Below are 54,902 nucleotides of genomic sequence, written 5' to 3' on the forward strand. Positions count from 1 at the left end.
ACGTCGTCGGTGTCTTCGGCAGCCAGCGGCTCATCGCCTTTGGCCAACGCGTGGGCGCGGGCGGCGAGTTGGTCGACATCGCTGCGCTGGCGCTGGCGCTGGGTGGCGAATTCGTTGATCAGCTCGGGCAGCAGCAACAGCGTGTCGCCGAGCAATTGGCGCAGCACTGCGCCGGGCTCGACGCTTTGTTCGAGCACGCGGTTGAGCAGGTTTTCCACGGCCCAGGCCAGTTCGCCAAGGACCAACGCGCGGACCATGCGCCCGCTGCCCTTCAAGGTATGGAAGGCCCGACGCAGCTCAATCAGGGCGGCGCGGTCCTGGGGATTGGCGGTCCAGCGCGGCAGGTATTCGTGGAGGACCGCGAGGACTTCGTCGGTCTCTTCGAGGAATACTTCGCGCAGTTCATCGTCGACCGGTTCCTCATCGGTCGGCGGCGGCATCAGGCTGTCAGGGGTGTTGCGCGCCGGCGGGTTGAGCGCCGACAGCGGGCTGGCCAGCACCTCGGCGAGCGACTGCACGACGTCAGGGTCGTCAAGGGTTTGCAGATCCTGCATGAGCTGCGCTTCGCTGGGGCTGAGCACCTCATCGAGCAACGGCACTTGCGCTTCGCCGGGCTGCTCGTTAGCGAAGAAGCCGAGGCTGGCGAGGCTGTTTTGCGCGACATCGAGCAGATGCTCGGCGGGCGCCTGCGGGTCGTCGCTCAGGCGTTCGAGGTAATACTCCAGGCTGCTGATCACATCGGCCAGATGATCGAGTTGTTCCCAGCCCGGTTCGTGGGCATCGAGCATCAAATGCTCGCGAATGAAACCGTTGCAGGCCTCGACCAGACTCGCCGCGCGGGCCAGCGGAATCATCGCCAGCGCGCCGCGCACCTGCGTCAGCAGTTCGGGCAGCGGTTGCAGATGCTGGCGGTCCCAATCGGCGTCGATGTAATCGACGATCATGTCCTTGGCCTGTTGCAGGCAGATGCGCGCTTCCTTGATCACGATCTGATGGATCTGCGTCAGGTCGGTGGTCGGCAGGCGCGCGTCTTCGGCGCTTTGCGTCTCCACCGTGCCGACCATGCCGGCCAGCGTCGCTTCGACGTAGAGCAAGGCCCCGGCGACGTCCATGAGGATCGCGTCGTTCGGTTCGCGCTGGCCTTGGGCGAGGCTGAGCACCACTGCCAGTTGGTCGATGATGACTTTGCGCGGCTGGCCGAAACCAAGCACCGCGAGGGTGTCGGCAATCTGCCGCAGCGGCGCGAGCAGGCTGTCCAGATCCGAGGCGTGCTGGCGGTCACTGCGCACGAACAGATCGAGGCGCTCCTTGACCCGCACCAGCTCTTCGCACAGCGCCGCCAGCACCGAGCGCATGGCATCGCGGTCGGGGCCGGCGAGGCGTGCGCGTTCTTCATCGACCATCGCGCTGTCGGGCAACGCGTCGTCCAGGGAGTAGTGATCTTTCATGGTCAGCATCTGCCCGGTGGGATGTTCGGCTTTGGCAATATAGAACAACAGGCTTTTCAGCAGCTCGGCCGGCGCCGGCTGATTGAGCCCGACGATGCCCTGCTCGAGCAGGCGCTTGAGCTCTTGGTCGGTGTCCTTGAACAGGCTGCGCAGCGCCGGACTGTTGGCGATGACGCCCTCGCGCATGCCCTCGACCAATGCCGAGGCGATTTGCCACAAAGGGCTCAACGGCGCATCGCCGCTCAGCGCTTCGAGACGGCTGAAGACTTTGGCCAGATAGCCAAGGTGCGTCTGGTCGTCCTGTTCGCGCAGCAGACCGACCAGAGCCATTTGCAGCATCTGCCGCAGTTTGCGCAGCACGTTCGGCAGATCGGGCGGTTCCAGCGCGGCGAGTGCCCCGTCGCCAAGCAGCGCCAGCTCGGGCAGTGGCGGGCTGAACAGACTGGTTTCCGCCAACAGGCTTTCACCACGGGCGCTGCGCAAATCGTTGATCAGCGGCAACACCACCAGCGGCAGGTCGCGGCGGGCGCTCTGCACGCGGTCAAGGTAAAGCGGCAGTTGCCCCAGGGCTTGCAGCAGCAGGTGCAAGGCCTCGTCGCGGTGTGGCACGCGTTGATGTTGCAGGGCTTCGACCAGATGCTCCATTTCTTCGGCGAGCAACGCTGCGCCGTAGAACTCGACCATTTGCAGACTGCCGTGGACCTGATGAATGTACGCCAGACATTCGTCCAGCCCGGGGAAGGCCTGCGGATCGTCGAGCACGGCCTCAATCGCCTGATGCGCCAGCTTCAGCGTTTCGGCAATTTCGCCCTTGACCCATTCCAGGGCCACGTAGTCGTGCCGATCACCCATAACCACTCCACTCACGCTTTATCTGTCGCCGCCGGCAAGGTGAAACCGGACACCGAACGGCGCAACTGACTGGCCATTTTCGCCAGGTTGCCGATGCTCTCGGCGGTGGCCGTGGACCCCGACGAAGTCTGCGAGGTGATCTGCTGGATCACGTTCATCGTCAGCGAGATCTGTCCGGCCGAAGAGGTCTGCTGCTGCGCCGCGTTGGAAATGCTCTGGATCAGCGCCGCGAGGGTCTTGGATACGCCTTCGATTTCTTCCAGGGCCACACCGGCATCCTGCGCCAGTCGCGCGCCGCGCACCACTTCGGTGGTGGTCTGTTCCATGGAAATCACCGCTTCATTGGTGTCGGCCTGAATCGCCCGCACCAGGGTTTCGATCTGCCGGGTCGCGGCGGATGAACGTTCGGCCAGCCGTTGCACTTCGTCGGCAACCACGGCAAAACCGCGCCCGGCGTCGCCGGCCATCGATGCCTGGATCGCCGCGTTGAGGGCGAGGATGTTGGTCTGGTCGGCGATGTCGTCGATCAGGCTGACGATGTCGCCGATTTCCTGGGACGACTCGCCGAGGCGCTTGATGCGCTTGGCGGTGTCCTGAATCTGTTCGCGGATGTTGTCCATGCCGTGGATGGTGTTGTGCACCACCTCGTTGCCCTTGTTGGCGATTTCCACGGAACGCTCGGCCACCGCCGACGATTCGGCAGCGTTGGCCGAGACCTGATCGATGGACTCGGCCATGTCGCTGATCGCTGTCGAGGCTTCGGAAATCTGCTGGGCCTGTTGCTCAGACGCTTGGGCCAGATGCATGGCGGTGGCCTGGGTTTCCTGCACAGCGGCGGCAACCTGGCCGGCGGTGAGGTTGATGGTGGCTACCAGATCACGCAATTGGTCGACGGAATAGTTGATCGAGTCGGCGATGGTGCCGGTGAAGTCTTCGGTCACTGAAGCGGTCACGGTGAGGTCGCCATCGGCGAGGTCTTCGATTTCGTCGAGCAGGCGCATGATCGCGTTCTGGTTGCGCTCGTTCTTCTCGGCGGTTTCACGCAACTGGCGATTGGTTTCGCGGACCATGACCAGACCGATGAGGATGATCGAGGCCAGCGCCAGCAGGCCCAGCACATAGCCGCCAATGGTGTCGGTGTTGCGCCCGCCGGCCAGATGCTCGAAACCTGTAGCAAGGTGTGAGGCTTCGTCGAGCAGGGTTTGCGACAGGGTGAAGATGTTGCTCGCCGATTCGCGCACCTTGAACAGCTCTGGCGAGGTTTCGAGGATTTCATCCACGGAGCCGGAAACGAACTGGAACAGCTCGGAAATTTCGCTCAAACGGGCGCGGGCGTCGCGGTCCTCGACCTGGCTGATTTTCAGCGCCGGGTTGCCTTGCAACATGCCGTTAAGCACCAGGCCGAAACGCGCGGCATCGCGGCCAAAGGCGTCGGCGGCCTGCTGTGAATTTTCGTCACCGGCGAGCACGGTGTTGACGGCACCGAGGATGCGTTCGGCAAGCAACGATTGCCGTTGCGCCATCGCTACCTGCGCCGCCGGAGCGCCGCGCTGGAGGAGGATTTCCACGACTTTTTCGTATTCGATCTGCAACTGCGGTACGGTTTCGGCCAGCGTTGCGGCGACTTGATGCAGCGACAGCACGGTCTGTTCGCTGCTGAGGATCGCATCGGTGTTTTTCAACAGGCGCTCCCAGTCCATCTGCACCGCGCGCATTTCCGGGCGCACGGCGACGGGTGCCGGCGGCAGGCCGGTGTTCGGGTCACCCTTCTTCAGGTAGCCCCAGCGCTGGGCAAAATCGTTGCGCGCATCACTGAGCAGTTTGAAGGCGGCCGCCTTGCCCGCCGCCGCTTCGGTGGCGTTCTTGGCGATGCGTTGCGAGAGCACGCGCAGTTCGCCGGCATGGCCGATGTACTGCTTGTCGTAGTTCGACTGGGTGTTGAGGTACGCGAAGTTGGCGAACAGCAGCATGATGAACACGATCAGTGCGATAAACAGCACGATGATCTGTGCGCGACTGCGCGATGCTTCTGCCGACTTGCCTGTTTTTGCTTTTGTCATCGGTCCTCGCCTATGAAACCTGCCATGGCCCTTGTGGGAGCGAACCTTGCTGGCGAGGGGATTTATCCCCGTTCGGCTGCGAAGCAGTCGCAAAAATATCGCATGCGCTGACGGTGTCAGGCATTGCAGTTTTTGCGGCCGCTGCGCGACCCAACGGGGATAAATCCCCTCGCCACATGGCCCGCGTCCACATGGGTTCTGTTGTTCGTGCTATAGAGCCACACCCATGAACACCGGAGACCTGGCCAGTGCGAACAGGCTGAACACCCGCCAGTTCTGTTCACGGCGGAAATAGCCTTTGACGAATTCGGCCTTGGAGCCCTGGCGCTTGCTGATCGACAGCGGCTCGAAACTGCCCTGCTCGAAATGCTGCAAGCCGATGACTTCGTCGACCATCATCCCGGCGAACACGTCTTCATGTTCCACCACCAATACCCGCCGTTGTTTGCGCAGCGGCGACAGTTCATGGCCGAAGAACCCGCACAGGTCCATGATCGGCAGCAGCCGCCCGCGCAGATTGGCCACACCCTTGACCCACGGCTTGACCCCGGGCAACTGGGTGAAGCGCGGTTCATGCAGGACTTCGCTGACTTCGCCCATCGGCGCCACATACCAATGCTCGCCGAGGCGAAAGCCGATGCCGCTCCAGCGATCCGGGCGCGCCGCTTGCGACGGCAGGTCCGCTGCCAGCAGGCGGCAGCGCTGGTCGATCTGCCAGAGCAGTTCGAACGCGGTCAGCGATTCGTTCATGATCGCGCGATCAGCCGTTGAGGACGTTGTTCAGGGTCTTGATCAGGGTGTCTTCGTCGACCGGTTTGGTCAGGTAATCCTTGGCGCCCTGGCGGGTGCCCCAGACCTTGTCGGTTTCCTGATCCTTGGTGGTGATGATGATCACCGGGATGTGCGCCGTGTCGGCATCCTTGGTCAACTGCCGGGTCGCCTGAAAACCGTTGAGGCCCGGCATGACGATGTCCATCAGCACCGCGTCGGGTTTTTCCTGACGGGCCAGGGCCACGCCGTCGGCGCCGTTCTCGGCCTTGAGCACTTCATGGCCGTGCTTTTCGAGCATGCCGGTGAGTTTGTACATTTCAGTCGGCGAATCATCGACGATCAGGATACGTGCCATGGTCTTCCCCATTTTTCTGGTCGACTGCCGGCCCGCTGGCCGAGCGTCACTGTGCGTGTCTTACTGCGGCAAAACGGCGGCGAAGCCCGGAACATGGGCCTGGATCGCGTTGAGCAGTTCTTCTTTGCTGAACGGCTTGGTCAGAAATTGATCAGAGCCGACAATCCGCCCCTTGGCCTTGTCGAACAGACCGTCCCTGGACGACAGCATGATCACCGGCGTCGCCTTGAAGGCGCTGTTGTTCTTGATCAGGGCGCAGGTCTGATAACCGTCCAGACGCGGCATCATGATGTCGACAAAGATGATCCCGGGATGGTGGTCGGCAATCTTCGCCAGCGCGTCGAAACCGTCGATGGCGGTGATCACTTCGCAACCGACATTCTTCAACAATGTTTCGGCGGTGCGGCGAATCGTTTTCGAGTCGTCGATCACCATGACCTTCAAGGCGCTGGACTGCTGTTCCATAAGAGGGTTCTACCGTCGCCTTTGCGAATCAAATTGTCCGTTTTGCTGTGAATAATGGCCTGAAACCCTTGAAACCCATGGGGCGGCGCGATCTGCCAGCCTTTTTAGCACAGTCTCCAGATGCAATCTATCGACGGGTTTTTCCTTGACCCGAAACCCGCCCGGCGCCACTCTGGCGGCACTTTTTCAATACCGATCCGGTAGCCAAATTTCGAGGAAAACCCAATGAGCGTTCGCGTCGGGATTGTCATGGACCCTATCGCCAGCATCTCCTATAAAAAGGATAGCTCGCTGGCCATGCTGCTGGCCGCGCAGAAGCGTGGCTGGGAACTGTTCTACATGGAACAGAAAGACCTGTATCAGGCCGAAGGCCATGCGCGGGCGCGGATGAGCCCGCTGAAAGTCTTCGCCAACCCGGACAAATGGTTCGAGCTGGACGCCGAACAGGACAAGCTGCTAAGCGACCTGGACGTGATCCTGATGCGCAAGGATCCGCCGTTCGACATGGAGTTCGTCTACTCCACTTACTTGCTGGAACAGGCCGAAGCCGCCGGCGTGCTGGTGGTGAACAAGCCGCAGAGCCTGCGCGACTGCAATGAAAAGCTGTTCGCTACGCTGTTTCCGCAGTGCACGCCGCCGACCATCGTCAGCCGCCGCCCGGACGTATTGCGTGAGTTCGCCGACCATCACGGTGACGTGATCCTCAAGCCGCTGGACGGCATGGGCGGTTCGTCGATCTTCCGCCACACCGCCGGCCACCCGAACCTCTCGGTAATCCTCGAAACCCTGACCCTGCACGGCAAGCAGCAGATCATGATTCAGGGTTACCTGCCGGCGATCGTCGATGGCGACAAGCGCATCCTGATGATCGATGGCGAGCCGGTGGATTACTGCCTGGCGCGGATTCCGGCGCTGGGCGAAACCCGTGGCAACCTCGCCGCCGGTGGCCGTGGCGAAGCGCGTCCGCTGACCGAGAAGGATCGCTGGATCGCCGCCCAGGTCGGCCCGACCTTGCGCGAGAAAGGCCTGCTGTTTGTCGGCCTCGACGTGATCGGCGAGCACCTGACCGAAATCAACGTCACCAGCCCGACCTGCATCCGCGAAATCGACAATGCGTTCGGCACCGATATCGGCGGCATGCTGATGGATGCGATCGAAAAGCAGCTGCAAGCTTCGAGCCGCAAGCCACAAGCTTGAAGCCGGCCCGCGTCAGCTTGAAGCTTGAAGCTTGAAGCTTGAAGCTTGCGGCTCGTCGCTTGCTTCTATGTCACTTGCAGCTAAAAACCAACATTGCGTTATCATGCCGGGCCCATGAAAACGCGATGTTGGTTTTTCTGTCATGACCCTCCCGTCCGATCTGCCCGCTGAACTCGCCCATCGTGGCGTGCGCCCGGCCGATCGCCTCGGTTTTACCCTGTTTCTCGCGGCGCTGATTCACCTGGCGCTGCTGCTCGGCGTCGGCTTCACCATGGTCGAGCCGCAGCAGATCAGCAAAACCCTGGAAATCACCCTGGCCACCTTCAAGGCCGAGAAGAAGCCGGAAAAGGCAGATTTTCTCGCTCAGGAAAACCAGGAAGGCAGCGGCACGCTCGAGAAGAAGGCCCTGCCCAAGACCACTGAAGTCGCGCCTTTCCAGGACAATCAGGTCAAAAAGGTCACCCCGCCGCCCGCCGCCAAGCCAGTGGTGCAGGAAGCCGCACCGAAGGCAGCGGTGACCACCGTCGCGCCGAAACCGAAAAAGGCGCCGACCAAGAAAGAAGAAAGCAAAACCGAGGTCAAACCGACCGTCGACGCGCCGGTGTTCGACAGCTCGCAGTTGTCCAGCGACATCGCCAGCCTCGAGGCGGAGCTGGCCAAGGAACAACAGCTGTACGCCAAACGCCCGCGCATCCACCGTTTGAGCGCGGCCTCGACCATGCGCGACAAGGGCGCCTGGTACAAGGACGACTGGCGCAAGAAGGTCGAGCGCATCGGCAACCTCAACTATCCCGAAGAAGCACGGCGCAAGCAGATCTACGGCAATTTGCGCCTGATGGTCTCGATCAACCGCGACGGTTCGCTGTATGAGGTGCTGGTGCTGGAATCCTCCGGCCAGCCGCTGCTCGATCAGGCGGCGCAGCGCATCGTCCGCCTGGCCGCGCCGTTTGCACCGTTTACCGGCGATCTGTCGGACATCGACCGCCTGGAAATCATCCGCACCTGGAAATTTGCCCGGGGCGACAAGCTCTCAAGCAATTAAGAGCAAAATCAAAAGATCGCAGCCTTCGGCAGCTCCTACAGTGGGCCTGCGTACACCCTGTAGGAGCTGCCGAAGGCTGCGATCTTTTAAAGCCTCAGCTTGTCAGTTTGCCCCTTCGACGCCACACTAGCGCTCATGAAAAACGTCAGCCCCAGCTACCTCAAGCATCACTTCCTGATCGCCATGCCACACATGGCCGACCCGAACTTTGCCCACACCTTGACCTACATCGTCGAGCACACGGCCAATGGCGCGATGGGGCTGGTGGTCAACAGGCCGCAAGACTTGAACCTGGCCGACATCCTCGAACAGCTGCGCCCGGACATCGAGCCGCCGGCACGCTGCCAGGATGTGCCGATCTTCATCGGCGGGCCGGTGCAGACCGATCGCGGTTTCGTCCTGCACCCGGCGGGCCAGACCTTCCAGGCCACGGCGCAGCTGGACGGCGACCTGGCCCTGTCGACTTCGCAGGACGTGCTGTTCGCCATCGCTGACGGCGTCGGCCCCTCGCAGAGCCTGATCACCCTCGGTTACGCCGGCTGGGAAGCCGGGCAACTGGAAGCCGAACTGGCCGACAACGCCTGGCTGACCTGCCCGTTCAACGCCGACATCCTCTTCAACACCCGCAGCGAATTGCGCCTGGAAGCGGCAGCGCGGCATCTGGGCATCGATCTCAATCTGCTCACCAGCCAGGCAGGTCACGCCTGATGGCCCTGCGCCTGATTCTCGGCTTCGACTACGGCACCAAACAGATCGGCGTCGCGGTCGGCCAGGTCATCACCGGCCAGGCCCGCGAGCTGTGCACTTTGAAAGCGCAGAACGGCGTGCCGAACTGGGATCAGGTCGAAGCGCTGATAAAAGAATGGAAACCCGACGCCGTGGTGGTCGGCCTGCCGCTGAACATGGACGGCACGCCGAGCGACATGTGCGTGCGCGCCGAGAAATTCGCCCGCCGCCTCAACGGCCGCTACAACCTGCCCTTCTATACCCACGACGAACGCCTGACCACTTTCGAAGCCAAGGGCGAGCGACTGGTGCGTGGCGGGCAGAAAGGCAGTTACCGCGACAACCCGGTGGACGCCATCGCCGCTGCCCTGCTGCTGCAGGGCTGGCTCGATGAAAACACTGCATTGTTTGAATCCTGACAAGCGCTTCGGCGCTTTTCTTTTGGTTATAAACCGAGCTTCGTCCGGCAGGACGCAGCGCGGAATCACGAAGGAGCAACCATGAGCCTGCCCAATCCCGCCGATCTGATCAGCCAGATGGCGACCCGCCTCAAGGCGCACCTTGCCCAGCGTGACATCAGCGAACCGCGTTACATCGGCATCCGCACCGGCGGCATCTGGGTCGCGCAGGCGCTGCTCAAGGAACTGAACAGCGATGCGCCACTGGGCACGCTGGATGTGTCCTTCTATCGCGATGACTTCAGCCAGAATGGCCTTCACCCGCAAGTGCGCCCGTCCGCCCTGCCCTTCGAGATCGAAGGCCAGCATCTGGTGCTGATCGACGACGTGCTGATGAGCGGTCGGACTATCCGCGCCGCGATGAATGAATTGTTCGATTACGGCCGCCCGGCCAGCGTCACCCTGGTCTGCCTGCTGGACCTGGACGCCGGCGAGCTGCCGATCCGCCCCAACGTGGTCGGCGCCACCCTGACCCTGGCCGGCAACCAGCGGGTCAAGTTGTCCGGCCCCGAGCCGCTGACGCTCGAACTGCAAGACGTCACCCTTTAATCCGCCCTATTGAGAGTCCCCCTCGCGATGACGCCTCTAGATACCAAGCGCCCGCTGCAGCTCAATGATCAGGGCCAGCTGCGCCACTTCCTCTCGCTCGACGGCCTGCGCCGCGAGTTGCTGACGGAAATCCTCGACACTGCCGACTCGTTCCTTGAAGTCGGCGCCCGGGCGGTGAAGAAAGTCCCGTTGCTGCGCGGCAAGACCGTGTGCAACGTGTTCTTCGAAAACTCCACGCGCACCCGCACCACGTTTGAACTGGCGGCCCAACGGTTGTCGGCAGACGTGATCACCCTGAACGTGTCGACATCGTCGGCGAGCAAGGGCGAAACGCTGCTCGATACCTTGCGCAACCTTGAAGCGATGGCTGCCGACATGTTCGTCGTGCGCCACGGCGACTCGGGCGCGGCGCACTTCATCGCCGAGCATGTCTGCCCGCAGGTGGCGATCATCAACGGCGGCGACGGCCGGCATGCGCACCCGACCCAAGGCATGCTCGACATGCTCACCATCCGTCGGCACAAGGGCGGTTTCGAAAACCTCTCGGTGGCGATCGTCGGCGACATCCTGCATTCGCGGGTGGCGCGCTCGAACATGCTCGCGCTGAAAACCCTCGGCTGCCCGGATATCCGCGTGATCGCGCCGAAAACCCTGCTGCCGATCGGCATCGAGCAATACGGCGTCAAGGTCTACACCGACATGGCTGAAGGCCTCAAGGACGTCGACGTGGTGATCATGCTGCGCCTGCAGCGCGAGCGCATGACCGGCGGCCTGCTGCCCAGCGAAGGCGAGTTCTACCGCCTGTTCGGCCTGACCACCGCACGTCTGGCCGGGGCCAAACCCGATTGCATCGTCATGCACCCGGGGCCGATCAACCGTGGCGTGGAGATCGAGTCGGCGGTGGCCGACGGCCCGCACTCGGTGATCCTCAATCAAGTGACCTACGGCATCGCGATTCGTATGGCCGTGCTGTCCATGGCCATGAGCGGGCAGACTGCGCAACGTCAATTCGAGCAGGAGAACGCCCAGTGAAGCTCAGCATTCTCGGCGCACGCGTTATCGATCCCAGCAGCGGCCTGGATCAAATCACCGACATCCACGTTGAAGCTTGCAAGATCGTCGCCCTCGGCGCCGCACCGGCCGGTTTCAGCGCAGTGGAAACCATCGATGCCCAAGGTCTGGTCGCCGCGCCTGGCCTGGTCGACCTCAACGTTGCCCTGCGCGAGCCGGGCTACAGCCGCAAAGGCTCGATCGTCAGCGAAACCCGCGCCGCCGCTGCCGGTGGTGTGACCAGCCTGTGCTGCCCGCCGAAGACCAGACCGGTGCTCGACACCTCAGCCGTCGCCGAACTGATCCTCGACCGCGCCCGCGAGGCGGGCAACACCAAGGTGTTCCCGATTGGCGCGCTGAGCAAAGGTCTTGATGGCGAGCAATTGGCCGAACTGGTCGCGCTGCGCGACGCCGGTTGCGTGGCGTTCGGCAACGGTCTGGAAAGCTTCCGCAACAGCCGCACCCTGTGCCGGGCGCTGGAATACGCAGCGACTTTCGACCTGACGGTGATCTTCAACTCGCAGGATCACGATCTGGCCGAGGGCGGTCTGGCCCACGAAGGCGCGGTCGCCAGTTTCCTTGGCCTGCCGGGCATCCCGGAAACCGCCGAAACCGTGGCGCTGGCTCGCGATCTGCTGCTGGTCGAGCAGACCGGCGTGCGTGCGCATTTCAGCCAGCTGACCAGTGCGCGCGGTGTGGCGCTGATTGCCCAGGCCCAGGCCCGTGGCTTGAAGGTAACGGCGGATGTTGCGCTGTATCAGCTGATCCTGACTGACGAAGCGCTGATCGACTTCAACAGCCTCTACCACGTGCAACCGCCGCTGCGCACCCGCGCCGATCGCGATGGCCTGCGTGAGGCAGTGAAGTCCGGGGTGGTCTCGGCCATTTCCAGCCATCACCAGCCCCACGAGCGCGACGCCAAACTGGCCCCGTTCGGCGCCACCGAGCCGGGCATCAGCAGTGTTGAGTTGCTGCTGCCGCTGGCGATGACGCTGGTTGAGGATGGTTTGCTCGACTTGCCGACGCTATTGGCTCGGTTGAGCGCAGGCCCGGCCGAAGCGCTGCGCCTGCCGGCGGGCAAACTGGCGGTAGGCGGCGCGGCGGATATCGTGCTGTTCGATCCGAAGTCTTCGACGGTGGCCGGTGAACACTGGCTGTCGAAGGGCGAGAACTGCCCGTTCATCGGCCACAGTCTGCCGGGCGTGGTGCGCTATACGCTGGTAGATGGGCGGATTACGCACCAGGCTTGATAGCCAGTTGACCCCTTCGCGAGCAGGCTCGCTCCCACAGGTATTGCGGTGATTCCTGTGGGAGCGAGCCTGCTCGCGAAAGCTTACTGGAAGGCGCCGCGATTCTGCGCGTTGCGCACCGACACCTGATCGTTCAGCGTCCAGAAGTCATACAGCACGCCAATAAAGAACAACCCGCCGGTCAGCAGATACAGCAAGCCGCTGATCCATTTGCCCTGATACATCCGGTGCACGCCGAACACACCGAGGAAGGTCAGCAGAATCCACGCGACGTTGTACTCGATCGGCCCGGCGGCAAAGCGCAGGTCCGCTTCGCGATCCATCGCCGGGATCAGAAACAGGTCGATCAGCCAGCCAATCCCCAGCAAACCGAAGGTGAAGAACCAGATCGTCCCGGTCACCGGTTTGCCGTAATAAAAGCGGTGCGCGCCAGTGAATCCGAAAATCCACAGCAGGTAGCCGATGACTTTGCTGTGAGTGTCTTTTTCTTTCACGCGGGGTAGCTGATAGCTGTTCATTAAGACCTCATTGCACTCGATAGATAAATATTCTTCATTTCTTTGTGACTTTTTTACAGGTGGCCGACGTATGGCAAATGTTACCGTTGCTAGCGCGAAACCCTTGTAGAACCTGACTTCTGTCGGACAATTGCGTACTTTTTGAGCGTTTTTGGTTCCGTAGCCAGCCGAATGAATCGATGAACGGCCTCGGAACGGCAAAAAAAGCTGTTATAAAGTTGCGCGCTATCACTTATGAGCCACGCCTAATGCGACCATTTTTCAAGACATGGCTGACCATTTGCCTATTAATGCCACTGGCCGCCCACGCCACCAATCGTGAGCAACGTCTTCCCAACGTCAACGGCTTCACCCCTAAATCCCATGCTTCGGCTCCATCGAGCAAAAGCAGCAAGAGCAAGACCACCACGCTGAGCAGCAAGAGCCGCAGCAAGCTGGTGCCACCGATGGCGAGCAAGGAAAGCAGCAATGTGCTGAGCCGTGCGGTAAACGTCCTCGGTACACCTTATCGTTGGGGCGGCAGCAGCCCAAGTAAAGGCTTCGATTGCAGCGGTCTGGTGAAATACGCGTTCAACGACGCTACTTTCGACCTGCCACGCACCTCCAATGCCATGGCCAGCGGTCACGGCGAGAAAGTCGAGCGCAAGGATCTGAAGCCGGGCGATCTGATTTTCTTCAACATCAAGAGCCGTCGGGTCAACCACGTTGCCATCTACCTGGGCAACGACCGCTTCATCCACGCCCCGCGCCGTGGCAAAGCGGTGAGCATCGACACGCTGAACAAGCCGTACTGGGAAAAGCATTACGTCGTGGCCAAGCGCGTATTGCCGAAAGAACAACAGCAGCTGCGCGTAGTCCAGCGCTGAGCTGTTTGATCTCCTGAATCAGCTTCAGCAGTACCGGCCTTTTCGCGAGCAGGCTCGCTCCCACAGAAGAATGCATTCCAGCTGAAGGAATGCGGTTTGATGTGGGAGCGAGCCTGCTCGCGAAGGGGCCGGCAGCCGCACCAGCGACCCTCAGAAATTATCAGGCGTACGCGCCTTCTCCCGCGCATGCTCGCGGCTGATCAGGCCCTTGGTCACCAGATCCTTCAGGCACATATCGAGTGTCTGCATCCCCAACGACCCACCGGTCTGAATCGCCGAATACATCTGCGCCACCTTGTCCTCGCGGATCAGGTTACGGATCGCCGATGTCCCGAGCATGATTTCATGCGCCGCCACCCGCCCGCCGCCGATCTTCTTGATCAACGTCTGCGACACCACCGCCAGCAACGACTCTGACAGCATCGAACGCACCATCGATTTCTCGTCGCCGGGAAACACGTCGACCACGCGGTCGATGGTCTTCGCCGCTGAGGTCGTGTGCAGCGTGCCGAACACCAGATGCCCGGTCTCGGCGGCGGTCAGCGCCAGGCGAATGGTTTCCAGATCACGCATCTCGCCGACCAGAATCACGTCCGGGTCTTCACGCAGCGCCGAGCGCAGTGCGGTGGCGAAGCTGCGCGTATCGCGATGGACTTCGCGCTGATTGATCAGGCATTTGCGCGATTCATGGACGAACTCGATGGGGTCCTCAATGGTGAGGATGTGGTGATGGCGATGGGTGTTGAGGTAATCGATCATCGCCGCCAGCGTGGTCGATTTGCCGGAGCCGGTCGGCCCGGTGACCAGCACCAGCCCGCGCGGCGCATCGGTGATCTTGCGGAAAACATCGCCCATGGCGAGGTCTTCCATGCTCAGCACTTTCGACGGAATGGTGCGGAACACGGCGCCGGCGCCACGGTTCTGGTTGAATGCGTTGACCCGAAAGCGCGCCACGCCGGGTACATCGAAGGAAAAATCCGTTTCCAGATTTTTCTCGAATTCGATGCGCTGGGTGTCGTTCATGATGTCGTAGATCAGCTCGTGCACTTGCTTGTGATCCAGCGCCGGCAGATTGATCCGTCGCACGTCGCCATCGACACGGATCATCGGCGGCAGGCCGGCCGACAGGTGCAGGTCGGAAGCGCCCTGTTTGGCGCTGAAGGCCAGCAGTTCAGTGATATCCATAGCGTCCCTCAATTCCAGTAGAATGCCGCGAACCTACAGACCGCCGGCGCCTCTTGATGTCCACGATAGCAGACAACATCCTTCAGGTTAGTTCGCGCATCCAGGCAGCGGCCAAAGCTGCGCACCGCGACGAAAACAGCATCCATTTGCTCGCCGTGAGCAAGACCAAACCCGCCCAGGCCCTGCGTGAAGCCTATGCCGCCGGCCTGCGCGACTTCGGCGAGAACTACTTGCAGGAAGCTTTGGGCAAACAGCTGGAGCTGGCCGACCTGCCCTTGATCTGGCACTTCATCGGCCCCATTCAATCGAACAAGACTCGCGCGATTGCCGAGCATTTCGACTGGGTGCACTCCGTGGATCGTCTGAAAATTGCCCAACGCCTGTCCGAACAACGCCCGGCCGAACTGCCGCCACTGAACATCTGCATTCAGGTCAATGTCAGTGGCGAGGCGAGCAAATCCGGTTGCACGCCGGCCGATCTGCCAGCGCTGGCCGAGGCCATCAGCGCGTTGCCACGCTTGAAACTGCGCGGACTGATGGCGATTCCCGAGCCGACCGAAGAGCGTGCTGAACAGGACGCTGCCTTCGCCGCCGTGCAGACATTGCAGGCGAGCCTCGCTCTGCCGCTCGACACACTGTCCATGGGCATGAGCCACGATCTCGAGTCGGCCATCGCCCAAGGCGCTACCTGGGTGCGGATCGGTACCGCGCTGTTTGGCGCCAGAGATTACTCCCAGTCTTGAACGTTTCCAGATAAGGACCACACATGAGCAACACACGTATTGCGTTTATCGGTGCGGGCAACATGGCGGCCAGTCTGATTGGCGGCTTGCGCGCCAAAGGTCTGGAAGCGGCACAGATCCGCGCCAGCGATCCGGGCGAAGACACCCGTGCCAAGGTCAGCGCCGAACACGGCATCGAAACCTTCGCTGACAACGCCCAGGCCATCGACGGCGTCGATGTCATCGTGCTGGCGGTCAAGCCACAGGCGATGAAAGCCGTGTGCGAGGCGATTCGCCCAAGCCTGAAACCGAATCAACTGGTGGTGTCGATCGCCGCCGGCATTACCTGCGCAAGCATGACCGCGTGGCTCGGCGAACAGCCGATCGTGCGCTGCATGCCGAACACCCCGGCGCTGCTGCGTCAGGGTGTCAGCGGTTTGTACGCGACCAGCGAAGTAACCGCCGAGCAGCGTCAGCAAGCCGAAGAGCTGCTGTCCGCCGTCGGCATCGCCCTGTGGCTGGAGGAAGAACAGCAACTGGACGCGGTCACCGCAGTGTCCGGCTCCGGCCCGGCGTACTTCTTCCTGCTGATCGAAGCCATGACCGCCGCCGGCGTCAAACTTGGCCTGCCAAAAGAGATCGCTGAGCAACTGACCGTGCAGACTGCTCTGGGCGCCGCGCACATGGCGGTGTCCAGCGATGTCGACGCCGCCGAATTGCGTCGCCGCGTGACCTCGCCAAACGGCACCACGGAAGCTGCGATCAAATCATTCCAGGCTGGCGGCTTCGAAGCGCTGGTTGAAACCGCACTCGACGCCGCCGCGCACCGCTCGGCCGAAATGGCCGAACAACTGGGCAAATAAAGGAGCCTTACATGATCGGATTGAACACCGCAGCGGTTTACGTGCTGCAAACCCTCGGCAGCCTGTACCTGCTGATCGTGCTGCTGCGCTTCGTCCTGCAACTGGTGCGGGCGAACTTCTACAACCCGCTGTGCCAGTTCGTGGTCAAGGCCACTCAGCCGCTGCTCAAGCCTTTGCGCCGGGTCATCCCAAGCCTGTTCGGCCTCGACATGTCGTCGCTGGTGCTGGCGATTCTGGTGCAACTGCTGCTGATGGCGCTGACCCTGCTGCTGACCTACGGCACCACCGGCAACCCGCTGCAACTGTTGATCTGGTCGCTGATCGGCGTCACTGCACTGTTCCTGAAGATCTTCTTCTTCGCTCTGATCATCAGCGTGATTCTGTCGTGGGTTGCACCGGGCAGCCACAATCCGGGTGCTGAACTGGTCAACCAGATCTGCGAACCGGCGCTGGCACCGTTCCGCCGCTTCCTGCCGAACCTCGGCGGCCTGGATCTGTCGCCGATCTTCGCCTTCCTTGCGCTGAAATTGATCGACATGCTGGTGATCAACAATCTGGCGGCGATGACGATGATGCCGGAGATTCTGCGTTTGCTGATGTGAGGTCGGGGGATGGGCGCTCGTCTTGATGTCGGCGTCGCCTGCGCCCCTCACCCCAGCCCTCTCCCGAGGGAGAGGGAGCCGATCGGGTTGTTTTCAAGGCCTGAGTTCGACTCGATATCTCAGGTCAGCATCACTCTGAAGATCGCCGCGGTCAGTCCCCTCTCCCTCCGGGAGAGGGTTAGGGTGAGGGCCGCTTGCCGCTACCCCCCACGGTCTTTAGACTTACGCCTCATTTCAACGAGAGCAGGGTCGATGCCAACTGCCTTTCCCGCCGATTCTGTTGGTCTGGTAACGCCGCAAACCGCGCATTTCAGCGAACCGCTGACGCTGGCCTGTGGCCGTTCGCTGGCCGCTTATGACCTGATTTATGAAACCTACGGCACGCTGAACGCCCAGGCGAGCAACGCCGTGCTGATCTGCCACGCGCTGTCCGGTCATCATCACGCCGCTGGTTATCACAGCGTCGATGACCGCAAGCCCGGTTGGTGGGACAGCTGCATCGGCCCCGGCAAGCCGATCGACACCAACAAGTTCTTTGTGGTCAGCCTGAACAACCTCGGCGGCTGCAACGGCTCCACCGGCCCGAGCAGTATCAACCCGGAGACCGGCAAGCCGTTCGGCGCCGACTTCCCGGTGCTCACCGTCGAAGACTGGGTGCACAGCCAGGCGCGCCTGGCTGACCTGCTCGGCATCGGCCAGTGGGCGGCGGTGATCGGCGGCAGCCTCGGCGGCATGCAGGCGTTGCAATGGACCATCACCTACCCGGATCGCGTGCGGCACTGCCTGGCCATCGCCTCGGCACCAAAACTGTCGGCGCAGAACATCGCCTTCAACGAAGTCGCGCGCCAGGCGATCCTCACCGATCCGGAATTCCACGGCGGTTCGTTCCAGGAAGCCGGCGTGATCCCCAAGCGCGGGCTGATGCTCGCGCGCATGGTCGGCCACATCACCTATCTGTCCGACGACTCCATGGGTGAGAAATTCGGCCGTGGCCTGAAGAGCGAAAAGCTCAACTACGACTTCCACAGTGTCGAGTTCCAGGTCGAAAGCTACCTGCGTTATCAGGGCGAAGAGTTCTCCGGGCGCTTCGATGCCAACACTTATCTGTTGATGACCAAAGCGCTGGACTACTTCGATCCGGCGGCGAACTTCGACGATGATCTGGCGAAAACCTTCGAAAACGCCACGGCCAAGTTCTGCGTGATGTCATTCACCACCGACTGGCGCTTCTCCCCTGCACGCTCGCGCGAGCTCGTGGATGCGTTGATGGCCGCGCGCAAGGACGTCAGTTATCTGGAAATCGACGCGCCCCAGGGCCACGACGCCTTCCTGATTCCGATCCCGCGTTATTTGCAGGCGTTCGGCAATTACATGAACCGCATTTCGTTGTGAGAAAGCCATGAGAGCTGATCTGGAAATCATCCAGGAATGGATCCCCGCCGGAAGCCGCGTCCTCGACCTGGGTTGCGGTGACGGCGAGCTGCTGACCTGGCTGCGCGACAACAAGAACGTCACCGGTTATGGCCTGGAAAACGACGCCGACAACATCGCCGAGTGCGTGGCCAAGGGCATCAACGTCATCGAGCAGGATCTGGACAAAGGCCTGGGCAATTTTGCCAGCAACAGTTTCGACATCGTCGTCATGACCCAGGCCCTGCAAGCGGTGCATTACCCGGACAAGATCCTCGACGAAATGCTCCGGGTCGGCCGGCAGTGCATCATCACCTTCCCCAATTTCGGCCACTGGCGCTGCCGCTGGTATCTGGCGAGCAAGGGCCGCATGCCGGTCTCGGAATTCCTGCCCTACACCTGGTACAACACGCCGAACATTCACTTCTGCACCTTCGAGGATTTCGAAGAACTGTGCCGCGAACGTGACGCCAAGGTCATTGATCGGCTTGCCGTGGATCAACAGCACCGCCACGGGTGGGCCAGTAAGCTATGGCCTAATCTGTTAGGTGAAATCGGTATCTACCGCGTCAGCAGTCCGCAGTTGGCGGACGCCCGAGTCGCGGTCTGAGCCAGGGCATTTGAAGGAGCACGAACATGAGCCGTCTAGCGTTGCTGTTATTCACCGCCTGCCTGAGCGCCAGCACCATGGCGGCGGACGTCATCAAAGGTGAGCGCAAGGAAACCTTCGGCGACATCACGGTGCACTACAACACCTTCAACTCGACGTTCCTGCAACCGGACATCGCCAAGGCTGCCGAGCTGATCCGCAGCAAGAACCAAGGCGTGATCAACGTCTCGGTGGTCAAGGACGGCAAACCGGTGATCGCCAGCGTCACCGGCACGATCAAGGACCTGACCAGCAACAGCGTGCCGCTGAACTTCCGCCAGGTCACCGAACAGGGCGCGATCTACTACATCGCCCAGTACCCGGTGCCGCAGCAGGAAACCCGCACCTTTGAAATCAAGGTGCAGAACGGCGACAAGATCAACACTATCAATTTCAACCAAGAACTCTTTCCCGGCGAATGATGAACATCAAGCAGCTCGTACTGGCCAGCCATAACGCCGGCAAACTCAAAGAACTCCAGGCCATGCTCGGCGACTCGGTGCAACTGCGCTCGATTGGCGAGTGGAGCAAGGTCGAGCCGGAAGAAACCGGCCTGTCGTTTGTCGAGAACGCGATCCTCAAGGCCCGCAATGCCGCGCGCATTTCCGGGCTGCCGGCACTGGCCGATGATTCCGGGCTGGCGGTGGATTTCCTTGGCGGTGCGCCGGGTATCTACTCGGCGCGTTACGCCGACGGCCAGGGCGATGCGGCGAACAACGCCAAACTGCTCGATGCGCTGAAGGACGTACCGCAAGCCGAGCGCGGCGCGCAGTTCGTCTGCGTATTGGCACTGGTGCGCCACGCCGATGATCCGCTGCCGATTCTCTGCGAAGGCCTGTGGCACGGGCGCATCCTCACCGCTGCCAGCGGCGAACACGGTTTCGGTTACGACCCGCTGTTCTGGGTGCCGGAACGTGACGTGTCCAGCGCCGAACTGAGCCCGGCCGACAAGAACCAGATCAGCCACCGCGCCCGTGCAATGGATCTGCTGCGCCAGCGTCTGGGCTTGAAATGACCACTGATTCTTCCGCGTCGTCGCTGATTATCGGCGGCGCCGCGTCCTCGCCTCGGGCGCCGCTGCCAACTCTGCCGCCCCTGGCGCTGTACATCCACATTCCGTGGTGTGTGCGCAAATGCCCGTATTGCGATTTCAACTCGCACACCGCCAGCCCGGTGCTGCCGGAGCAGGAATACGTCGACGCGCTGCTGGCCGATCTCGATCAGGATCTGCATGCGGTGTATGGCCGTGAGCTGACTTCGATTTTCTTCGGTGGCGGGACGCCCAGCCTGTTCAGCGCCGAAGCCCTCGGGCGTTTGTTGAAGGGCGTCGAACAACGCATCCCGTTCGCTGCCGACATCGAAATCACCCTTGAGGCCAATCCGGGCACCTTCGAGCAGGAGAAGTTTGTCGCCTATCGCAAGCTGGGGATCAATCGGCTGTCGATCGGTATCCAGAGCTTTCAGCAGGAGAAGCTTGAGGCCCTTGGCCGCATCCACAACGGTGACGAAGCCGTGCGTGCGGCGGGCATGGCGCGACAGGCAGGGTTCGATAACTTCAACCTGGACTTGATGCACGGTTTGCCCGATCAGTCGCTGGACGATGCCCTGAGCGATCTGCGCCAGGCCATCGCGCTGAAGCCGACGCACATTTCCTGGTATCAACTGACGCTGGAGCCGAATACGGTGTTCTGGAATCAGCCGCCAGTGCTGCCGGAAGACGATACGCTGTGGGACATTCAGGAAGCCGGCCAGGCGCTGCTGGCCGAGCACGGTTACGCGCAGTACGAAGTGTCGGCGTATGCCCAGGCCGGTCGACCGGCGCGGCATAACCTTAATTACTGGAGCTTCGGCGACTTCATCGGCATCGGCGCCGGCGCCCATGGCAAGTTGAGCCACCCGGACGGGCGCATCGTGCGCACATGGAAAACCCGCCTGCCGAAGGATTATCTGAACCCGGCGAAAAGCTTTCAGGCCGGCGAGAAATCGCTGAGCAATGACGAGATGCCGTTCGAGTTCCTGATGAACGCCCTGCGCCTGACTGCCGGGGTCGAATCGCGCCTGTATCCGGAACGCACCGGCCTGTCGCTGGACACCCTCGCCGAAGGCCGGCGCGAGGCCGAACAAAGCGGCCTGTTGCAGGTCGAACCGTCACGCCTGGCGGCGACCGAACGCGGCCAACTGTTCCTCAACGATTTGCTGCAACAATTTCTGAACTGACTTCAGCTCAAAGGGAAAACGCATGGATTTGATACTCGACCTGCTGGCCACCGTCTCCCGCTGGAGCCGCAGCAATCTCTCGGAAATCGCCCTGGCGCTGGTCGGTTGCCTGCTGGTGCTGTTCGGCGCTGACTTCAAAGGCTGGGTCGAGCAACGCCTGGGCAGCATCGCCGGCGCCCTGCGCGTGCCCCTGATGGCCCTGCTCTGCCTGATCGGCAGCGGCGCCGCGCTGATCTACGCCACGCCATGGGTGATCAAAGGCCTGAGCCAGTTCAACAACTACAGCCTGGCGCCGGTGCTGCTGGTGGTACTGGTGCTGATCGGCGTGGTTGCTGATCGCCGCTGATCTTTCGGCACACCCAAAACGAATGTAGGAGTGAGCCTGCTCGCGATAGTGGTCTGACATTCAACCTCTTCGGTGACTGTCAGTCCGCAATCGCGAGCAGGCTCACTCCCACAGTTGATCGCAATGAAAGGGAAGTTCATGAGTAAAAAACTACTGGATGAGACGAGCAAATTTCTTAGCTTCGTGTTGCGTCACGAGCCTCAGGCGATCGGACTGAATCTGAATTCGGAAGGCTGGGCAAATATCGAAGCACTGATCAGCGGCGCGGCGCGTGATGGCAGGCATTTAAGTCGTGAGCTGATTGAAAACGTCGTGACCAGCAGTGACAAGAAGCGTTTTACGATTTCCGCTGATGGCCACTGTATACGCGCTGTTCAAGGCCACTCGACGAAAAGCGTTGATCTGCAATTCGAGCAGAAACAGCCACCGCAAACGCTCTACCACGGAACAGCGACGCGTTTTCTCGACTCGATCCACAGACAAGGCTTGATTCCAGGACAACGCCATCAGGTGCATCTGTCCGACGAGATCGCCACCGCGTCGGCCGTGGGTCAACGCTACGGAACGCCAGTCGTTCTGAAGGTTGCCGCCAAGCAGATGGAAGAACAGGGCTTCAAGTTCTATCAGGCCGAAAATGGCGTCTGGTTGACAGAGCAGGTGCCCGCTCGATTTCTTGCCCCCCTGTAATCTCCTCATACACAAAACAATTGTGGGAGCGAGCCTGCTCGCGAAGGCGTCTTGACATCCAACATCATCGTTGAACGTCAGACCGCTTTCGCGAGCAGGCTCGCTCCCACAGTTTTTTTGCGTGATGCTTATGCGATCTTTTCGAACTTCAGATCCCACACGCCATGGCCAAGGCGTTCGCCACGGCGTTCGAACTTGGTGATCGGGCGTTCGGCCGGGCGTGGGACGCATTTGCCGTCTTCGGCAAGGTTGCGGTACCCCGGGGCGACGTTCATCACTTCCAGCATGTACTCGGCGTAAGGCTCCCAGTCGGTGGCCATGTGCAGAATGCCGCCAACCTTCAACTTGCTGCGCACCAGTTCAGCGAACGAGGCCTGGACGATGCGGCGCTTGTGGTGGCGGCTCTTGTGCCACGGATCCGGGAAAAACAGCATCAGGCGATCGAGGCTGTTGTCGGCGATGCAGCGATTGAGCACTTCGATCGCGTCACAATCGTAGACCCGCAGGTTGGTCAGCCCTTGGGTCAGCACGCCATTGAGCAGCGCGCCGACACCCGGACGGTGTACTTCAACACCGATGAAATCCTGCTCTGGAGCGGCCGCGGCCATTTCCAGCAGCGAGTGGCCCATGCCGAAACCGATTTCCAGCGAGCGCGGCGCCGAGCGGCCGAACACCTGGTCGTAATCGACCGGCGCATCGGCCAGCGGCAGCACATACAGCGGCGCGCCCTGATCCAGGCCGCGTTGCTGGCCTTCGGTCATGCGCCCGGCGCGCATCACGAAACTCTTGATGCGGCGGTGTTGGCGCTCGTCGCCTTCGTCCGGCTGGACAGGCGTGTCGTTCGATTCAGTCATCAATGGCTCTTACTTGATCAGACCATCCAGCGGCGAAGAGGCGCTGGCATAGAGTTTTTTCGGCATGCGGCCGGCGAGGTACGCCAGGCGACCGGCGACGATGGCGTGCTGCATGGCTTGCGCCATCATGACCGGTTGCTGGGCGTGGGCGATGGCCGAGTTCATCAGTACAGCGTCGCAACCCAGTTCCATGGCGATGGTCGCGTCGGAAGCAGTACCGACACCGGCATCCACCAGCACCGGGATCCTGGCTTCTTCGAGGATGATCTGCAGATTGTACGGATTGCAGATACCCAGACCGGAGCCGATCAGACCGGCCAGCGGCATCACCGCGATGCAGCCGATTTCCGCCAGTTGCCGGGCGATGATCGGGTCATCGCTGGTGTAGACCATCACTTCGAAGCCTTCCTTGACCAGGGTTTCGGCGGCCTTGAGGGTTTCGATCACGTTGGGGAACAGGGTTTTCTGGTCGGCCAGCACTTCCAGCTTCACCAGATTGTGGCCGTCGAGCAGTTCACGCGCCAGGCGGCAGGTGCGCACGGCTTCGATGGCGTCGTAGCAACCGGCAGTGTTCGGCAGGAAGGTGTAGCGATCCGGCGACAACACTTCAAGCAGGTTCGGCTCGCCTTCGATCTGGCCCAGGTTGGTGCGGCGTACGGCGAAGGTGACGATCTCGGCACCCGAGGCTTCGATGGCCTGGCGGGTTTCTTCCATGTCACGGTACTTGCCGGTACCGACCAGCAAACGCGACTGGTAAGTACGACCGGCCAGCACAAAAGGCTTGTCGCTACGAACGATGCTCATGGGGAATCCTCTTTAAGGGTGAGGGTCTTGCAGAATTCTGTGCCCTTGCGGGCCGGGCGATCAGCCGCCGCCGATGGCGTGGACCACTTCGACGTTGTCGCCGTCGTTCAACGTAGTGTCGGCATGCTGGCTGCGCGGGACGATGTCCAGATTGAGCTCGACCGCCACCCGACGTCCGGCCAGATCCAGACGGGTGATCAGGCCCGCAACGGTTTCACCGTCGGGCAGTTCAAAGGACTCACCGTTCAACTGAATGCGCATGCACAACGCCGCCATCATTTTTAGGGGCTGGCATTCTAGCCCGATCATGACCTAAAGGTCAGTACCAAGCGTCAAGCGGTTAGCTGCAAGCGCCAAGCGGCGAGGCCGAGGCAAACCCAACCGATGAGAAACGCGAGGCCACCAAAAGGGGTAATGATGCCGAGCTTGCTGATGCCGGAGGTGGTCAGCAGATACAGGCTGCCGGAGAACAACACAATGCCGACGGTGAAGGACACGCCGGCCCAAGTGACCAGCCGCCCTGGAATCTGCGTGGCCAGCAGCGCAACGCCGAACAGTGCGAGTGTGTGCACCAATTGGTAGGTGACGCCCGTGTGGAAAATCGTCAGGTATTCCGGCGTCAGACGGTTTTTCAGGCCGTGGGCGGCAAACGCACCCAGCGCAACACCGGTGAATCCGAAAAAAGCGGCCAGCATCAAAAAGCCACGCAGCATGAGGAACTCCAGTCAGACGCCATCGGCAGGGTCTGTATAATGGCCCGCTCCACGGGTTCGGCCAAGCCATCTCTATGCTGCGTTCAATTTTCCGTCGTCTCACGAAGGCCCTGCTCTGGTTCGCCGGCGGCAGTGTCTTGCTGGTGCTGGTGTTTCGCTTCGTGCCACCGCCGGGCACGGCGTTGATGGTCGAGCGCAAGGTCGAATCCTGGGTCGACGGCGAGCCGATTGACCTGCAGCGCACCTGGAAACCGTGGAACGAGATCTCCGATGACCTGAAAGTGGCGGTAATTGCTGGCGAAGACCAGAAATTCCCCGAGCACTGGGGCTTCGATCTGCGCGCGATTCAGGCTGCTCTGGCCCACAACGAACTGGGCGGTTCGATTCGCGGTGCCAGCACCTTGAGCCAACAGGTGTCGAAAAACCTCTTTCTGTGGTCGGGCCGCAGTTATCTGCGCAAAGGCCTGGAGGCGTGGTTTACCGCGCTGATCGAGGTGTTCTGGCCCAAGCAGCGGATTCTTGAGGTGTACCTGAACAGCGTCGAGTGGGATGACGGCGTGTTTGGCGCTGAAGCGGCGGCCCGCCATCACTTTGGTGTGAGCGCGAAGTCATTGTCGCGCCAGCAGGCGAGTTATCTGGCTGCCGTACTGCCCAATCCACGGGTGTGGAGCGCCAGCCATCCGACCGGTTATGTATCGCGCCGGGCTGGGTGGATTCGGCAGCAGATGAGTCAGTTGGGCGGGGACAGTTACTTGCTCGGGCTGAACGATTCGCGGCGGGCGCCTTGGGCTGAATAACACCGAAATTCCAATGTGGGAGCGAGCCTGCTCGCGAAAGCGGTGTGTCAGCTTGCATTGATGGTACTGATAAACCGCTTTCGCGAGCGGGCTCGCTCCCACAGGGATTTGTGTTGAAACAGAAATGAAAACGCCCCGATCATCGCTGATCGGGGCGTTTTTTATTGCGGATTCGCCAGTTAAGCGGCGATCGACAACTTGAGCTTGTTCATCGCGCTCTTTTCGAGCTGACGGATTCGCTCGGCCGACACGTTGTACTTCTGCGCCAGATCGTGCAGCGTGGCTTTCTCTTCCGCCAGCCAGCGCTGGTAGAGGATGTCACGGCTGCGCTCGTCCAGCACTTCCAGTGCTTCGTGCAGGTTGGTGTTGGAGTTGTCGCTCCAGTCGGCATCTTCCAGTTGACGCGCCGGGTCGTACCGGTGGTCTTCCAGGTAGTTGGCCGGAGACTGGAAAGCACTGTCGTCGTCGGCTTCGGCAGCCGGGTCGAAGGCCATGTCATGGCCGGTCAGGCGGCTTTCCATCTCGCGCACTTCACGTGGTTCGACGCCGAGGCTTTCCGCCACACGGTGGACTTCCTCGTTGTTCAGCCACGCCAGACGCTTCTTCTGGCTGCGCAGGTTGAAGAACAGCTTGCGCTGGGCCTTGGTGGTCGCGACTTTCACAATGCGCCAGTTGCGCAGGATGAACTCGTGAATTTCCGCCTTGATCCAGTGCACGGCGAACGACACCAGACGCACGCCCATCTCCGGGTTGAAGCGCTTGACGGCCTTCATCAGGCCGACGTTGCCTTCCTGGATCAGGTCAGCCTGAGCCAGACCGTAGCCGGAATAGCTACGGGCAATGTGTACGACAAAACGCAGGTGGGCGAGCACCATCTGCCGAGCCGCCCCCAAATCCTGCTCATAGTAGAGACTCTCGGCCAGTTCACGCTCCTGCTCCGGCGTCAGCAATGGAATGCTGTTGACGGTGTGCACGTAGGCTTCCAGGTTCGCACCCGGAACCAATGCATACGCAGGTTGCAAAGAATTGGTCATACGAAAAAACCTCCCACTCACATACTCGTGCCTCTCGGCACTGCGAAAAATTGACCGGGAACTCAGGTACAAGTTCCCATAAAAACCGCAAGGTCAATCACGCGCAAAAAAGATTCTACTTCGGCGCCAGCTCCCTGAGATGACGTGCGACTGCAATCCATGCACCGATATAACCCAACAGCACCGCGCCAAGCAAGAGCGACAGACCGTCGGCCACTGGCACACCGGCCAGGGCGAAATCACTGCCGTACAAGCCGGCCAGTCCGACCACCGCATCGTTCAGCCAGTTGAGGCCGAACGCCAATACGCCCCAGGACAACAGCCCTGCACCGAAGCCATACAACGCGCCCATATAAAGGAAAGGGCGGCGCACATAACTGTCAGTGCCGCCGACGAGTTTAATCACTTCTATCTCGGTGCGGCGGTTTTCAATATGAAGACGAATGGTATTGCCTATCACCAAAAGTAATGCAGACACCAAAAGCACCGTCAGACCGAAGACAAAGCGGTCGCCAAGCTTGAGGATGGCGGCCAGACGCTCGACCCAGACTAGATCAAGTTGCGCCTGTTGTACCTTCGGCAGCTCGGAAAGTTTTTGTCTTAATGCTTCGAGTGTCGGCTTGTCGACTTCGTTCGGTGTCACCAGCACCACACCCGGCAAAGGGTTGTCAGGCAGCTCACGCAGGGCTTCGCCCAGGCCGGATTGCTGCTGGAACTCTTCCAGCGCCTGATCGCGGCCGACATATTCGGCATCAGCTACCCCCGGCATGCCTTTGATCTGCTCACGCAGCGCTTCGCCTTGCTCCGGGCTGGCGTCGAGTTGCAGGTACAGTGAAATCTGCGCCGCGCGCTGCCAGGAACCGCCGAGACGTTCGACGTTATTGAGCAACAGCGACAGCCCCATCGGCAGACTCAACGCCACGGCCATCACCATGCAGGTGAAGAAGCTGCCGATCGGCTGTTTGCCGAGACGGCGCAGGCTGTCGAGCAGGCTGGCGCGATGGCTTTCGATCCAGGCGCGAAACAGCGTGGCGAAGTCCGGGCCGTCATCATCGTCGTGCTTTTTCTTTTTCTGCGGTTGCGGATCGGCGGCCTTCGGGGCCACGCGCTCGGAAACCTTAGGACTGCGTGTCGCACTCATACCCCGGCCTCCCCGTCGCCGATCAGGCGGCCGCGTTGCAGGGTCAGCATGCGATGCCGCATGCGCGCGATCAGTGCCAGGTCGTGACTGGCGATCAGCACGCTGGTGCCCAGACGGTTGATGTCTTCGAACACGCCCATGATTTCGGCGGCCAGACGCGGGTCGAGGTTACCGGTCGGTTCGTCCGCCAGCAGCAAGGCCGGGCGATGGACGATGGCGCGGGCAATGCCGACGCGCTGTTGCTGACCGGTGGACAGATCGCCCGGGTACAGATCGGATTTGTCCGACAGCGCCACGCGCTCCAGCGCCGAATCGACGCGCTTGGCGATCTCGACCTTGGACAGGCCGAGGATCTGCAGCGGCAAGGCGACGTTGTTGAACACCGTGCGATCGAACAGCAACTGGTGATTCTGGAACACCACGCCGATCTGTCGGCGCAGGAATGGAATCTGCGCGTTGCTGATGGTGCTCAGGTCTTGCCCGGCGAGCAGCAATTTGCCGCTGGTCGGCCGTTCCATTGCCAGCAACAGGCGCAACAGCGTGGATTTACCGGCACCGGAGTGGCCGGTGACAAACAAGAACTCGCCACGACGGACTCGAAAGCTCAGCTCATGCAAGCCGACGTGACCGTTCGGGTAGCGTTTACCGACCTGTTCGAAACGAATCATGAACGCTCCCGCTCGGCAAACAGTGCCTGGACAAAGGGTTCGGCTTCAAAGGTACGCAAGTCGTCGATGCCCTCACCGACGCCGATGTAGCGGATCGGCAGACCAAATTGCTTGGCCAGGGCGAAAATCACCCCGCCCTTGGCGGTACCGTCGAGCTTGGTCAGCGCCAGACCGGTCAGTTCGACGGTCTGGTTGAATTGCTTGGCCTGGTTGATCGCGTTCTGGCCAGTGCCGGCGTCGAGCACCAACAGCACTTCATGCGGCGCGTCGGCATCGAGCTTGCCGATCACCCGGCGAACCTTTTTCAGCTCTTCCATCAGGTTGTCTTTGGTGTGCAGGCGACCGGCGGTGTCAGCGATCAGCACGTCGATGCCACGAGCCTTGGCCGCTTGCACGGCGTCGAAGATCACCGAAGCGGAATCGGCGCCGGTGTGCTGGGCGATCACCGGAATCTTGTTGCGCTCGCCCCAGACCTGCAATTGCTCTACCGCCGCAGCACGGAAGGTGTCACCAGCGGCGAGCATGACTTTCTTGCCTTCCAGTTGCAGCTTCTTCGCCAGTTTGCCGATGGTGGTGGTTTTGCCGGCGCCGTTGACGCCGACCACCAGAATCACGAAAGGCTTGTTCTGCGAGGCGATTTTCAGCGGTTGTTCAACCGGTTTGAGCATCGCTGCCAGTTCAGCCTGCAGAGATTTATACAGAGCGTCGGCGTCGGCCAGTTCCTTGCGCGCAACCTTCTGGGTCAGACGCTGAATGATCTGCGTCGTAGCCTCGACACCGACGTCGGCGGTCAGCAGTCGGGTTTCGAGGTCGTCGAGCAGGTCATCGTCGATGGTCTTGCGCCCGAGGAACAGGCTGGCCATGCCCTCGCCGATGCTGGCGCTGGTCTTCGACAGGCCTTGCTTGAGGCGGGCGAAGAAACCGGCTTTGGTTTCTTCGGTGCGCGGGGTTTCGACTGGCGCTTCTACAGGGACTTCGACCGGCACGACCGGAGCGACCGGAGCGACAACCGGCGCAGCGGCAATCGGTGCAGGCTCCGACGGCGGGACAACCGGGGCGGCGGGTTCAGAAATGACCGGCGCTGGCTCGACAACCGGCTCAGGCACAGGCTGCGCAGCCACCTCGGCAACCGGCGCAGGAATCACCGGCGTCACATGTGGCGCCGCTTCTTCAACCAGGGCCACCGGCTCTTCTGCCACCGGCAAGGTCAGCCACGGCTCGGCGGCGGGCGTCAGCGGCAGTTCGGGAGCGGCGGGCGCTTCCGGCTCGGCTTCAGCCTCCGGTTGCAGCACCGGCTCGGCGATCGGCAGCACAATCGGCGCCGGCTCTTCTTCTATTACAGGAGCTGGCGCGGGGGCCGGTTCAGGAATCGCGGGCGGCTGTTCGACGACGGGTTCCTGCGGTTTTTTCCGCAGCCATCCGAACAGGCTTTTCTTCTCGCCAGCCGCAGCTGGGCTCTTCTTGTCGTCGTTGGAACCAAACATGGAGGACGGCTATCTCACGGTAGCGACGCGCCAACAGGGCGCCCCGGCAAATAAATATTCGATGCAGAACAGACTGTGTTTCACCCAGCTTGTTCACGCGCAACATTTTGTCGAGGCACCGAAAGCACCTCAAGGATCGTTTTTACGATGATCTAAACCGGCAAAAATCGGCGAAAACGCAGGGTCTGGTTGCCAAACCGCTGCCTTGTGCCGCAAACCCATTCAGCCTTATCAGGTTGCAGAACCTCATAGACGTGGCCGCCAGTAAAACTGATCAGTATCCTAGCACCCTCTCGCCCGCCGACGCTAAGACCAAGCGGGCAGCCCAACAGGTTGAAAAACGAATGAATGCTCTAGCCCGCCGCGCTGCTGGCCTGCTGCTCAGCGCAGTCTGCCTGCCCCTTTCGGCCCTGGCGGCCGACCCGCAACCGACCCATGAATTCACCCTCGACAACGGCCTCAAGGTCGTCGTGCGCGAAGACCATCGTGCGCCGGTGGTCGTTTCCCAGATCTGGTACAAGGTCGGCTCCAGCTACGAGACTCCGGGGCAGACCGGTCTGTCCCACGCGCTTGAGCACATGATGTTCAAGGGCAGCGAAAAAGTCGGCCCCGGCGAAGCCTCGCTGATCCTGCGCGACCTCGGCGCCGAAGAGAACGCGTTCACCAGCGACGACTTCACTGCTTATTACCAGGTGCTGGCCCGTGACCGTCTCGGCGTGGCGTTTGAGCTGGAAGCCGACCGCATGGCCAATCTGCGCCTGCCGGCCGACGAGTTCGCCAAGGAAGTCGAAGTCATCAAGGAAGAGCGCCGCCTGCGCACCGATGACAAGCCGATGTCCAAGGCCTACGAGCGCTACAAGGCCATGGCCTACCCGGCCAGCGGTTATCACACGCCGACCATCGGCTGGATGGCTGACCTGGACCGTATGAAAGTCGAGGAACTGCGCCACTGGTACCAATCCTGGTACGCGCCGAACAACGCCACGCTGGTGGTGGTCGGTGACGTCACTCCGGACGAAGTGAAAACCCTCGCCCAGCGCTACTTCGGCCCGGTCGCCAAACGCGACGTGCCACCGGCGAAAAAACCGCTGGAACTGGCCGAGCCCGGCGAACGCCAGATCACCCTGCGCGTGCAGACCCAACTGCCGAGCCTGATGCTTGGCTTCAACGTGCCGAGCATTGCTACCGCTGAAGACAAACGCTCGGTCAACGCCCTGCGCCTGATCTCCGCGCTGCTCGATGGCGGCTACAGCGGGCGCATCCCGACGCAGCTGGAACGTGGCGAAGAGCTGGTCTCCGGCGGCTCGTCGGACTATGACGCCTACACCCGTGGTGACAGCCTGTTCACCCTGTCGGCCACGCCAAATACGCAGAAGAAAAAGACCATTGCCCAGGCCGAAGCCGGCTTGTGGAAACTGCTTGAGCAACTGAAAACCACCGCGCCGTCTGCCGAAGAGCTGGAACGCGTCCGCGCTCAAGTCATCGCCGGCCTGGTCTACGAGCGTGACTCGATCACCAGCCAGGCCACCGCGATCGGTCAACTGGAAACGGTCGGTCTGTCGTGGAAGCTGATGGACACCGAACTGGCCGATCTGGAAAGCGTGACCCCGCAAGACATCCAGAACGCCGCGAAAAAGTATTTCACCCGCGAACGTCTCAGCGTCGCCCACGTCCTGCCTTTGGAGACGACTCATGAGTGAGCGCAAAACCCCACGCCTGATGCTGCTTGGCCTGATTGCTGTCGCGGTGATCGGCTCGGCGGCTGTGTATCTGTCGCCCGGCGCTGACAGCCACGCCAGCGAAGCCCTGGATAACGCCAAGTCCAGCCAGAAATTGCAATCGCTGGCCGAACTCGATGGCAAGGCCCCGGCCAGCCGCAAGCTCGATGTGCAGACCTGGAACACCGCTGAAGGCGCCAAAGTGCTGTTCGTCGAAGCGCATGAGTTGCCGATGTTCGACATGCGCCTGATCTTCGCCGCTGGCAGCAGCCAGGACGGCAACGCGCCCGGCCTCGCCGTGCTGACCAACGCCATGCTCAACGAAGGCATCGCCGGCAAAGACGTCGGCGCTATCGCCCAGGGTTTTGAAGGCCTTGGGGCCGACTTCGGCAACGGTGCGTTCAAGGACATGGCGCTGACCTCGTTGCGCAGCCTGAGCGCACCTGAGCAGCGTGAACCGGCGTTGAAGCTGTTCGCCGATGTGGTCGGCAAACCGACCTTCCCCGCCGATTCCTTCGCGCGCATCAAGAACCAGCTGCTCGCCGGTTTCGAATACCAGAAACAGAACCCCGGCAAACTCGCCAGCCTGGAGCTGATGAAGCGTCTGTACGGCGATCACCCGTACGCGCATTCCAGCGACGGCAATCCGCAAAGCGTGCCGAAGATTACCGTCGCGCAATTGCGCGAGTTCCACGCCAAGGCCTACGCCGCCGGCAATGCTGTGATTGCACTGGTTGGTGATTTGTCGCGAGCCGAAGCCGAGGCGATCGCCAATCAGGTCTCCTCTGCCCTGCCGAAAGGCCCGGCACTGGCGAAAATCGCTGCGCCGCAGGAACCGCAAGCCAGCGTCAACCACATCGAGTTTCCGTCGAAACAGACCAACCTGATGCTCGCGCAACTGGGCATCGATCGCGATGATCCGGATTACGCCGCGCTGTCGCTGGGCAACCAGATCCTCGGCGGCGGTGGTTTCGGTACGCGCCTGATGAGCGAAGTGCGCGAGAAGCGCGGCCTGACCTACGGCGTGTATTCGGCGTTCAGCCCGATGCAGGCCCGTGGCCCGTTCATGATCAACCTGCAGACCCGCGCCGAGATGAGCGAAGGCACCCTGAAACTGGTGCAGGACGTGCTCGCCGACTACCTGAAAACCGGGCCGACACAGAAAGAACTCGACGATGCCAAGCGCGAACTGGCCGGCAGCTTCCCGCTGTCCACCGCGAGCAACGCCGACATCGTTGGCCAATTGGGCGCGATGGGCTTCTATAATCTGCCACTGAGCTATCTCGACGATTTCATGCGGCAGTCGCAGAGCCTGACCGTAGAGCAGGTCCGCGATGCGCTGAACAAACACCTGAGCACGGAGAAAATGGTCATCGTCACCGCTGGCCCGACCGTGCCGCAAAAGCCGTTACCGGCCCCATCTGATAAACCTGCCGAGCAACCGCTCGGGGTTCCGGAGCATTAATGGCCACTCGAGCACCGAAAAAACCTGTGCAAAACGTGCACAACGGCGTGAACCAGCTGCGCATCATTGGCGGCCAGTGGCGCAGCCGCAAGCTGAGCTTCCCCGACGCACCGGGCCTGCGCCCGACCCCGGATCGCGTGCGTGAAACCCTGTTCAACTGGCTCGCGCCCTATGTCGAAGGGGCGAAAGTGCTCGACCCGTTCGCCGGCAGCGGCGCGCTGTTTCTCGAAGCGCTGTCCCGAGGCGCGGCCACGGCCCAGGCGCTGGACGCCAGCAACGTTGCAGTTTCCAGTCTGAAGGAACACCTCGGCACCCTGCGTTGCAGCAACGGCCAGGTACAAACCGCCGACGCGCTGCGCTACCTGGAAACCCAGGCCGCGACGCCGTTCGATCTGGTGTTCCTCGACCCGCCGTTCAATCAGAACCTGTTGCCAGCGGTTTGTACTTTGCTGGAAGAGCGCCAATGGCTGGCGGCCGATTCGTGGATCTACACGGAAAGCGAAACAGCGCCATCGACGCTGGGCCTGCCGGGCAACTGGCGCCTGCACCGCGAACAGAAATCCGGTCGTGTGTATTACGCGTTGTGGCAGCGCAGCGCCTGAACCATCCGCACTGCGCTTTAGCGTGCGGTAGATAGTTACCGCACCCAGTGCCTCGCAGTCCGCCACAGTGGTTGCCGCAATCTGCGTTAACCACTGAGGATTTCGCGTATGGATACGCTCTGCAGCCGGATGCTGCTTTTTCTTGGCCTCGCGCCGTTCATGACACTGGCCGCCACGCCCCCGCCGACTCATCAATTCACCCTGGAAAACGGTTTGCAGGTACTGGTGCGCGAGGATCACCGTGCGCCGCTGGTCACTTCGCATTTGTGGTTCAAGGTCGGCTCGGCAGACGAGGCGCCGGGGCAAGCCGGGCTATCGCACGTTCTTGAACACATGCTCTACAAAGGCAGCCACAAGACCTGCGCCGGTGAGGCTTCGCGTCTTTTGGAATCCCTGGGTGCCGAAGAAAATGCCTTCACCGCCGAGGACGTCACCGGCTACTACCAGACCTTGTCGCCGCGCTATCTGGGCGTGGTTTTCGAGCTGATGGCCGACCTGATGACGACTGCCGATTTGCACGTCGACGACCTGAAAACCGAACTGGCAGTCATCCGCGAAGAGCGCCAGCTGCGCATCGACGACGATTTCGACGCCGCTGTGCTGGAACACTTCACCAGCCAGGCGCATGTCGCCAACAGCTATCGCACGCCAGTCATCGGCTGGATGCACGACCTGCAGCACGTGGACGCCGAGGAACTTCGCCATTGGTATCAAAGCCGTTACGCGCCGGGCAACGCCGTACTGGTGATCGTCGGCGATGTCACGCTCGCACACGTGCAGCCGCTGGCCGAGCGCTATTTTGGCGCGCTCGCAAATCGTCCCGTGCCGCGCCTGTTACGGCCCGTGGAGCTGAAAGTGCCGGGCGAACGCAGACTGACCTTGCAGCGCCATGTCCCAGCAGAGCGGTTGCTGATGGCTTTCAATCTGCCCGGACTGGCCACGGCCAAAGACCTGCACACCGTGCACGCCCTGCGCCTGATCAACGCGATACTCGGCGGCGCACATGGCGCGCGCCTGCAAAAGAAATTGATTTTCACCGACCGCGTTCTCAATCGTGTCGACACTCACTACGACGAACGGACGCGCGGCGACAGCCTGCTGCTGTTGACTGCCGAGCTGGCCGATCCGCCGCTGACCGATCTTGAAGGTGCGCAAGCGCGGGTGTGGGAGCAGATCGAAACGTTGCGCACCACACCACCGTCGGCAGAAGAGCTCGAGCGGGCACGCACGCAACTGATCGCGCAGCAGGTGTATGCCCGCGATTCGATTCAGGAACAGGCGCGTCAGCTGGCCAGGCTCCAGGCCATCGGCTTGCCTTGGCGAATACTCGATGAAGATGCAGCTGCATTGGCGAAAGTGACGCCGCAACAGATCCGCGAAGTGGCCGCCACGTGGCTGACCCCCGAGCGTCTCAGCGTTGCCCACGTACGCAAGGTGGACGTCCGATGAGCAGGTCCTCAAGGCGCACGGGGTTGGTCCTGATGTGGCTGTCGGCTGCGGCGGCTTGCGCTGATGGTCAGCCTGAACAAGCGCGGACATCGCGCCTGCAATCGCTCAGCGAAGTCCAAGCGCTGGAAATCAAGCCGCGCGCATTGCAGATCAGGGGCTGGAAAACCCTGACCGGCACCAAGGTGCTGTTCGTGCGCACGAGCGATCTGCCGATGTTCGATATTCACGTCAGCTTCGCCGCAGGCAGCGCCCGCGACGGTAGCCTGCCGGGCCTGGCTGCCACGACCTTTTCCATGCTCAATGAAGGTATCCCCGGCAAGGATTTGTCCGCCATCGTCGAAACCTTCGACGGGCTCGGCGCGCAATGGGAAATGGACATCGATCACGACCGCGCCGTGTTCTCCCTGCGCAGCCTCAGCGATCCGGCCAAGCGCCTACCGGCGATGGATCTGTTGACGCGAATATTCAGCGAGCCATCGCTCAGCGCCCAGCGCCTGCCGCCAGTGAAAGACGAACTGCGCGCCGCGCTCATCGCAGAGCAAGGCGATGCCGCGGGTCTGGCCTCGCAGAGCATCAAGGCACTGCTTGCGCCGGACAGCCCGTACAGCCTTCCGGTCTATGGCACGCAATGGGGCCTCAATGCCGTGACCCGGGCCGCCGTGGAGGATTTCCATCGCCGCTATTACGCTGCCCGACATGCGCAAATCACCCTCGTCGGCGACCTCACTCTGGACCAGGCACAAGCGATCAGCCTGCAGATCAGCAATGCCCTGCCCAAGCCTCCTGACGCGCTGGTGTCTTCAGCAATGGCAACACCCGGAAACGTCCAGTCCAGTCACCTGGAACTGAATCAACTGCAGACCCACATTGCCTTTGCCCAAATCAGCGTGCCGCGACGACATGCCGATCACCCCGCCTTGTACGCCGCCAGTCAGATTCTCGCCGGAGGCAGCAACAGTCGGTTGATGAATGAACTGCGGCACAAGCGCGGACAGGTTTATGACGTGTATGGCGCCAGCGTCAATTGGGCTGGTGGCGCCGGGTTGCTGACCGTCACCTTGCAGACCGGTAGCTCCATGAGCGACAGCACCGTCGCTTTGGTGCGCTCGATGCTCAATGATTTTCTTCGGCAAGGGCCGACCGCCCCGGAACTCGAGCACCTCAAGCGCAGGCTGGCCAACAGAAATGTGCTCACCAGCGCCAGCAACCGGCACATTCTGGCCAGACTCGTGGAGATCAACCGCTACGACTTGCCGCTCGATTTGGATTACACAATGCAACAAGTGCAGAGGCTGACGGTGGACGACATCAAACTCGCTATGAACCGTCACTTGTCTGTTGATCGCTGGGTGTCGGTTACGGTCGGCCCCAGTGTCGAGCAACAGCCACTGCCTGGACCGGAGGTTGCGCCGATCGGTCAGGCTGAAGAGGACATGTGTCGCGCCGACCCGGGCTTTGTGGCAAGTTAGGCGCTTTCGTTGAGAAGCGACAGCCCGCCCTGTGCGCCGGTCGCTTTACGCAAGACCTGTCGAGATTTGCCGTGCAATCACCGTCCCCGCTTCCCGCCTCGCGTTTCGTTCCGGCCTTCGGCCTCGGCAATCCACATCTGCAAACCCTGTGGGGTCCGCTGTGGCGCAAGACCGTGCACATCGAGCGCGAACGCGAACGCCTGTGGCTCGAGGACGGCGACTTCCTCGACCTCGACTGGCACGGCCCGCACAGCGCCGAGGCGCCGTTGGTACTGGTGCTGCACGGTTTGACCGGCTCATCCAATTCGCCCTATGTGGCGGGCATTCAAAAGGCCTTGGCCGAGCAGGGCTGGGCCAGCGTCGCGCTGAACTGGCGCGGTTGTTCCGGCGAGCCGAATCTGTTGCCGCGCAGCTACCACTCCGGCGCCAGCGAAGACCTTGCCGAAGCCATCCAGCATCTGCGCGCGAAACGACCGTTGGCGCCGTTGTACGCGGTCGGTTATTCGCTGGGCGGTAATGTGCTGCTCAAGCATCTCGGTGAAACCGGCAGCAACAGCGGTGTGCTCGGCGCGGTGGCGGTGTCGGTACCGTTCAGGCTCGACCAATGCGCAGACCGGATTGGCCAGGGATTTTCGCGGGTTTACCAGGCGCATTTCATGCGCGAAATGGTCGCCTACATCAAGAACAAGCAGCGCCAGTTCCAGCATGACGGACGCGAAGACGGCCTGGCGAAACTGGCCGCGCTCGGCTCGCTGGAAAACATGCGTACGTTCTGGGATTTCGACGGCCGGGTCACCGCGCCGCTGCATGGTTTCACCGATGCCGAGGATTACTACCACCGCGCCTCAAGCCGCTACTACCTCGGCGAGATCCGCACGCCGACGCTGATCATTCAGGCAGCGGATGATCCGTTCGTATTTCCCCACAGCCTGCCGCAAGCCGATGAGTTGTCAGCCTGCACCCAGTTCGAATTGCAGGCGCGTGGCGGTCATGTCGGCTTCGTCGACGGCTCGTTTCGCCGGCCCGGGTATTACCTGGAGCGGCGCATACCACAATGGCTGGCCGCACTCGGTCAATGAACGCCGCATGGCCCTTGCAGGCTCGCTCCCACAGGGATTTGTGTCGGCATGAAAATGCATGGCACAACCTGGTTCAATGTGGGAGCGAGCCTGCTCGCGAAAGCGGTGAGTCAGTTGGCATTTAACTCACAGACACACCGCCATCGCGAGCAGGCTCACTCCTACAGAGAGATCGCTGGGTTTATTCGCCCGTGGCAATGCCGCGCGACGGTTCGTTGATCCACTCGCTCCACGATCCGGCATACAACGCCCCCAGCGGATAACCGGCCAGGCACAGTGCAAACAGGTTATGGCACGCTGTCACCCCGGAGCCGCAGTAGGCGACCAGTTCCGACGGTGAGCGATCACCCAGCTTCGCCGCAAAGCGCTGCTTGAGCTGCTCCGCCGGCAAAAAACGTCCGTCACTGCCGAGGTTGTCGGTGAACGCCGCGCACTGCGCGCCGGGAATATGCCCAGCCACCGGATCGATCGGTTCCACTTCGCCCTTGAAGCGCGGCAAGGCGCGGGCGTCGAGCAGGGTCAGGGTTGGCTGGCCGAGGCGCTGCTGCAATTGCTCGGCGCTGAGCAGCAGGCTCATGTCCGGCTGGCCACTGAAGTTACCCGGCGTCACGCTCGGCGGATCCAGGCTCAGCGGCAGGCCGGCCGCGTGCCAGGCTTTGAGCCCGCCATCGAGAATGAATACGCCGTCGCGCTTGCCCAGCCATGCCAGCAACCACCACGCCCGCGCCGCGTATGCACCCGGGCCGTCATCATACAAAACCACATCGCTGTCGTTGCTGATGCCCCAGGCTTGCAGGCGTTCGATCAGCGCCGCCGGCTCGGGCAACGGATGACGCCCGGTCACACCCTTCTCGACTTTGCCGCTTAGATCCCGTTCCAGATCGGCGAAACTCGCTCCGGCAATGTGCCCTTCGGCGTAGCTGCGCTGGCCGTAATCCGGATCCTCGAGGGCGAAACGACAATCGAGAATCACCAGCCCCGGCTGCTCTTTGCGAGCGTCCAAAGCTTGTGGGCTGATCAACTGCGCAATCGACATAACGGGCTCCTGTGGAATTCGGCTGAACGGTTTATTTCACGTCTTCGAGAGCCTGCGCCAGTGGCACGTAGAACTCGTCGAACAATGCGTTGACTTCATCCCGCGCCTGATCGGTAACAAACCCTGCTTCCAGCACCAGCACCTGATACACGCCACGCTTCACGGCCTGTTCGCTGAGGTGGTTGGAGTTTTCCCGGGTGGTGCACAGAAAACGCACCCACGAGGTCAGGATGATCCACGCATTGAGGGTCAGGGATTCAATCTGCACACGGTCCATTTTCAGGATGCCGGCGGCGACGAAGCCTTCGTAGATCGCTGCGCCCTGGATCACGCAGCGCTGGGAAAAGCGCCGATAGCGCGCGGCCAGTTCCGCATCGCTGTCGAGCAGATGCTCAAGGTCACGATGCAGGAAACGGTAGCGCCACATGGCCGAGAGCAGTTCCTTGAGATAGAAACGCTTGTCTTCGACGGTCGCCGGGCGGCCCTGAGGCGGACGCAAAAAGCTGTCCACCAGGGCTTCGTACTCACTGAACAACACGGCGATGATCGCCTGCTTGTTGGGGAAGTGGTAGTACAGGTTGCCCGGAGAAATCTCCATGTGCGCGGCGATGTGGTTGGTGCTGACGCTGCGCTCGCCCTGCTGATTGAACAGCTCCAGGCTGTTCTGAACGATGCGCTCGCTGGTTTTTATCCGTGGGGCCATGGCTTGAGCTTTAATTCAGAGTGCGTAGACGGCGCATCTTACGACCTAACCGGAAATGGATAAAACCTTGCCGTGCACGGAAGTCGTTTGACTTTCTAGAGCTTAGACTCTAAAAAGTGCCCATTACAATAAAATCCGGAGCCCGCGATGACTGCCGACATTGCCTACCTGCAAACGCTGCAACAGCCACTTGAAACCCTCGATCGGCAGTTCCAGGCACAACGGGCCGCGTACGCCGCCAACCCGATGCCGCCGGCCGCACAGCGGCAACAATGGCTCAAGGCTTTGCGCGATTTGCTCAGCGCTGAGCGGCAGGCATTGATCGACGCGATCAGCGCCGATTTCAGTCACCGCAGCGCCGACGAAACCCTGCTCGCCGAGCTGATGCCGAGCCTGCACGGCATTCACTACGCCAGCCGTCATCTGAAGAACTGGATGAAGCCATCGCGGCGCAAGGTCGGCATGGCCTTCCAGCCTGCTTCGGCAAAGGTGGTTTACCAGCCGCTGGGCGTGGTCGGTGTGATCGTGCCGTGGAACTACCCGCTGTATCTGGCCGTAGGGCCGATGGTCGGCGCCCTGGCGGCGGGCAATCGGGTGATGCTCAAGCTCAGCGAATCGACCCCGGCCACCGGCCTGTTGCTCAAAGAGCTGCTCGCGCGGATCTTTCCCGAAGACCTGGTTTGCGTGGTGCTGGGTGAGGCAGATATCGGCGTGGCGTTCTCGCGTCTGCCGTTCGATCACTTGCTGTTCACCGGTTCCACCAGCGTCGGCAAACACGTCATGCGCGCTGCAGCGGAAAACCTCACGCCGGTCACCCTGGAACTGGGCGGCAAGTCGCCGGCCATCGTCTCCACAGACGTACCGCTCAAGGACGCCGCCGAACGCATCGCCTTCGGCAAAACCCTCAACGCCGGGCAGACCTGCGTCGCGCCCGACTATGTGCTGGTGCCGGAAGACCGCGTCGGCGCCTTCGTCGAGGCCTACCGTCAGGCTGTGAAAGGCTTCTACCCGACCCTGGCCGACAACGCCGACTACACCGCGATCATCAACGAACGCCAGATGGCCCGACTGAACGGTTACGTCAGCGACGCGACCAGCAAGGGCGCGCTGCTGATCCCACTGTTCGAACAAGGCCAGGGCCGACGCATGCCGCACAGCGTGCTGCTCAATGTCAGCGATGAGATGACGGTGATGCAGGACGAGATTTTCGGCCCGTTGCTGCCGATCGTGCCTTATCGCGATCTGGAGCAGGCATTCGCTTACATCAATCAGCGGCCTCGTCCTCTGGCTCTTTACTACTTTGGCTACGACAAACGCGAACAGCATCGCGTACTGCACGAGACCCATTCCGGCGGCGTATGCCTGAACGACACCTTGTTGCATGTCGCTCAGGACGATATGCCCTTCGGTGGCATCGGCCCCTCGGGCATGGGCCATTACCACGGCCACGAAGGTTTCCTGACCTTCAGCAAGGCCAAGGGCGTGCTGATCAAACAACGCTTCAACGCGGCCCGGCTGATCTACCCGCCCTACGGCACATCGATTCAGAAACTGATTCAGAAGCTGTTCATTCGCTAAACGTTCGTCGACGCCGGGTAATAAAAACAATGCACCCAAGCCTGACCGAAACACCTGCCCTGTCGCGCCGTGGCCTGCTGAAATTCAGCCTCGGCGCCAGCGCGTTTCTCGCCACCGCCGGCCTTGGCGCCAGCCTCACTGGCTGCTCGTCGAGCGTCAGCGCCAACGGTTTCGTCAGTTTGCGCGACGGCGATCTGCTGTTCCTGCGCGCGCTGATCCCGGTGATGCTCGACGGCGCCGTCGCCGCCGGGGAAATGCCCGCAGCGCTAGACGGCACGCTGAAGTCGCTGGACTACAGCCTCGATCACCTGTCGCTGGAAATGCTCAAGCTCACTCGGCAACTCTTCGATGTGCTCGGCATGGCCGTGACCCGTGGCCCGCTCACCGGTATCTGGGGCAGTTGGGAAAACGCCAGCCCTGAAGCGATGCGGCATTTCCTTGAACGCTGGGAGAACAGTTCACTGAGCTTGCTGCGCATGGGCCATAGCTCGTTGCAGCAGATGGTGATGATGGCCTGGTACACCCGCGCCGAGTCCTGGGCTCACTGCGGTTATCCCGGTCCGCCGAAGGTCTGAAACCAGGGCGCGGCCTTCGCGAGCAGGCTCGCTCCCACATTTGAAATGCATCCCCCTATGGGAGCGAGCCTGCTCGCGAAGGGGCCTGCTGCATCACCTCAGCATCCAGAATAATAAAGAGAACCTGACCGATGCCCGTACCCGATCCCTTCCGCGAAGGCCTCGCCCGAGGCTGGAAAACCTACAACGGCGCGCAACTGAGCGACGACCTCATCCTCGAAGCCGACGTGGCGATCATCGGCAGTGGCGCCGGCGGCGGCACCACGGCGGAGATCCTCAGCGCGGCCGGCTACAAAGTCCTGCTGATCGAAGAAGGCCCGCTGAAGACCAGTTCGGATTTCAAGCTGCTCGAAGACGAGGCTTACAGCAGCCTCTACCAGGAAGGCATCGGGCGCATGAGCAAGGACGGCGCGATCACTATCCTGCAGGGCCGCGCGGTCGGCGGCACGACGCTGATCAACTGGACCTCGAGCTTCCGCACACCCGAGCCGACCCTCGAACACTGGGCCAGCGAGCACAACGTCAAAGGCCATAGTCCGGCAGAGATGGCGCCGTGGTTCGAAAAAATGGAGCAGCGCCTCGGCGTCGCGCCGTGGATGGTGCCGCCCAATGCCAACAACGATGTGATCCGCAAAGGCTGCGAGCAACTCGGCTACAGCTGGCACGTGATCCCGCGCAACGTGCGCGGCTGCTGGAATCTGGGCTATTGCGGCATGGGCTGCCCGAGCAATGCCAAGCAATCGATGATGGTCACGACCATCCCGGCGACGCTGGAAAAGGGCGGCGAGCTGCTGTATCTGGCGCGGGTGGAGAAACTGCTGATCAGTGGCGACAAGGTTACCGGGCTGCATTGCGTGGCGATGGACCAACGCTGCGTCGAGCCGACCGGGCGCAGCATCAGCGTCAAGGCGCGGCATTATGTGCTGGCCGGCGGCGGCATCAACAGCCCGGCGCTGTTGCTGCGCTCCGACGCGCCGGATCCGCATGAGCGCATAGGCAAGCGCACCTTTCTGCACCCGGTGAACATGTCCGCCGCGCGTTTCGCCGAGGTGGTCAATCCGTTCTACGGCGCGCCGCAGTCGATCTACTCCGACCATTTTCAGTGGAAGGACGGCACCACCGGGCCGATGGCTTTCAAACTCGAAGTGCCGCCGCTGCACCCGGCGCTGGCCGCCACACTGCTCGGCGGTTTCGGTCAAGAGAACGCGCAACACATGGCTGATCTGCCGCACACCCACGCGATGCTGGCGCTGCTGCGCGATGGCTTCCATCCGGACAGCAGCGGTGGCTCGGTGGAGCTGCGCGGTGATGGCTCGCCGGTGCTCGACTATCAGGTTTCGCAATACGCCTGGGACGGTTTGCGCCGGGCCTTTCACGTGATGGCCGAAATCCAGTTCGCCGGCGGCGCGCAATCGGTGATGCCGATGCACGCCGACGGCCGCTATGTGAAGACACTGGCCGAGGCGCGCTCAATGATCGATGGACTGAGCCTGGAGCTGTACCGCACGCGACTGGGCAGTGCCCACGTGATGGGTGGTTGTGCGATGGGTGAAGATCCGAAAAGCGCGGTCGCTGACAGCCTCGGCCGCCATCATCAACTGAGCAATCTGTCGATTCACGATGGCTCGCTGTTCCCCACCAGCATCGGCGCCAACCCGCAGTTGTCGGTGTATGGCCTGACCGCGCAACTGGCGACAGCCTTGGCTGACCGACTGAAAAATCCATGAAAAAGCGGAATATTCCTATCGTCTATAGTGCTTTCTTACCCAACAGGCGACTTGGCCGACCGGGAAGGCTGCGATACCATCCGACTCCCCAACGGACTCCCGCCAGGACGACGCGATGAACCGAGTGTTGTACCCAGGTACCTTCGACCCTATTACCAAGGGCCATGGCGATCTGGTCGAACGCGCCTCGCGCCTGTTCGATCACGTGATCATTGCGGTCGCCGCCAGCCCGAAAAAGAACCCGCTGTTCCCGCTGGAACAACGGGTGGAACTGGCTCGCGAGGTCACCAAACACCTGCCTAACGTGGAAGTGGTCGGTTTCTCGACGCTGCTCGCGCATTTCGCCAAAGAGCAGAACGCCAATGTGTTCCTGCGTGGTCTGCGTGCGGTGTCGGACTTCGAATACGAATTCCAGCTGGCCAACATGAACCGCCAACTGGCACCGGATGTGGAGAGCCTGTTTCTCACGCCGTCGGAGCGTTATTCGTTCATTTCCTCGACGCTGGTGCGGGAGATTGCCGCGCTGGGCGGCGATATCAGCAAGTTCGTCCACCCGGCCGTGGCCGACGCGCTGACCCTGCGCTTCAAGAAGTAGGAGCTGCCGCAGGCTGCGATCCTTTCGTTTTTGGATCGCAGCCAAAGAGTGCCCTTGATCGCCCCCGCGTGCACTGCGAGCTTCAATGCGGCACAATTGCGCGCATTGATTTATAGCGCCCGGGCCTGCCGCCCCGGCTGGAGTTAGCATGTCCCTGATCATCACCGACGATTGCATCAACTGCGACGTCTGCGAACCCGAGTGCCCGAACGCCGCCATTTCCCAAGGCGAAGAGATCTACGTGATCGACCCGAACCTGTGCACCCAGTGCGTCGGCCACTACGACGAGCCGCAGTGCCAGCAGGTCTGCCCGGTGGATTGCATTCCACTGGACGAAGCCCATCCGGAGACTGAAGAACAGTTGATGGAGAAGTACCGCAAGATTACCGGCAAGGCCTGATCTCTTCAGTGCCCGTCCGGCCCTCTTCGCGAGCAGGCTCGCTCCCACATTTGCAATGCATTCTCCTGTGGGAGCGAGCCTGCTCGCGAATGGGCCATCAGCCACACCCCTGAAACCCGATCAGCTCACTCGCGCTGCTCGAACCCCTCCCCCGTACACCCCAGACACCGCACAAACGCTGCTTTCGCCGGGTCTACCACCAGCGCCTGACCGGCATCGCCAACACCGCCGCCGAGCGCGGTAAACGGCAACGACACCACAAACGCTCCCGCACCGATCACCGTTGCCACCACCAGCAAAGGTCGGGCAATCAGCAGGTCGCCGAGCATGGCGTAGGCCGGGGGATTCTGGATGGTGTATCGCGGGTCACCGCTGCCGTTTTCCGAGGCCTGAACGGCCAGGCTGGAACACAACAGCAGCGTGACGAAGAAGACTTGCAGGAGTTTCATGGCACGATCCTTCGGGCTGAGCAGTGAGACTTCTCACTATAGACCCAAGGATTTTTTCAGGTCTGGCAGCGCGGGCAAAACACGCTGGCGCGCTGGCCGAGCTTCACTTCACGCAGACCGGTGCCGCAGACCTTGCAGTGCTGCCCTCCCCGGCCGTAGACAAACAGTTCCTGCTGGAAATAGCCGGGCTGACCGTCGCCGCCAATGAAATCGCGCAATGTCGTGCCGCCACGCTCAATGGCGGCGGCAAGGATGCGTTTGATCTCGATTGCCAGTTTCAAGTAACGCCCGCGGGAGATGCCCCCGGCTTCGCGGCGCGGGTCGATGCCGGCGGCGAACAGCGCTTCGGTCGCGTAGATATTGCCCACCCCGACCACCACCGCGTTGTCCATGATGAACGGCTTGACCGCCATCGAACGTCCGCGTGACAGCTTGAACAATCTTTCGCCATCGAACAGATCGGTCAGCGGCTCCGGCCCGAGGCGAATCAGCAATTCGTGATTGAGCGGGTCGTTGCTCCACAGCATCGCGCCGAACCGTCGCGGGTCGGTGTAGCGCAGGGCCAGACCCGATTCCAGTTCGATATCGACGTGCTCGTGCTTCAACGCCGGCAACCCGGCCTCGACCAGACGCAGATTGCCCGACATGCCCAAATGGCTGATCAGTGTGCCGATCTCGGCGTTGATCAACAGGTACTTGGCGCGCCGCTCCACCAGCACGATGCGCTGCCCGGACAGGCGCACATCGAGGTCTTCGGGGATCGGCCAGCGCAGGCGCCGGTCGCGGACGATGACGCGGCTGACCCGCTGGCCTTCCAGGTGCGGGGCGATCCCGCGACGGGTGGTTTCGACTTCCGGCAGTTCAGGCATGGTGTCCTCGGATCAATGCGCGCCGAGGTCGCGAATCGTTTGTTTGAGTGTTTCGAAGTCGTAGTCCGACAGACCGACGTAATCGAGCACCAGCGGGCCGACCGCGTTCCACTCGAAATCTTCGCTCTGGTTGCCCAGCACCCGATACGAGGCGCAGATGTGCTCGGCCATTTTCAGAATCGCCAGCAAGTTTTTCAGCTGGCTGTTCTTCGACGATTCGTCGCTGAAAATCGCCAGCGCGTTGTGGTGGTTGGCGATGGCGGCGCTGACATGCTCCGGCAGGCGCCAGGACTTGGCGGTGTAGTAACCGACCACGGCGTGGTTGGTGTTGAACACACGGTTTTCCGTATCGACCACACGGCATTCCGGGCTGGCGCTGGCGTAGGCCTCTTCCAGCACGGTCATGTAATTGGGGAAACGCTGCAGCATCAACGGTACGCCGCAATCGTGGAACAGCCCTAACGCATAGGCTTCATCACCGGCCTGGGTGCCGATGCGCTTGGCCAGGGTCAGGCAGGTCATCGCCACGTCCTGCGCGGTGTCCCAGAAACGGTTGAGGGTGACGATGGTGTCGTCGTTCATCTCGCCCTTGATCGACTGCGCGTTGATCAGATTGATGATCGAGCGGCTGCCCAACAGGTTTACCGCACGCTGGATCGAGGTGATCTTGTTGCTCAGGCCGTAATACGGCGAGTTGACGATTTTCAGCAGCGCGCCGGACAGACCGGGGTCCTGGGAGATCAGCTTGGCGATCACCTCCAGGTCCGGGTCGGGCATGTACTGCTCCATTTGCAGATCCACCATGATCTGCGGTTGCGCCGGCACACTGATGCCTTGCAGCGATTGTTGAATCTGTTCGGTGGTCAGCTCTTGGGACATAAGTACACACTCCGGGGCAGGCGGCGATTCTAACCGCTGAAACCGCAGGGCGACACACCGATGGGCACATCGCCGGAACTTTCATCTGTGCCCAGGCTTCGGAATCTGTAGGGCGCATCGGACCTCAACGGTCCGCTGCGAAGGCAAAATCTCCACAGACTCAGGAGCTTACCGATGGCAACTTCCCTCAATGGCAAACGCGTCGCTATTTTGGTTACCGATGGTTTCGAACAGGTCGAACTGACCGGGCCCAAGGATGCCCTGGAGCAGGCCAGCGTGCAGGTCGATATCCTCTCGGCCGAGGCCGGCACCGTCAAAGGCTGGAACCATGACAAACCGGCCGACGACTTTCCGGTCGCCAACACCTTTCAGGCCGTGAGCATCGATCAATACGATGCCGTGCTGCTGCCGGGCGGTGTGCAGAATTCCGACACTATCCGTATCGATCAGGATGCTCAGCATCTGGTCAAGACTGCCGCTTCGGCGGGCAAGCCGATTGCCGTGATCTGTCATGGCAGCTGGCTGCTGATTTCCGCAGGGCTGGTCAATGGCAAGACCATGACCAGCTACAAAACGGTCAAGGACGATCTGGTCAATGCCGGGGTCAACTGGGTCGATCAGGAGGTGATCAAGGACGGCAACCTGATCAGCAGCCGCCAGCCGGATGATGTGCCGGCGTTCAGTCAGGCCCTGATTGACGCACTGGCTGCATAAGAGCTGAAATCGCTTTCGCGAGCAGGCTCGCTCCCACAGGTGAATGCATTGCAAGTGTGGGAGCGAGCCTGCTCGCGAAGGGGCCATCCGCTTTTCATCGCAGGCCAAACCGGAGCACGCGTCAACACGCTATACTCCCGCTCTTTTTTCCGGAGCGACGTCATGTCCCTGCCTAGCCTGCGCCTCAAAGCCAACGCCGACCGTCGCCTGCGCAACGGCCACTTGTGGGTCTACAGCAACGAAATCGACGTGGCCGCCACGCCTCTGCACGGCTTCAAGGCTGGCGATCAGGCGGTGCTCGAAGCCGCTGGCGGCAAGCCGTTGGGCATCGTCGCCATGAGCCCGAACAACCTGATCTGCGCGCGCCTGCTGTCGCGCGACATCAAACTGGCCCTCGACAAGTCGCTGCTGGTGCATCGCCTGAACGTCGCGCTGTCGTTGCGCGAGCGTCTGTTCGACAAGCCGTTCTATCGTCTGGTCTACGGCGACTCCGACCTGCTGCCGGGTCTGGTGGTCGATCGTTTCGGCGACATTCTTGTGGTGCAGATCGCTTCGGCGACCATGGAAGCGCACAAAGACGACGTGATCGCCGCGCTGACTCAAGTGCTCAAGCCAAGCGGCATTTTGTTCAAGAACGACTCCGCAGCCCGCGACGCCGAAGGCCTCAACCGCTACGTCGAAACCGTGTTCGGTCTGGTACCGGAATGGGTCGCGCTGGAAGAGAACGGCGTCAAGTTCGAAGCGCCGGTCATTCAAGGTCAGAAAACCGGCTGGTTCTACGACCACCGCATGAACCGCGCGCGCCTGGCACCCTACGCCAAAGGCAAACGCGTGCTCGACCTCTATAGCTATATCGGTGGCTGGGGCGTGCAGGCCGCGGCGTTCGGCGCCAGCGAAGTGTTCTGCGTCGACGCCTCCGCATTCGCCCTCGACGGTGTAGAGCGCAACGCTGCGCTGAACGGTTTCGCTGACAAGATGACCTGCATCGAAGGCGATGTCTTTGAAGCGCTGAAGGAACTGAAAGCCAGCGAAGAGCGTTTCGACGTGATCGTTGCCGATCCGCCGGCCTTCATCAAACGCAAGAAAGACATGAAGAACGGCGAAGGCGCCTACCGTCGTCTGAACGAGCAAGCCATGCGCCTGCTGACCAAGGACGGCATTCTGGTCAGTGCTTCGTGCTCCATGCACCTGCCGGAAGATGATCTGCAGAACATCCTGCTGACCAGCGCCCGTCACCTGGACCGCAATATCCAGATGCTCGAGCGTGGCGGTCAGGGTCCGGATCATCCGGTGCATCCGGCCATCGCTGAAACCCGTTACATCAAAAGCATCACCTGCCGTCTGCTGCCCAACAGCTGATTGCGCTTGAACACCGGGGAGCCACTGAGCTCCCCGTTTTTTTTGCGCGCCCTCCCCCCGTTTTTTCACACTCGACATGAGTGTCCTGCCCTCTTCCTACAACTTCTTTCTCGCTGCCTTGCAGGAAGTTTCGTCATGCCTGTCAATCATGGAAATTAAACCTACGCAGTAAGCCTCCTGCAAAAGATCACTCCGACAAAATTACTGGAATATTCCTACTTAATATCCGCTTGCCAATATTCGATTACAAACTAATATGAAGTTGTCGCAACGAAGCGACTCAACTACCAACGAACAAGGAGTTCACATCATGAAAACCATTTATCTCGAAACAGACAAACTCGCCAACCTGGCCTTTCTGGTTGCAGCCACCGGCCGCTAAGTAAGCCTGGACGCCGGAGAGTGCCGGCACTCTGGCGTCCATCAGACTTTTTCCCGAGTGACCTGAGCCCATGTATATCAATCCTTTTCTTTTTATATTGCCGCGCCCGCCTGGACAAGTTGTCTGGAACTACAAGAACCACACTCAACACGAACTTGATCTTGAATACTCCCATCGCCTCGCCAGCCTTATACACAACCCTGATATATTTGACCCGAACAACATAATAGACACACAACTTCTGGACGCCGGCACTTTAATAACTTCAAAAATAGACAGTCCGAATTGGGGCTGGGATGAATTGTCGAAGATCTATCACATCGGCACACAAAACATACCTAGCGCACATACGCCTCGGAATATCCACGAGTGGTCCAGGCAATATCTGGCGCACTGCAGCGAAGTGCTGGCGAAGCCAGAACCTGCAGACACCCGGGCGCGGCGATCAGTGCAGCCCCTGATTACCCTGCCCGTACCTGGCGCCATTGATGATGACAGCCTGACTCAGGCCCTGATGAGGCGCAAAACCTGTCGTTCCTACACCGGTGCAGCGGTGACACTGGATGAGGTCGGCACGCTGCTGTATCTGACCCTCGGCTACCTTCCCCCACGCGACAATGCCCACGACGATCCGGTCGCACCGGGTCTCGAGGCACGCCGAAGCTGCCCGTCCGGCGGCGGACTGAACGCCTGTGAGGGATTTGTCCTGGCGCAAAATGTCAGCGGACTGGAACCCGGCATCTACGCCTATCACCCTGCCGAACACGCCCTGAGTCGGATCAATGCGCTGCCGGATCCGGAGCTGGGTCAATTGCTCGGCGGCCAGCATTTCATCAACAACCTGCCACTGGGCGTGTTCATCACTGCAAGGTTTGATCGTCTCTGGTGGAAGTACGAGCACTCGCGTGCCTATCGCATGGCCTTCATCGAGGCCGGTCATCTCTCGCAAACCTTTCAACTGGTAGCGACGACGCTGGGGTTGAACACCTGGTTGACCGGCGCGTTTGCCGACGCACAGATTGAAACCCTGCTCGGCATCGCGGACAGCGCCGAGCAACCGTTGTTCTTCGTCGGTTGCGGACAAAGCGATGGCCAGGCCATGTGCCAGGAAATGCGTGATCTGCTCAGCGGAGCACAGTCATGATTCCCACGGCTATGGACGAGAGCGAAGCCCCGGTGTCATGGTCGCTCAAATTCACGCTTCCAGGCTGGGAGAACCGTGCATCGGTACGCAGCAGTGTCCATGACTATCGGTTACCGGGCGATGTCGAGCAGCAATTGCAAACCCGCTACTGGTTACCCCCGGCCTTTGTGCCCTATCTGGCGCATCCGGCCATCCAGGCCAAAGGTCGCGAAACCCTGCACCGCCTTACCGCCAATCATCTGGTGTATTTCCTCGACTACACCACCCTGCTCGAACACCGCATCGTCAACCGCGCGGTGGAAGTCATCGTGCACCGCGAACTGCCCATTTATATACCGCTACCGATGAAACATGCGGCACTGCAGCTGTATACCGACGAGGGCTACCACGCGCTGTTTTCCAACCAGATTGCCGAGCAGATCGCTGCGCTCTACGGCATCACCCGGCGACCGGTCATTCCGAAGCGGATCAGCCGCATGAACGCTTTGATCGCGCGCACGCCGGAGAAAAACCGTGCATTGGCCTGGTTCCTGCTGGGATTTGTCTCGGAAACCATCATTGCCCGCGAGTTGCTGGAGGTCTGCCGCGACACGCTGGTGTCCAGTGTGAGTGACATGTTGCGCGATCACCTTGCCGACGAAGCCCGGCACAGCCGCTATTTCGCCGAAGCCTTCCATTACTTCTGGATTGCGATGAACAGTCGTCAACGCCTGTTCGCCAGCAAGACCCTCGTGGAGATCATTTCCATCTTCTTCGAAGCAGATGAAGGCTGGCTGCAACAAAGCCTGCGTTCGGCCGGTATTGCCGAGATCGACGTGATGGAGATTGTCGGCGGCACGGCAACGGTGCAGGCCAACCGCGCCCGTGCACGCGTTGGCTGCAAACCTACGGTGGAGGCCTTGCACAAGGCGGGCTTCTTTGCATTGCCCCACAACCAGACACTTTTCGCCAAAGCAGGATTGATCGATGGATAAACACAGCCGTGCAACCACCCGCCGACAACAGCGCGGAGCAATCAGCCTGCTGCTGGCGATGATCCTGCTTGGCGTGTTTCCGCTGGATGTGCTGCTGCCTTCCTTTCCGGCATTGGCAGCCCACTTTGGCCGATCGGCAAACGACATCGCGCTGTCGATCAGTCTGTTTGCCGTGGGCATCGCATTTGCCCAGTTATTGATCGGCCCGCTGTCAGATGTGATCGGGCGCAAAGGTCTGCTGCTTGCCGGCATGAGCGTGTCGCTGCTCGGCGCACTTGGCTGCGTGCTGAGCAATGACTACACGCTGTTCCTGATTTTCCGGGTGATGCAGGCGCTGGGATGCGGTTGCTTCGTGCTGTCCCAGGCACTGGTGCAGGATCTGTTCGAAGGCAACGAGCGTGATCGCCTGCGGATCCTGATGGTCACCGCAACGGGCATCTTCATTTCGGTATCACCATTGGCGGGCACGTTTCTGCAAGCCACGCTCGGCTGGCGCGGCAGCTTCTGGGTCTTCATCGCCCTGGCCGCAGCAGTTTTGATCAAGACCTGGCGATTGCTCGATAACAGCCGTCCTCCTCATGATCCCGGCCGCCTTGGCTTCATCCAGTCCTATCAGCGCGTCTTGGGCAATTTCGAATTTGTCGGCTGTTGGCTGATTTCCGCATTCGCTTTCGCTTGCCACTTTTCCTTCATCGTCATTTCCCCGCTGATCTTCATGGAGCAGCTGCAGATGGCACCTTACGATTTCGCCTTGATCCTGCTGATTTACGGCGCCGCCTATGTCTTTGGCGGCGTGCTCGCCAGCGTGCTGAACCGGCATATCAATGCGCAACAGCAGATTTTTACCGGGCTGAGTCTGATCCTGCTCTCGGGACTGGTAATGCTCTATCTGGCCGCCAACCATGATTTGTCAGCTGCGACGGTGCTGATTCCAATGCTCATCTGCACGGTGGGCACGACCATTTCCCGGCCACCGGCTACCTCCCGCGCCATGAGCCTGTTTGCCGAAAATGCCGGCGCATCGGCGTCTGCCGGCAGCACCATCATCTTTATCTGTGGCGGGCTGGTCAGCGCCTTGATCAGCCTCGGCCCGGCCAACCTGCAAGCGACGCTGGGTTACGGCTTCGTGGTGTTGAGCGGCGTATCGCTGTTGCTCAACAGCGTGATTGGCCGTCGCGTCAGCAACCTGCGCAGCAACAGGTTGATGCCCGGAGGCGACCATTGACCCTGCCAGTCGTCATCCCGCGCACCGCATCAGCAAGTCAACGATGCTTTGCGCCATTCCCTCGCGGCGTCAGCGGTGTAGAATCGCCTCATTCATCGCCATTCATCCCCGGCGGGTTTATGAGCTCAGGCTGAGACCAGCGGCGATCCCGCAACGTCATCGGCAGCTTCCGGACACACGGCCATTTTTCGGGTGTTTCAGAGGTCAACAGAAGCTCACTCCCCTTTAGTACGTGATTAGCCGCCCGGAGTGCTCCATGCCAGATTACCGCTCGAAAACATCCACCCACGGCCGCAACATGGCCGGCGCCCGCGCACTGTGGCGCGCCACCGGCATGAAAGATGACGACTTCAAGAAGCCGATCATTGCCATCGCCAACTCGTTCACCCAGTTCGTCCCGGGGCATGTGCACCTGAAGGACCTGGGTCAACTGGTCGCCCGCGAAATCGAACGCGCCGGTGGCGTGGCCAAGGAATTCAACACCATCGCCGTCGATGACGGCATCGCCATGGGCCACGACGGCATGCTGTATTCGCTGCCGAGTCGCGAGATCATCGCCGACTCCGTCGAGTACATGGTCAATGCCCACTGCGCCGACGCTATCGTGTGCATTTCCAACTGCGACAAGATCACCCCGGGCATGCTGATGGCCGCGTTGCGCCTGAACATTCCGGTGATCTTCGTTTCCGGCGGTCCGATGGAAGCGGGCAAGACCAAACTCGCCTCCCACGGCCTCGACCTCGTCGACGCCATGGTGATCGCCGCCGACTCCAGCGCTTCTGACGAGAAAGTCGCCGAGTACGAGCGTAGCGCCTGCCCGACCTGCGGTTCGTGCTCCGGCATGTTCACCGCCAACTCGATGAACTGCCTGACTGAAGCACTGGGTCTGGCCTTGCCGGGCAACGGCTCCACTCTGGCCACTCACAGCGACCGCGAGCAGCTGTTCCTGCAGGCCGGTCGCACCATCGTCGAGCTGTGCAAGCGTTACTACGGCGAGAACGATGACTCCGTGCTGCCGCGCAACATCGCCAACTTCAAGGCGTTCGAGAACGCGATGATGCTCGACATCGCCATGGGCGGTTCGACCAACACCATCCTGCACTTGCTCGCAGCTGCCCAGGAAGCCGAGATCGATTTCGACCTGCGCGACATCGACCGTCTCTCGCGCAGCGTGCCGCAGCTGTGCAAAGTCGCGCCGAACATCCAGAAGTACCACATGGAAGACGTGCACCGCGCCGGCGGCATTTTCAGCATCCTCGGTTCGCTGGCCCGTGGCGGCCTGCTGCACACCGACCTGCCGACCGTGCACAGCCGCAGCATGGAAGAAGCCATCGCCAAGTGGGACATTACCCAGACCAGCGACGAAGCCGTGCATCACTTCTTCAAGGCAGGTCCTGCGGGCATTCCGACCCAGACCGCGTTCAGCCAGTCGACCCGCTGGGAAACCCTCGACGACGACCGTGAAAACGGCTGCATCCGCAGCTTCGAGCACGCCTATTCGAAAGAAGGCGGCCTCGCCGTGCTGTACGGCAACATCGCGCAGGACGGTTGCGTGGTGAAAACCGCCGGGGTCGATGAGTCGATCCACGTCTTCGAAGGCAACGCGAAAATTTTCGAAAGTCAGGACAGCGCCGTGCGCGGCATCCTCGCTGACGAAGTGAAGGAAGGCGACATCGTCATCATTCGCTACGAAGGCCCGAAAGGCGGCCCGGGCATGCAGGAAATGCTCTACCCGACGTCCTACCTGAAATCCAAAGGTCTGGGCAAAGCCTGTGCGCTGCTCACCGACGGGCGTTTCTCCGGCGGTACTTCCGGCCTGTCAATCGGTCACGCTTCGCCAGAGGCTGCGGCCGGCGGCGCGATTGGTCTGGTGCAGGATGGCGACAAGGTGCTGATCGACATTCCGAACCGCTCGATCAACCTGTTGGTCAGCGACGAAGAACTGGCGGCACGCCGCGCCGAGCAGGACAAGAAAGGCTGGAAACCGGTCGAGGTGCGTCCACGCAAAGTGACCACCGCGCTCAAGGCCTACGCCCTGCTGGCGACCAGTGCCGACAAGGGCGCGGTGCGCAACAAAGCGATGCTCGACGGGCTGTAACCGTCAAATCGCCGATGCAAAAATGCCCCGCCATGTGCGGGGCTGATCGTTCCCACGCTCTGCGTGGGAATGTCTCAAGGGACGCTCCGCGTCCAGTGACGCAGAGCGTCACGGGCTGCATTCCCACGCAGAGCGTGGGAACGATCCAAAACAAGATCAAAAGATCGCAGCCTTCGGCAGCTCCTACATGCGATCGTGGCTTACTGGATGTCTTCCGGTTTGACGATCACCCAGTTCTTGTCCGCCGTCACCGGCAAGCCTTCCTTGGCCTGCGCCGCCGCGTGCCTGGCCATCATGCCGTTGATTTGCGTCATGTACTTGTCCTTGCGGTTGATCCACAAGTGAATGCCGCCCTTGGCCACGTCGACATCATGGAACAGCATGTAACCGTCGCTCGTCGGGGTATCGCCGCCGACCAGCACCGGTTTTTTCCATTCATCGATATAGGTCAGGATCGCTGCGTGCTTGCCGGCCATCCACGTTGCCGGGGTCCACAGGTACGGCGTCAGCTCCAGGCCGAGGTTGGCCTTCTCGTCATATTTGCCGGCAGTGATCTGTTTGCGCGCAGTGGTCAGCTCGCCGGTCTTCTGATCCTTGAGCAGCAGTGAAACGCCAATGACGTTCTGCGGT

At 61.3% G+C, this 54,902-nt stretch carries 57 protein-coding genes (2 of these 57 only partly in view); 36 read left to right on the forward strand and 21 right to left on the reverse strand.

The window, feature by feature from the left end; all coding sequences use genetic code 11:
* From ACZ9BE_RS22620 to pilG, 5 genes are all read right to left on the reverse strand, one after another.
* Positions 1–2,300 carry the 5' portion of an Hpt domain-containing protein gene (locus ACZ9BE_RS22620; protein WP_476249959.1) on the reverse strand. Its footprint begins 3,610 nt before the window's first position, so the window shows 2,300 of its 5,910 coding nt (coding positions 1–2,300); its start codon is at positions 2,298–2,300; its stop codon lies off the left edge, out of view.
* Positions 2,301–2,311: 11 nt separating this feature from the next.
* Positions 2,312–4,360: a methyl-accepting chemotaxis protein gene (locus ACZ9BE_RS22625; protein ID WP_476249960.1), complete on the reverse strand. Its 2,049-nt coding sequence runs from the start codon at positions 4,358–4,360 to the stop codon at positions 2,312–2,314.
* Positions 4,361–4,570: 210 nt separating this feature from the next.
* Positions 4,571–5,110 (reverse strand): chemotaxis protein CheW, encoded by a 540-nt coding sequence (locus tag ACZ9BE_RS22630; RefSeq protein ID WP_476249961.1) that lies wholly within the window; start codon positions 5,108–5,110, stop codon positions 4,571–4,573.
* 10 nt (positions 5,111–5,120) lie between these two features.
* Positions 5,121–5,486 carry a twitching motility response regulator PilH gene (pilH, locus tag ACZ9BE_RS22635; RefSeq protein ID WP_016772744.1) on the reverse strand — a complete coding sequence of 122 codons (366 nt, stop codon included), beginning with the start codon at positions 5,484–5,486 and terminating at the stop codon, positions 5,121–5,123.
* 60 nt (positions 5,487–5,546) lie between these two features.
* Complete coding sequence (gene pilG / locus ACZ9BE_RS22640) at positions 5,547–5,951, reverse strand: twitching motility response regulator PilG (RefSeq protein ID WP_016772743.1); 405 nt, start codon at positions 5,949–5,951, stop codon at positions 5,547–5,549.
* A 225-nt stretch (positions 5,952–6,176) separates the two neighbouring features.
* Between pilG and gshB the strand changes: the two genes are divergently transcribed.
* The 7 genes from gshB to ACZ9BE_RS22675 all read left to right on the forward strand — a co-directional run bounded on the left by gshB (position 6,177) and on the right by ACZ9BE_RS22675 (position 12,223).
* Positions 6,177–7,148, forward strand: coding sequence for a glutathione synthase (gene gshB / locus ACZ9BE_RS22645; protein ID WP_476249962.1), 972 nt, complete (start codon positions 6,177–6,179; stop codon positions 7,146–7,148).
* A gap of 142 nt (positions 7,149–7,290) precedes the next feature.
* Positions 7,291–8,190, forward strand: coding sequence for an energy transducer TonB (locus ACZ9BE_RS22650; protein WP_406227785.1), 900 nt, complete (start codon positions 7,291–7,293; stop codon positions 8,188–8,190).
* A gap of 135 nt (positions 8,191–8,325) precedes the next feature.
* Positions 8,326–8,898, forward strand: coding sequence for a YqgE/AlgH family protein (locus ACZ9BE_RS22655; RefSeq protein ID WP_476249963.1), 573 nt, complete (start codon positions 8,326–8,328; stop codon positions 8,896–8,898).
* On the forward strand, positions 8,898–9,335 hold the full coding sequence (gene ruvX, locus ACZ9BE_RS22660) for a Holliday junction resolvase RuvX (protein WP_041476809.1): 438 nt from the start codon (positions 8,898–8,900) through the stop codon (positions 9,333–9,335). Before ACZ9BE_RS22655 ends, ruvX begins: the two co-directional genes overlap by 1 nt.
* An 81-nt stretch (positions 9,336–9,416) precedes the next feature.
* Entirely contained in the window at positions 9,417–9,923 is a 507-nt protein-coding gene (gene pyrR, locus ACZ9BE_RS22665; RefSeq protein WP_016772737.1) for a bifunctional pyr operon transcriptional regulator/uracil phosphoribosyltransferase PyrR, read from the forward strand.
* Between the two features lie 27 nt (positions 9,924–9,950).
* Positions 9,951–10,955, forward strand: a complete 1,005-nt coding sequence (locus ACZ9BE_RS22670; protein WP_016772736.1) for an aspartate carbamoyltransferase catalytic subunit — start codon at positions 9,951–9,953, stop codon at positions 10,953–10,955.
* Positions 10,952–12,223: a dihydroorotase gene (locus ACZ9BE_RS22675; protein ID WP_150743563.1), complete on the forward strand. Its 1,272-nt coding sequence runs from the start codon at positions 10,952–10,954 to the stop codon at positions 12,221–12,223. Before ACZ9BE_RS22670 ends, ACZ9BE_RS22675 begins: the two co-directional genes overlap by 4 nt.
* Positions 12,224–12,306: 83 nt before the next feature.
* On the opposite strand, the gene ACZ9BE_RS22680 is transcribed toward ACZ9BE_RS22675, so the two are convergent.
* Positions 12,307–12,741, reverse strand: coding sequence for an NINE protein (locus ACZ9BE_RS22680; protein WP_016772734.1), 435 nt, complete (start codon positions 12,739–12,741; stop codon positions 12,307–12,309).
* A 248-nt stretch (positions 12,742–12,989) separates the two neighbouring features.
* On the opposite strand from ACZ9BE_RS22680, the gene ACZ9BE_RS22685 reads away from it, so the two are divergent.
* Positions 12,990–13,607 carry a C40 family peptidase gene (locus ACZ9BE_RS22685; RefSeq protein WP_024014657.1) on the forward strand — a complete coding sequence of 206 codons (618 nt, stop codon included), beginning with the start codon at positions 12,990–12,992 and terminating at the stop codon, positions 13,605–13,607.
* A gap of 150 nt (positions 13,608–13,757) precedes the next feature.
* On the opposite strand, the gene ACZ9BE_RS22690 is transcribed toward ACZ9BE_RS22685, so the two are convergent.
* Positions 13,758–14,792 carry a type IV pilus twitching motility protein PilT gene (locus tag ACZ9BE_RS22690; protein ID WP_041476813.1) on the reverse strand — a complete coding sequence of 345 codons (1,035 nt, stop codon included), beginning with the start codon at positions 14,790–14,792 and terminating at the stop codon, positions 13,758–13,760.
* A gap of 56 nt (positions 14,793–14,848) precedes the next feature.
* Here ACZ9BE_RS22690 and ACZ9BE_RS22695 point away from each other — a divergent pair, with 56 nt between their 5' ends.
* The 10 genes from ACZ9BE_RS22695 to ACZ9BE_RS22740 all read left to right on the forward strand — a co-directional run bounded on the left by ACZ9BE_RS22695 (position 14,849) and on the right by ACZ9BE_RS22740 (position 22,288).
* Positions 14,849–15,535, forward strand: a complete 687-nt coding sequence (locus tag ACZ9BE_RS22695) for a YggS family pyridoxal phosphate-dependent enzyme (RefSeq protein ID WP_071172225.1) — start codon at positions 14,849–14,851, stop codon at positions 15,533–15,535.
* Between the two features lie 23 nt (positions 15,536–15,558).
* Positions 15,559–16,377 carry a pyrroline-5-carboxylate reductase gene (gene proC, locus ACZ9BE_RS22700; protein ID WP_476249964.1) on the forward strand — a complete coding sequence of 273 codons (819 nt, stop codon included), beginning with the start codon at positions 15,559–15,561 and terminating at the stop codon, positions 16,375–16,377.
* An 11-nt stretch (positions 16,378–16,388) separates the two neighbouring features.
* Entirely contained in the window at positions 16,389–16,979 is a 591-nt protein-coding gene (locus tag ACZ9BE_RS22705) for a YggT family protein (RefSeq protein ID WP_476249965.1), read from the forward strand.
* A 252-nt stretch (positions 16,980–17,231) separates the two neighbouring features.
* The gene (gene metX, locus ACZ9BE_RS22710) at positions 17,232–18,371 is read left to right on the forward strand and encodes a homoserine O-succinyltransferase MetX (RefSeq protein ID WP_024014658.1); all 1,140 of its coding nucleotides are present in this window, start codon (positions 17,232–17,234) and stop codon (positions 18,369–18,371) included.
* A 7-nt stretch (positions 18,372–18,378) separates the two neighbouring features.
* Positions 18,379–18,999, forward strand: a complete 621-nt coding sequence (metW, locus tag ACZ9BE_RS22715; protein ID WP_056786380.1) for a methionine biosynthesis protein MetW — start codon at positions 18,379–18,381, stop codon at positions 18,997–18,999.
* A 26-nt stretch (positions 19,000–19,025) separates the two neighbouring features.
* Positions 19,026–19,460 (forward strand): DUF4426 domain-containing protein, encoded by a 435-nt coding sequence (locus ACZ9BE_RS22720; protein WP_110644428.1) that lies wholly within the window; start codon positions 19,026–19,028, stop codon positions 19,458–19,460.
* On the forward strand, positions 19,457–20,053 hold the full coding sequence (gene rdgB, locus ACZ9BE_RS22725; protein WP_108225072.1) for an RdgB/HAM1 family non-canonical purine NTP pyrophosphatase: 597 nt from the start codon (positions 19,457–19,459) through the stop codon (positions 20,051–20,053). Before ACZ9BE_RS22720 ends, rdgB begins: the two co-directional genes overlap by 4 nt.
* Positions 20,050–21,255, forward strand: coding sequence for a radical SAM family heme chaperone HemW (hemW, locus tag ACZ9BE_RS22730; protein ID WP_056786374.1), 1,206 nt, complete (start codon positions 20,050–20,052; stop codon positions 21,253–21,255). Before rdgB ends, hemW begins: the two co-directional genes overlap by 4 nt.
* 22 nt (positions 21,256–21,277) lie before the next feature.
* Positions 21,278–21,601: a DUF3392 domain-containing protein gene (locus ACZ9BE_RS22735; protein WP_008083808.1), complete on the forward strand. Its 324-nt coding sequence runs from the start codon at positions 21,278–21,280 to the stop codon at positions 21,599–21,601.
* 138 nt (positions 21,602–21,739) lie between these two features.
* Complete coding sequence (locus ACZ9BE_RS22740; RefSeq protein ID WP_150636923.1) at positions 21,740–22,288, forward strand: RNA 2'-phosphotransferase; 549 nt, start codon at positions 21,740–21,742, stop codon at positions 22,286–22,288.
* 128 nt (positions 22,289–22,416) lie between these two features.
* Here ACZ9BE_RS22740 and trmB read toward each other — a convergent pair whose 3' ends face one another.
* The 4 genes from trmB to ACZ9BE_RS22760 all read right to left on the reverse strand — a co-directional run bounded on the left by trmB (position 22,417) and on the right by ACZ9BE_RS22760 (position 24,659).
* The gene (gene trmB, locus ACZ9BE_RS22745) at positions 22,417–23,142 is read right to left on the reverse strand and encodes a tRNA (guanosine(46)-N7)-methyltransferase TrmB (protein ID WP_024014663.1); all 726 of its coding nucleotides are present in this window, start codon (positions 23,140–23,142) and stop codon (positions 22,417–22,419) included.
* Between the two features lie 9 nt (positions 23,143–23,151).
* A complete protein-coding gene (locus tag ACZ9BE_RS22750) occupies positions 23,152–23,946 on the reverse strand; it encodes a thiazole synthase (RefSeq protein ID WP_476249966.1) in 795 nt (264 codons plus the stop codon).
* A 60-nt stretch (positions 23,947–24,006) separates the two neighbouring features.
* Complete coding sequence (gene thiS, locus ACZ9BE_RS22755; protein ID WP_038861193.1) at positions 24,007–24,207, reverse strand: sulfur carrier protein ThiS; 201 nt, start codon at positions 24,205–24,207, stop codon at positions 24,007–24,009.
* 71 nt (positions 24,208–24,278) lie between these two features.
* On the reverse strand, positions 24,279–24,659 hold the full coding sequence (locus tag ACZ9BE_RS22760) for a DUF423 domain-containing protein (RefSeq protein WP_423663442.1): 381 nt from the start codon (positions 24,657–24,659) through the stop codon (positions 24,279–24,281).
* A 74-nt stretch (positions 24,660–24,733) separates the two neighbouring features.
* Here ACZ9BE_RS22760 and mtgA point away from each other — a divergent pair, with 74 nt between their 5' ends.
* Complete coding sequence (mtgA, locus tag ACZ9BE_RS22765) at positions 24,734–25,456, forward strand: monofunctional biosynthetic peptidoglycan transglycosylase (protein ID WP_095181330.1); 723 nt, start codon at positions 24,734–24,736, stop codon at positions 25,454–25,456.
* Between the two features lie 179 nt (positions 25,457–25,635).
* Here mtgA and rpoH read toward each other — a convergent pair whose 3' ends face one another.
* From rpoH to ftsY, 4 genes are all read right to left on the reverse strand, one after another.
* Entirely contained in the window at positions 25,636–26,490 is an 855-nt protein-coding gene (gene rpoH, locus ACZ9BE_RS22770; RefSeq protein ID WP_016772717.1) for an RNA polymerase sigma factor RpoH, read from the reverse strand.
* A gap of 115 nt (positions 26,491–26,605) precedes the next feature.
* On the reverse strand, positions 26,606–27,631 hold the full coding sequence (ftsX, locus tag ACZ9BE_RS22775) for a permease-like cell division protein FtsX (RefSeq protein ID WP_016772716.1): 1,026 nt from the start codon (positions 27,629–27,631) through the stop codon (positions 26,606–26,608).
* Positions 27,628–28,299 carry a cell division ATP-binding protein FtsE gene (gene ftsE, locus ACZ9BE_RS22780; RefSeq protein WP_016772715.1) on the reverse strand — a complete coding sequence of 224 codons (672 nt, stop codon included), beginning with the start codon at positions 28,297–28,299 and terminating at the stop codon, positions 27,628–27,630. The genes ftsX and ftsE overlap by 4 nt, the downstream gene beginning before the upstream one ends.
* On the reverse strand, positions 28,296–29,783 hold the full coding sequence (gene ftsY / locus ACZ9BE_RS22785) for a signal recognition particle-docking protein FtsY (protein WP_150636925.1): 1,488 nt from the start codon (positions 29,781–29,783) through the stop codon (positions 28,296–28,298). Before ftsY ends, ftsE begins: the two co-directional genes overlap by 4 nt.
* A gap of 344 nt (positions 29,784–30,127) precedes the next feature.
* Between ftsY and ACZ9BE_RS22790 the strand changes: the two genes are divergently transcribed.
* From ACZ9BE_RS22790 to ACZ9BE_RS22815, 6 genes are all read left to right on the forward strand, one after another.
* Positions 30,128–31,483, forward strand: coding sequence for a M16 family metallopeptidase (locus ACZ9BE_RS22790; RefSeq protein ID WP_460094537.1), 1,356 nt, complete (start codon positions 30,128–30,130; stop codon positions 31,481–31,483).
* Complete coding sequence (locus tag ACZ9BE_RS22795) at positions 31,476–32,966, forward strand: M16 family metallopeptidase (protein WP_150636927.1); 1,491 nt, start codon at positions 31,476–31,478, stop codon at positions 32,964–32,966. The genes ACZ9BE_RS22790 and ACZ9BE_RS22795 overlap by 8 nt, the downstream gene beginning before the upstream one ends.
* Positions 32,966–33,568 (forward strand): 16S rRNA (guanine(966)-N(2))-methyltransferase RsmD, encoded by a 603-nt coding sequence (rsmD, locus tag ACZ9BE_RS22800; protein WP_041476826.1) that lies wholly within the window; start codon positions 32,966–32,968, stop codon positions 33,566–33,568. Before ACZ9BE_RS22795 ends, rsmD begins: the two co-directional genes overlap by 1 nt.
* Before the next feature lie 108 nt (positions 33,569–33,676).
* On the forward strand, positions 33,677–35,017 hold the full coding sequence (locus ACZ9BE_RS22805) for a M16 family metallopeptidase (protein WP_476249967.1): 1,341 nt from the start codon (positions 33,677–33,679) through the stop codon (positions 35,015–35,017).
* Positions 35,014–36,486, forward strand: a complete 1,473-nt coding sequence (locus tag ACZ9BE_RS22810) for a M16 family metallopeptidase (RefSeq protein ID WP_476249968.1) — start codon at positions 35,014–35,016, stop codon at positions 36,484–36,486. Before ACZ9BE_RS22805 ends, ACZ9BE_RS22810 begins: the two co-directional genes overlap by 4 nt.
* 71 nt (positions 36,487–36,557) lie before the next feature.
* The gene (locus ACZ9BE_RS22815; RefSeq protein ID WP_476249969.1) at positions 36,558–37,565 is read left to right on the forward strand and encodes a hydrolase; all 1,008 of its coding nucleotides are present in this window, start codon (positions 36,558–36,560) and stop codon (positions 37,563–37,565) included.
* Positions 37,566–37,746: 181 nt separating this feature from the next.
* Here ACZ9BE_RS22815 and ACZ9BE_RS22820 read toward each other — a convergent pair whose 3' ends face one another.
* Together ACZ9BE_RS22820 and ACZ9BE_RS22825 are read right to left on the reverse strand one after the other, a co-directional pair.
* Positions 37,747–38,601 (reverse strand): sulfurtransferase, encoded by an 855-nt coding sequence (locus ACZ9BE_RS22820; RefSeq protein ID WP_073471025.1) that lies wholly within the window; start codon positions 38,599–38,601, stop codon positions 37,747–37,749.
* A 31-nt stretch (positions 38,602–38,632) separates the two neighbouring features.
* Positions 38,633–39,304 (reverse strand): TetR/AcrR family transcriptional regulator, encoded by a 672-nt coding sequence (locus ACZ9BE_RS22825; protein ID WP_016772708.1) that lies wholly within the window; start codon positions 39,302–39,304, stop codon positions 38,633–38,635.
* A gap of 147 nt (positions 39,305–39,451) precedes the next feature.
* On the opposite strand from ACZ9BE_RS22825, the gene ACZ9BE_RS22830 reads away from it, so the two are divergent.
* From ACZ9BE_RS22830 to ACZ9BE_RS22850, 5 genes are all read left to right on the forward strand, one after another.
* Positions 39,452–40,882, forward strand: a complete 1,431-nt coding sequence (locus ACZ9BE_RS22830; protein ID WP_476249970.1) for a coniferyl aldehyde dehydrogenase — start codon at positions 39,452–39,454, stop codon at positions 40,880–40,882.
* A gap of 29 nt (positions 40,883–40,911) precedes the next feature.
* Positions 40,912–41,457, forward strand: coding sequence for a twin-arginine translocation pathway signal protein (locus ACZ9BE_RS22835; RefSeq protein ID WP_095181324.1), 546 nt, complete (start codon positions 40,912–40,914; stop codon positions 41,455–41,457).
* A gap of 131 nt (positions 41,458–41,588) precedes the next feature.
* Positions 41,589–43,184, forward strand: a complete 1,596-nt coding sequence (locus tag ACZ9BE_RS22840; protein ID WP_095181323.1) for a GMC family oxidoreductase — start codon at positions 41,589–41,591, stop codon at positions 43,182–43,184.
* 115 nt (positions 43,185–43,299) lie between these two features.
* Positions 43,300–43,779, forward strand: a complete 480-nt coding sequence (gene coaD, locus ACZ9BE_RS22845) for a pantetheine-phosphate adenylyltransferase (RefSeq protein ID WP_003229157.1) — start codon at positions 43,300–43,302, stop codon at positions 43,777–43,779.
* A 148-nt stretch (positions 43,780–43,927) separates the two neighbouring features.
* A complete protein-coding gene (locus ACZ9BE_RS22850) occupies positions 43,928–44,179 on the forward strand; it encodes a YfhL family 4Fe-4S dicluster ferredoxin (protein WP_003195146.1) in 252 nt (83 codons plus the stop codon).
* A 125-nt stretch (positions 44,180–44,304) separates the two neighbouring features.
* Here ACZ9BE_RS22850 and ACZ9BE_RS22855 read toward each other — a convergent pair whose 3' ends face one another.
* Genes ACZ9BE_RS22855 through ACZ9BE_RS22865 form a run of 3 tightly spaced genes read right to left on the reverse strand, consistent with a single transcriptional unit; the run spans position 44,305 to position 46,322 of the window.
* Entirely contained in the window at positions 44,305–44,628 is a 324-nt protein-coding gene (locus ACZ9BE_RS22855; protein ID WP_041476834.1) for a hypothetical protein, read from the reverse strand.
* 56 nt (positions 44,629–44,684) lie between these two features.
* Positions 44,685–45,497 (reverse strand): bifunctional DNA-formamidopyrimidine glycosylase/DNA-(apurinic or apyrimidinic site) lyase, encoded by an 813-nt coding sequence (gene mutM, locus ACZ9BE_RS22860; RefSeq protein WP_252879047.1) that lies wholly within the window; start codon positions 45,495–45,497, stop codon positions 44,685–44,687.
* Positions 45,498–45,509: 12 nt separating this feature from the next.
* Complete coding sequence (locus tag ACZ9BE_RS22865; RefSeq protein ID WP_161984078.1) at positions 45,510–46,322, reverse strand: HDOD domain-containing protein; 813 nt, start codon at positions 46,320–46,322, stop codon at positions 45,510–45,512.
* Between the two features lie 228 nt (positions 46,323–46,550).
* Here ACZ9BE_RS22865 and ACZ9BE_RS22870 point away from each other — a divergent pair, with 228 nt between their 5' ends.
* The 6 genes from ACZ9BE_RS22870 (at position 46,551) to ilvD (ending at position 54,272) form a co-directional block, all read left to right on the forward strand.
* Positions 46,551–47,090: a type 1 glutamine amidotransferase domain-containing protein gene (locus tag ACZ9BE_RS22870; protein WP_476249971.1), complete on the forward strand. Its 540-nt coding sequence runs from the start codon at positions 46,551–46,553 to the stop codon at positions 47,088–47,090.
* A 162-nt stretch (positions 47,091–47,252) separates the two neighbouring features.
* On the forward strand, positions 47,253–48,449 hold the full coding sequence (locus tag ACZ9BE_RS22875; protein WP_016772700.1) for a class I SAM-dependent rRNA methyltransferase: 1,197 nt from the start codon (positions 47,253–47,255) through the stop codon (positions 48,447–48,449).
* Positions 48,450–48,901: 452 nt separating this feature from the next.
* Positions 48,902–49,975, forward strand: coding sequence for a SagB family peptide dehydrogenase (locus ACZ9BE_RS22880; protein ID WP_476249972.1), 1,074 nt, complete (start codon positions 48,902–48,904; stop codon positions 49,973–49,975).
* Entirely contained in the window at positions 49,972–50,949 is a 978-nt protein-coding gene (locus ACZ9BE_RS22885) for a diiron oxygenase (protein WP_095181321.1), read from the forward strand. The genes ACZ9BE_RS22880 and ACZ9BE_RS22885 overlap by 4 nt, the downstream gene beginning before the upstream one ends.
* Complete coding sequence (locus ACZ9BE_RS22890) at positions 50,942–52,174, forward strand: MFS transporter (RefSeq protein WP_056786308.1); 1,233 nt, start codon at positions 50,942–50,944, stop codon at positions 52,172–52,174. Before ACZ9BE_RS22885 ends, ACZ9BE_RS22890 begins: the two co-directional genes overlap by 8 nt.
* Before the next feature lie 256 nt (positions 52,175–52,430).
* A complete protein-coding gene (ilvD, locus tag ACZ9BE_RS22895; protein ID WP_024014684.1) occupies positions 52,431–54,272 on the forward strand; it encodes a dihydroxy-acid dehydratase in 1,842 nt (613 codons plus the stop codon).
* A gap of 200 nt (positions 54,273–54,472) precedes the next feature.
* Here the strand turns inward: ilvD and ACZ9BE_RS22900 are convergent, their stop codons facing one another.
* Positions 54,473–54,902 carry the 3' portion of an HAD family hydrolase gene (locus ACZ9BE_RS22900; protein ID WP_236167728.1) on the reverse strand. It continues 626 nt past the right edge of the window, so the window shows 430 of its 1,056 coding nt (coding positions 627–1,056); its start codon lies beyond the right edge, outside the window; its stop codon occupies positions 54,473–54,475.

The organism is Pseudomonas sp. TE9122 (assembly GCF_056278925.1).

What these genes read in the sequence shown, in the direction of transcription:
- ACZ9BE_RS22625 (WP_476249960.1), bottom strand. Translation starts at nt 4,360, where the DNA reads ATGACAAAAGCAAAAACAGGCAAGTCGGCAGAAGCATCGCGCAGTCGC.
- ACZ9BE_RS22630 (WP_476249961.1), bottom strand. Translation starts at nt 5,110, where the DNA reads ATGAACGAATCGCTGACCGCGTTCGAACTGCTCTGGCAGATCGACCAG.
- pilH (WP_016772744.1), bottom strand. Translation starts at nt 5,486, where the DNA reads ATGGCACGTATCCTGATCGTCGATGATTCGCCGACTGAAATGTACAAA.
- pilG (WP_016772743.1), bottom strand. Translation starts at nt 5,951, where the DNA reads ATGGAACAGCAGTCCAGCGCCTTGAAGGTCATGGTGATCGACGACTCG.
- gshB (WP_476249962.1), top strand. Translation starts at nt 6,177, where the DNA reads ATGAGCGTTCGCGTCGGGATTGTCATGGACCCTATCGCCAGCATCTCC.
- ACZ9BE_RS22650 (WP_406227785.1), top strand. Translation starts at nt 7,291, where the DNA reads ATGACCCTCCCGTCCGATCTGCCCGCTGAACTCGCCCATCGTGGCGTG.
- ACZ9BE_RS22655 (WP_476249963.1), top strand. Translation starts at nt 8,326, where the DNA reads ATGAAAAACGTCAGCCCCAGCTACCTCAAGCATCACTTCCTGATCGCC.
- ruvX (WP_041476809.1), top strand. Translation starts at nt 8,898, where the DNA reads ATGGCCCTGCGCCTGATTCTCGGCTTCGACTACGGCACCAAACAGATC.
- pyrR (WP_016772737.1), top strand. Translation starts at nt 9,417, where the DNA reads ATGAGCCTGCCCAATCCCGCCGATCTGATCAGCCAGATGGCGACCCGC.
- ACZ9BE_RS22670 (WP_016772736.1), top strand. Translation starts at nt 9,951, where the DNA reads ATGACGCCTCTAGATACCAAGCGCCCGCTGCAGCTCAATGATCAGGGC.
- ACZ9BE_RS22680 (WP_016772734.1), bottom strand. Translation starts at nt 12,741, where the DNA reads ATGAACAGCTATCAGCTACCCCGCGTGAAAGAAAAAGACACTCACAGC.
- ACZ9BE_RS22685 (WP_024014657.1), top strand. Translation starts at nt 12,990, where the DNA reads ATGCGACCATTTTTCAAGACATGGCTGACCATTTGCCTATTAATGCCA.
- ACZ9BE_RS22690 (WP_041476813.1), bottom strand. Translation starts at nt 14,792, where the DNA reads ATGGATATCACTGAACTGCTGGCCTTCAGCGCCAAACAGGGCGCTTCC.
- ACZ9BE_RS22695 (WP_071172225.1), top strand. Translation starts at nt 14,849, where the DNA reads ATGTCCACGATAGCAGACAACATCCTTCAGGTTAGTTCGCGCATCCAG.
- proC (WP_476249964.1), top strand. Translation starts at nt 15,559, where the DNA reads ATGAGCAACACACGTATTGCGTTTATCGGTGCGGGCAACATGGCGGCC.
- ACZ9BE_RS22705 (WP_476249965.1), top strand. Translation starts at nt 16,389, where the DNA reads ATGATCGGATTGAACACCGCAGCGGTTTACGTGCTGCAAACCCTCGGC.
- metX (WP_024014658.1), top strand. Translation starts at nt 17,232, where the DNA reads ATGCCAACTGCCTTTCCCGCCGATTCTGTTGGTCTGGTAACGCCGCAA.
- metW (WP_056786380.1), top strand. Translation starts at nt 18,379, where the DNA reads ATGAGAGCTGATCTGGAAATCATCCAGGAATGGATCCCCGCCGGAAGC.
- ACZ9BE_RS22720 (WP_110644428.1), top strand. Translation starts at nt 19,026, where the DNA reads ATGAGCCGTCTAGCGTTGCTGTTATTCACCGCCTGCCTGAGCGCCAGC.
- rdgB (WP_108225072.1), top strand. Translation starts at nt 19,457, where the DNA reads ATGATGAACATCAAGCAGCTCGTACTGGCCAGCCATAACGCCGGCAAA.
- hemW (WP_056786374.1), top strand. Translation starts at nt 20,050, where the DNA reads ATGACCACTGATTCTTCCGCGTCGTCGCTGATTATCGGCGGCGCCGCG.
- ACZ9BE_RS22735 (WP_008083808.1), top strand. Translation starts at nt 21,278, where the DNA reads ATGGATTTGATACTCGACCTGCTGGCCACCGTCTCCCGCTGGAGCCGC.
- ACZ9BE_RS22740 (WP_150636923.1), top strand. Translation starts at nt 21,740, where the DNA reads ATGAGTAAAAAACTACTGGATGAGACGAGCAAATTTCTTAGCTTCGTG.
- trmB (WP_024014663.1), bottom strand. Translation starts at nt 23,142, where the DNA reads ATGACTGAATCGAACGACACGCCTGTCCAGCCGGACGAAGGCGACGAG.
- ACZ9BE_RS22750 (WP_476249966.1), bottom strand. Translation starts at nt 23,946, where the DNA reads ATGAGCATCGTTCGTAGCGACAAGCCTTTTGTGCTGGCCGGTCGTACT.
- thiS (WP_038861193.1), bottom strand. Translation starts at nt 24,207, where the DNA reads ATGCGCATTCAGTTGAACGGTGAGTCCTTTGAACTGCCCGACGGTGAA.
- ACZ9BE_RS22760 (WP_423663442.1), bottom strand. Translation starts at nt 24,659, where the DNA reads ATGCTGCGTGGCTTTTTGATGCTGGCCGCTTTTTTCGGATTCACCGGT.
- mtgA (WP_095181330.1), top strand. Translation starts at nt 24,734, where the DNA reads ATGCTGCGTTCAATTTTCCGTCGTCTCACGAAGGCCCTGCTCTGGTTC.
- rpoH (WP_016772717.1), bottom strand. Translation starts at nt 26,490, where the DNA reads ATGACCAATTCTTTGCAACCTGCGTATGCATTGGTTCCGGGTGCGAAC.
- ftsX (WP_016772716.1), bottom strand. Translation starts at nt 27,631, where the DNA reads ATGAGTGCGACACGCAGTCCTAAGGTTTCCGAGCGCGTGGCCCCGAAG.
- ftsE (WP_016772715.1), bottom strand. Translation starts at nt 28,299, where the DNA reads ATGATTCGTTTCGAACAGGTCGGTAAACGCTACCCGAACGGTCACGTC.
- ftsY (WP_150636925.1), bottom strand. Translation starts at nt 29,783, where the DNA reads ATGTTTGGTTCCAACGACGACAAGAAGAGCCCAGCTGCGGCTGGCGAG.
- ACZ9BE_RS22790 (WP_460094537.1), top strand. Translation starts at nt 30,128, where the DNA reads ATGAATGCTCTAGCCCGCCGCGCTGCTGGCCTGCTGCTCAGCGCAGTC.
- ACZ9BE_RS22795 (WP_150636927.1), top strand. Translation starts at nt 31,476, where the DNA reads ATGAGTGAGCGCAAAACCCCACGCCTGATGCTGCTTGGCCTGATTGCT.
- rsmD (WP_041476826.1), top strand. Translation starts at nt 32,966, where the DNA reads ATGGCCACTCGAGCACCGAAAAAACCTGTGCAAAACGTGCACAACGGC.
- ACZ9BE_RS22805 (WP_476249967.1), top strand. Translation starts at nt 33,677, where the DNA reads ATGGATACGCTCTGCAGCCGGATGCTGCTTTTTCTTGGCCTCGCGCCG.
- ACZ9BE_RS22810 (WP_476249968.1), top strand. Translation starts at nt 35,014, where the DNA reads ATGAGCAGGTCCTCAAGGCGCACGGGGTTGGTCCTGATGTGGCTGTCG.
- ACZ9BE_RS22820 (WP_073471025.1), bottom strand. Translation starts at nt 38,601, where the DNA reads ATGTCGATTGCGCAGTTGATCAGCCCACAAGCTTTGGACGCTCGCAAA.
- ACZ9BE_RS22825 (WP_016772708.1), bottom strand. Translation starts at nt 39,304, where the DNA reads ATGGCCCCACGGATAAAAACCAGCGAGCGCATCGTTCAGAACAGCCTG.
- ACZ9BE_RS22830 (WP_476249970.1), top strand. Translation starts at nt 39,452, where the DNA reads ATGACTGCCGACATTGCCTACCTGCAAACGCTGCAACAGCCACTTGAA.
- ACZ9BE_RS22835 (WP_095181324.1), top strand. Translation starts at nt 40,912, where the DNA reads ATGCACCCAAGCCTGACCGAAACACCTGCCCTGTCGCGCCGTGGCCTG.
- ACZ9BE_RS22840 (WP_095181323.1), top strand. Translation starts at nt 41,589, where the DNA reads ATGCCCGTACCCGATCCCTTCCGCGAAGGCCTCGCCCGAGGCTGGAAA.
- coaD (WP_003229157.1), top strand. Translation starts at nt 43,300, where the DNA reads ATGAACCGAGTGTTGTACCCAGGTACCTTCGACCCTATTACCAAGGGC.
- ACZ9BE_RS22850 (WP_003195146.1), top strand. Translation starts at nt 43,928, where the DNA reads ATGTCCCTGATCATCACCGACGATTGCATCAACTGCGACGTCTGCGAA.
- ACZ9BE_RS22855 (WP_041476834.1), bottom strand. Translation starts at nt 44,628, where the DNA reads ATGAAACTCCTGCAAGTCTTCTTCGTCACGCTGCTGTTGTGTTCCAGC.
- mutM (WP_252879047.1), bottom strand. Translation starts at nt 45,497, where the DNA reads ATGCCTGAACTGCCGGAAGTCGAAACCACCCGTCGCGGGATCGCCCCG.
- ACZ9BE_RS22870 (WP_476249971.1), top strand. Translation starts at nt 46,551, where the DNA reads ATGGCAACTTCCCTCAATGGCAAACGCGTCGCTATTTTGGTTACCGAT.
- ACZ9BE_RS22875 (WP_016772700.1), top strand. Translation starts at nt 47,253, where the DNA reads ATGTCCCTGCCTAGCCTGCGCCTCAAAGCCAACGCCGACCGTCGCCTG.
- ACZ9BE_RS22880 (WP_476249972.1), top strand. Translation starts at nt 48,902, where the DNA reads ATGTATATCAATCCTTTTCTTTTTATATTGCCGCGCCCGCCTGGACAA.
- ACZ9BE_RS22885 (WP_095181321.1), top strand. Translation starts at nt 49,972, where the DNA reads ATGATTCCCACGGCTATGGACGAGAGCGAAGCCCCGGTGTCATGGTCG.
- ACZ9BE_RS22890 (WP_056786308.1), top strand. Translation starts at nt 50,942, where the DNA reads ATGGATAAACACAGCCGTGCAACCACCCGCCGACAACAGCGCGGAGCA.
- ilvD (WP_024014684.1), top strand. Translation starts at nt 52,431, where the DNA reads ATGCCAGATTACCGCTCGAAAACATCCACCCACGGCCGCAACATGGCC.